Source organism: Streptomyces gilvus (genome assembly GCF_022513565.1).
Lineage (GTDB): Bacteria > Actinomycetota > Actinomycetes > Streptomycetales > Streptomycetaceae > Streptomyces > Streptomyces gilvus.
In genome coordinates, this window is the sequence record NZ_JAKWBE010000015.1 from 111524 (window position 1) to 166162 (window position 54639).

General features: G+C 70.4%; 60 protein-coding genes and 1 pseudogene (1 of these 61 running past the window's edge). 22 read left to right on the top strand and 39 right to left on the bottom strand.

The annotated features are described in order from the left end of the window. Window positions 1–284: 284 nt before the first annotated feature. The 4 genes and pseudogenes from MKW14_RS23500 to MKW14_RS23515 all read right to left on the bottom strand — a co-directional run bounded on the left by MKW14_RS23500 (window position 285) and on the right by MKW14_RS23515 (window position 2178). Entirely contained in the window at window positions 285–704 is a 420-nt protein-coding gene (locus tag MKW14_RS23500) for a PIN domain-containing protein (RefSeq protein WP_240865138.1), read from the bottom strand. After that, complete coding sequence (locus MKW14_RS23505; protein ID WP_240865139.1) at window positions 701–922, bottom strand: type II toxin-antitoxin system VapB family antitoxin; 222 nt, start codon at window positions 920–922, stop codon at window positions 701–703. The genes MKW14_RS23500 and MKW14_RS23505 overlap by 4 nt, the downstream gene beginning before the upstream one ends. Window positions 923–1085: 163 nt before the next feature. After that, window positions 1086–1532, bottom strand: a pseudogene (locus MKW14_RS23510) (HAD domain-containing protein); the annotation flags it as partial. Window positions 1533–1554: 22 nt separating this feature from the next. Beyond that, entirely contained in the window at window positions 1555–2178 is a 624-nt protein-coding gene (locus MKW14_RS23515) for an RraA family protein (protein WP_240865140.1), read from the bottom strand. 166 nt (window positions 2179–2344) lie between these two features. Between MKW14_RS23515 and MKW14_RS23520 the strand changes: the two genes are divergently transcribed. Beyond that, entirely contained in the window at window positions 2345–3232 is an 888-nt protein-coding gene (locus MKW14_RS23520) for a nitroreductase/quinone reductase family protein (protein ID WP_240865141.1), read from the top strand. A gap of 112 nt (window positions 3233–3344) precedes the next feature. On the opposite strand, the gene MKW14_RS23525 is transcribed toward MKW14_RS23520, so the two are convergent. The 5 genes from MKW14_RS23525 to MKW14_RS23545 form a co-directional block, all read right to left on the bottom strand. Then, complete coding sequence (locus MKW14_RS23525; RefSeq protein WP_240865142.1) at window positions 3345–5390, bottom strand: HelD family protein; 2046 nt, start codon at window positions 5388–5390, stop codon at window positions 3345–3347. Between the two features lie 73 nt (window positions 5391–5463). Beyond that, the gene (locus MKW14_RS23530) at window positions 5464–6069 is read right to left on the bottom strand and encodes a TetR/AcrR family transcriptional regulator (protein WP_240865143.1); all 606 of its coding nucleotides are present in this window, start codon (window positions 6067–6069) and stop codon (window positions 5464–5466) included. Then, window positions 6062–6385, bottom strand: coding sequence for a hypothetical protein (locus MKW14_RS41570; protein WP_374116589.1), 324 nt, complete (start codon window positions 6383–6385; stop codon window positions 6062–6064). Before MKW14_RS41570 ends, MKW14_RS23530 begins: the two co-directional genes overlap by 8 nt. A 686-nt stretch (window positions 6386–7071) precedes the next feature. After that, entirely contained in the window at window positions 7072–9186 is a 2115-nt protein-coding gene (locus tag MKW14_RS23540) for an aminoglycoside phosphotransferase family protein (protein WP_240865146.1), read from the bottom strand. A 364-nt stretch (window positions 9187–9550) separates the two neighbouring features. Beyond that, window positions 9551–10426, bottom strand: a complete 876-nt coding sequence (locus MKW14_RS23545) for a GntR family transcriptional regulator (protein ID WP_240865147.1) — start codon at window positions 10424–10426, stop codon at window positions 9551–9553. A gap of 218 nt (window positions 10427–10644) precedes the next feature. Here MKW14_RS23545 and MKW14_RS40960 point away from each other — a divergent pair, with 218 nt between their 5' ends. After that, window positions 10645–10779: a hypothetical protein gene (locus tag MKW14_RS40960; RefSeq protein WP_276621576.1), complete on the top strand. Its 135-nt coding sequence runs from the start codon at window positions 10645–10647 to the stop codon at window positions 10777–10779. Here MKW14_RS40960 and MKW14_RS23550 read toward each other — a convergent pair. Continuing rightward, a complete protein-coding gene (locus MKW14_RS23550) occupies window positions 10770–11477 on the bottom strand; it encodes an HAD family hydrolase (protein WP_240865148.1) in 708 nt (235 codons plus the stop codon). The genes MKW14_RS40960 and MKW14_RS23550 overlap by 10 nt on opposite strands. 29 nt (window positions 11478–11506) lie before the next feature. Beyond that, entirely contained in the window at window positions 11507–12382 is an 876-nt protein-coding gene (locus tag MKW14_RS23555) for a GntR family transcriptional regulator (RefSeq protein ID WP_240865149.1), read from the bottom strand. A 255-nt stretch (window positions 12383–12637) separates the two neighbouring features. Here MKW14_RS23555 and MKW14_RS23560 point away from each other — a divergent pair, with 255 nt between their 5' ends. Continuing rightward, window positions 12638–12826 (top strand): hypothetical protein, encoded by a 189-nt coding sequence (locus MKW14_RS23560; protein ID WP_133045728.1) that lies wholly within the window; start codon window positions 12638–12640, stop codon window positions 12824–12826. Window positions 12827–12868: 42 nt separating this feature from the next. Here MKW14_RS23560 and MKW14_RS23565 read toward each other — a convergent pair whose 3' ends face one another. Next, complete coding sequence (locus MKW14_RS23565; RefSeq protein WP_240865150.1) at window positions 12869–13783, bottom strand: winged helix-turn-helix domain-containing protein; 915 nt, start codon at window positions 13781–13783, stop codon at window positions 12869–12871. Window positions 13784–13971: 188 nt separating this feature from the next. Here MKW14_RS23565 and MKW14_RS23570 point away from each other — a divergent pair, with 188 nt between their 5' ends. Next, complete coding sequence (locus MKW14_RS23570; RefSeq protein WP_208785886.1) at window positions 13972–14157, top strand: hypothetical protein; 186 nt, start codon at window positions 13972–13974, stop codon at window positions 14155–14157. A gap of 265 nt (window positions 14158–14422) precedes the next feature. Here MKW14_RS23570 and MKW14_RS23575 read toward each other — a convergent pair whose 3' ends face one another. The 3 genes from MKW14_RS23575 to MKW14_RS23585 form a co-directional block, all read right to left on the bottom strand. Beyond that, on the bottom strand, window positions 14423–15676 hold the full coding sequence (locus tag MKW14_RS23575) for a GNAT family N-acetyltransferase (RefSeq protein WP_240865151.1): 1254 nt from the start codon (window positions 15674–15676) through the stop codon (window positions 14423–14425). A gap of 165 nt (window positions 15677–15841) precedes the next feature. Beyond that, complete coding sequence (locus tag MKW14_RS23580; RefSeq protein WP_240865152.1) at window positions 15842–16795, bottom strand: asparaginase; 954 nt, start codon at window positions 16793–16795, stop codon at window positions 15842–15844. 22 nt (window positions 16796–16817) lie between these two features. Next, window positions 16818–17483, bottom strand: a complete 666-nt coding sequence (locus MKW14_RS23585; protein ID WP_240865155.1) for an RsiG family protein — start codon at window positions 17481–17483, stop codon at window positions 16818–16820. Window positions 17484–17644: 161 nt separating this feature from the next. Between MKW14_RS23585 and dtd the strand changes: the two genes are divergently transcribed. Continuing rightward, on the top strand, window positions 17645–18070 hold the full coding sequence (dtd, locus tag MKW14_RS23590) for a D-aminoacyl-tRNA deacylase (RefSeq protein ID WP_133045734.1): 426 nt from the start codon (window positions 17645–17647) through the stop codon (window positions 18068–18070). A 29-nt stretch (window positions 18071–18099) separates the two neighbouring features. Here dtd and ygfZ read toward each other — a convergent pair whose 3' ends face one another. The 6 genes from ygfZ to MKW14_RS23620 form a co-directional block, all read right to left on the bottom strand. Beyond that, window positions 18100–19065, bottom strand: coding sequence for a CAF17-like 4Fe-4S cluster assembly/insertion protein YgfZ (gene ygfZ, locus MKW14_RS23595; RefSeq protein ID WP_240865157.1), 966 nt, complete (start codon window positions 19063–19065; stop codon window positions 18100–18102). A gap of 9 nt (window positions 19066–19074) precedes the next feature. Then, window positions 19075–19512: a Fur family transcriptional regulator gene (locus MKW14_RS23600; protein ID WP_133045736.1), complete on the bottom strand. Its 438-nt coding sequence runs from the start codon at window positions 19510–19512 to the stop codon at window positions 19075–19077. A gap of 16 nt (window positions 19513–19528) precedes the next feature. After that, complete coding sequence (locus MKW14_RS23605; RefSeq protein ID WP_240865158.1) at window positions 19529–20104, bottom strand: heme-binding beta-barrel domain-containing protein; 576 nt, start codon at window positions 20102–20104, stop codon at window positions 19529–19531. Window positions 20105–20336: 232 nt separating this feature from the next. Continuing rightward, the gene (locus MKW14_RS23610; protein ID WP_240865160.1) at window positions 20337–21239 is read right to left on the bottom strand and encodes a hypothetical protein; all 903 of its coding nucleotides are present in this window, start codon (window positions 21237–21239) and stop codon (window positions 20337–20339) included. After that, on the bottom strand, window positions 21236–22069 hold the full coding sequence (locus MKW14_RS23615; protein ID WP_240865162.1) for a hypothetical protein: 834 nt from the start codon (window positions 22067–22069) through the stop codon (window positions 21236–21238). Before MKW14_RS23615 ends, MKW14_RS23610 begins: the two co-directional genes overlap by 4 nt. After that, a complete protein-coding gene (locus tag MKW14_RS23620) occupies window positions 22066–22830 on the bottom strand; it encodes a hypothetical protein (protein ID WP_240865163.1) in 765 nt (254 codons plus the stop codon). The genes MKW14_RS23615 and MKW14_RS23620 overlap by 4 nt, the downstream gene beginning before the upstream one ends. Before the next feature lie 99 nt (window positions 22831–22929). Here MKW14_RS23620 and MKW14_RS23625 point away from each other — a divergent pair, with 99 nt between their 5' ends. Further along, entirely contained in the window at window positions 22930–23292 is a 363-nt protein-coding gene (locus MKW14_RS23625; RefSeq protein ID WP_240865166.1) for a DsrE family protein, read from the top strand. Window positions 23293–23314: 22 nt separating this feature from the next. On the opposite strand, the gene MKW14_RS23630 is transcribed toward MKW14_RS23625, so the two are convergent. From MKW14_RS23630 to MKW14_RS23660, 8 genes are all read right to left on the bottom strand, one after another. Beyond that, window positions 23315–23578: a DUF3099 domain-containing protein gene (locus MKW14_RS23630; protein ID WP_240865167.1), complete on the bottom strand. Its 264-nt coding sequence runs from the start codon at window positions 23576–23578 to the stop codon at window positions 23315–23317. Window positions 23579–23662: 84 nt separating this feature from the next. After that, window positions 23663–23950: a DUF1416 domain-containing protein gene (locus MKW14_RS23635; RefSeq protein ID WP_007382995.1), complete on the bottom strand. Its 288-nt coding sequence runs from the start codon at window positions 23948–23950 to the stop codon at window positions 23663–23665. Between the two features lie 80 nt (window positions 23951–24030). Beyond that, a complete protein-coding gene (locus MKW14_RS23640) occupies window positions 24031–24870 on the bottom strand; it encodes a sulfurtransferase (RefSeq protein WP_240865168.1) in 840 nt (279 codons plus the stop codon). Window positions 24871–24995: 125 nt separating this feature from the next. Further along, on the bottom strand, window positions 24996–25076 hold the full coding sequence (locus MKW14_RS41575; RefSeq protein ID WP_350751515.1) for an Ms5788A family Cys-rich leader peptide: 81 nt from the start codon (window positions 25074–25076) through the stop codon (window positions 24996–24998). 200 nt (window positions 25077–25276) lie between these two features. Continuing rightward, the gene (locus MKW14_RS23645) at window positions 25277–26017 is read right to left on the bottom strand and encodes an LmeA family phospholipid-binding protein (protein ID WP_240865169.1); all 741 of its coding nucleotides are present in this window, start codon (window positions 26015–26017) and stop codon (window positions 25277–25279) included. A 259-nt stretch (window positions 26018–26276) separates the two neighbouring features. Beyond that, window positions 26277–27761: a hypothetical protein gene (locus MKW14_RS23650; RefSeq protein WP_240865170.1), complete on the bottom strand. Its 1485-nt coding sequence runs from the start codon at window positions 27759–27761 to the stop codon at window positions 26277–26279. Window positions 27762–27763: 2 nt separating this feature from the next. Then, window positions 27764–28018: a MoaD/ThiS family protein gene (locus tag MKW14_RS23655; protein WP_133045745.1), complete on the bottom strand. Its 255-nt coding sequence runs from the start codon at window positions 28016–28018 to the stop codon at window positions 27764–27766. Between the two features lie 36 nt (window positions 28019–28054). Further along, window positions 28055–28912, bottom strand: a complete 858-nt coding sequence (locus MKW14_RS23660) for an alpha/beta hydrolase (protein ID WP_374116588.1) — start codon at window positions 28910–28912, stop codon at window positions 28055–28057. 182 nt (window positions 28913–29094) lie between these two features. Between MKW14_RS23660 and MKW14_RS23665 the strand changes: the two genes are divergently transcribed. The 8 genes from MKW14_RS23665 to MKW14_RS23700 all read left to right on the top strand — a co-directional run bounded on the left by MKW14_RS23665 (window position 29095) and on the right by MKW14_RS23700 (window position 37743). After that, window positions 29095–29874, top strand: coding sequence for a winged helix-turn-helix transcriptional regulator (locus MKW14_RS23665; RefSeq protein ID WP_240865173.1), 780 nt, complete (start codon window positions 29095–29097; stop codon window positions 29872–29874). A gap of 107 nt (window positions 29875–29981) precedes the next feature. Then, a complete protein-coding gene (locus tag MKW14_RS23670; RefSeq protein ID WP_240865175.1) occupies window positions 29982–31004 on the top strand; it encodes a LacI family DNA-binding transcriptional regulator in 1023 nt (340 codons plus the stop codon). 136 nt (window positions 31005–31140) lie between these two features. Beyond that, on the top strand, window positions 31141–32304 hold the full coding sequence (locus MKW14_RS23675) for a S1C family serine protease (protein WP_240865177.1): 1164 nt from the start codon (window positions 31141–31143) through the stop codon (window positions 32302–32304). A 29-nt stretch (window positions 32305–32333) separates the two neighbouring features. Then, on the top strand, window positions 32334–32540 hold the full coding sequence (locus tag MKW14_RS23680; RefSeq protein ID WP_240865178.1) for a hypothetical protein: 207 nt from the start codon (window positions 32334–32336) through the stop codon (window positions 32538–32540). Between the two features lie 112 nt (window positions 32541–32652). Continuing rightward, complete coding sequence (locus tag MKW14_RS23685) at window positions 32653–33384, top strand: response regulator transcription factor (protein ID WP_240865180.1); 732 nt, start codon at window positions 32653–32655, stop codon at window positions 33382–33384. After that, entirely contained in the window at window positions 33381–34835 is a 1455-nt protein-coding gene (locus MKW14_RS23690) for a sensor histidine kinase (protein ID WP_240865181.1), read from the top strand. Before MKW14_RS23685 ends, MKW14_RS23690 begins: the two co-directional genes overlap by 4 nt. 95 nt (window positions 34836–34930) lie before the next feature. After that, window positions 34931–36982, top strand: coding sequence for a pectinesterase family protein (locus MKW14_RS23695; protein WP_240865182.1), 2052 nt, complete (start codon window positions 34931–34933; stop codon window positions 36980–36982). Between the two features lie 56 nt (window positions 36983–37038). Beyond that, the gene (locus MKW14_RS23700) at window positions 37039–37743 is read left to right on the top strand and encodes a PH domain-containing protein (protein ID WP_240865183.1); all 705 of its coding nucleotides are present in this window, start codon (window positions 37039–37041) and stop codon (window positions 37741–37743) included. A 6-nt stretch (window positions 37744–37749) separates the two neighbouring features. Here MKW14_RS23700 and MKW14_RS23705 read toward each other — a convergent pair whose 3' ends face one another. The 3 genes from MKW14_RS23705 to MKW14_RS23710 form a co-directional block, all read right to left on the bottom strand. Further along, window positions 37750–39534 carry an ABC transporter ATP-binding protein gene (locus MKW14_RS23705; protein WP_240865184.1) on the bottom strand — a complete coding sequence of 595 codons (1785 nt, stop codon included), beginning with the start codon at window positions 39532–39534 and terminating at the stop codon, window positions 37750–37752. A 93-nt stretch (window positions 39535–39627) separates the two neighbouring features. Further along, window positions 39628–39756, bottom strand: coding sequence for a hypothetical protein (locus tag MKW14_RS40965; RefSeq protein ID WP_276621580.1), 129 nt, complete (start codon window positions 39754–39756; stop codon window positions 39628–39630). A gap of 441 nt (window positions 39757–40197) precedes the next feature. Further along, window positions 40198–41997 carry a bifunctional metallophosphatase/5'-nucleotidase gene (locus tag MKW14_RS23710; RefSeq protein ID WP_240865185.1) on the bottom strand — a complete coding sequence of 600 codons (1800 nt, stop codon included), beginning with the start codon at window positions 41995–41997 and terminating at the stop codon, window positions 40198–40200. A 188-nt stretch (window positions 41998–42185) separates the two neighbouring features. Between MKW14_RS23710 and mshD the strand changes: the two genes are divergently transcribed. Then, window positions 42186–43112, top strand: coding sequence for a mycothiol synthase (mshD, locus tag MKW14_RS23715; RefSeq protein ID WP_240865186.1), 927 nt, complete (start codon window positions 42186–42188; stop codon window positions 43110–43112). An 18-nt stretch (window positions 43113–43130) separates the two neighbouring features. On the opposite strand, the gene MKW14_RS23720 is transcribed toward mshD, so the two are convergent. Genes MKW14_RS23720 through MKW14_RS23740 form a run of 5 tightly spaced genes read right to left on the bottom strand, consistent with a single transcriptional unit; the run spans window position 43131 to window position 47512 of the window. Continuing rightward, on the bottom strand, window positions 43131–43799 hold the full coding sequence (locus MKW14_RS23720) for an ABC transporter (RefSeq protein ID WP_240865188.1): 669 nt from the start codon (window positions 43797–43799) through the stop codon (window positions 43131–43133). Further along, window positions 43790–45313, bottom strand: a complete 1524-nt coding sequence (locus tag MKW14_RS23725; protein ID WP_240865190.1) for an ABC transporter permease — start codon at window positions 45311–45313, stop codon at window positions 43790–43792. The genes MKW14_RS23720 and MKW14_RS23725 overlap by 10 nt, the downstream gene beginning before the upstream one ends. Further along, on the bottom strand, window positions 45310–46164 hold the full coding sequence (locus tag MKW14_RS23730) for an ABC transporter ATP-binding protein (RefSeq protein WP_240865192.1): 855 nt from the start codon (window positions 46162–46164) through the stop codon (window positions 45310–45312). Before MKW14_RS23730 ends, MKW14_RS23725 begins: the two co-directional genes overlap by 4 nt. Continuing rightward, on the bottom strand, window positions 46161–46976 hold the full coding sequence (locus MKW14_RS23735) for a cupin domain-containing protein (RefSeq protein ID WP_240865193.1): 816 nt from the start codon (window positions 46974–46976) through the stop codon (window positions 46161–46163). Before MKW14_RS23735 ends, MKW14_RS23730 begins: the two co-directional genes overlap by 4 nt. Then, a complete protein-coding gene (locus tag MKW14_RS23740; protein WP_240865194.1) occupies window positions 46973–47512 on the bottom strand; it encodes an RNA polymerase sigma factor in 540 nt (179 codons plus the stop codon). The genes MKW14_RS23735 and MKW14_RS23740 overlap by 4 nt, the downstream gene beginning before the upstream one ends. Window positions 47513–48034: 522 nt before the next feature. Between MKW14_RS23740 and MKW14_RS23745 the strand changes: the two genes are divergently transcribed. From MKW14_RS23745 to MKW14_RS23755, 3 genes are read left to right on the top strand one after another with little or no spacing between them, the layout of a single operon-like run. Beyond that, entirely contained in the window at window positions 48035–50272 is a 2238-nt protein-coding gene (locus tag MKW14_RS23745; protein WP_240865195.1) for an RNA degradosome polyphosphate kinase, read from the top strand. Then, entirely contained in the window at window positions 50253–51311 is a 1059-nt protein-coding gene (locus MKW14_RS23750) for a CHAD domain-containing protein (RefSeq protein WP_240865196.1), read from the top strand. Before MKW14_RS23745 ends, MKW14_RS23750 begins: the two co-directional genes overlap by 20 nt. Next, on the top strand, window positions 51308–51727 hold the full coding sequence (locus MKW14_RS23755) for an NUDIX hydrolase (protein ID WP_240865197.1): 420 nt from the start codon (window positions 51308–51310) through the stop codon (window positions 51725–51727). The genes MKW14_RS23750 and MKW14_RS23755 overlap by 4 nt, the downstream gene beginning before the upstream one ends. 12 nt (window positions 51728–51739) lie before the next feature. Here MKW14_RS23755 and MKW14_RS23760 read toward each other — a convergent pair whose 3' ends face one another. Next, a complete protein-coding gene (locus tag MKW14_RS23760; RefSeq protein WP_240865198.1) occupies window positions 51740–51889 on the bottom strand; it encodes a hypothetical protein in 150 nt (49 codons plus the stop codon). Between the two features lie 119 nt (window positions 51890–52008). On the opposite strand from MKW14_RS23760, the gene MKW14_RS23765 reads away from it, so the two are divergent. Beyond that, a complete protein-coding gene (locus tag MKW14_RS23765; RefSeq protein WP_240865199.1) occupies window positions 52009–52833 on the top strand; it encodes an SCO4651 family lipoprotein in 825 nt (274 codons plus the stop codon). Window positions 52834–53015: 182 nt separating this feature from the next. Then, window positions 53016–53213: a hypothetical protein gene (locus MKW14_RS23770; RefSeq protein ID WP_240865201.1), complete on the top strand. Its 198-nt coding sequence runs from the start codon at window positions 53016–53018 to the stop codon at window positions 53211–53213. On the opposite strand, the gene MKW14_RS23775 is transcribed toward MKW14_RS23770, so the two are convergent. After that, entirely contained in the window at window positions 53199–53549 is a 351-nt protein-coding gene (locus MKW14_RS23775; RefSeq protein WP_276621582.1) for a metal-sensitive transcriptional regulator, read from the bottom strand. The genes MKW14_RS23770 and MKW14_RS23775 overlap by 15 nt on opposite strands. Before the next feature lie 200 nt (window positions 53550–53749). On the opposite strand from MKW14_RS23775, the gene MKW14_RS23780 reads away from it, so the two are divergent. Both MKW14_RS23780 and MKW14_RS23785 read left to right on the top strand, forming a co-directional pair. Then, window positions 53750–54370, top strand: a complete 621-nt coding sequence (locus tag MKW14_RS23780) for a DUF47 domain-containing protein (protein ID WP_188289463.1) — start codon at window positions 53750–53752, stop codon at window positions 54368–54370. A 7-nt stretch (window positions 54371–54377) separates the two neighbouring features. Then, window positions 54378–54639, top strand: partial view of an inorganic phosphate transporter gene (locus tag MKW14_RS23785; protein ID WP_240865202.1) — the beginning only. The gene runs 737 nt beyond the window's last position; the window shows 262 of its 999 coding nt (coding positions 1–262); its start codon is at window positions 54378–54380; the stop codon falls past the right edge of the window.

Consider the following 54639-nt stretch of genomic DNA (forward strand, 5'->3'; position numbering starts at 1 on the left):
GCGCGGGCGATGTCGGCGAAGTACCGCTCATCGGCGCCAGGGGCAAGACCGAGGGGATGCCCTGGCTGAGGCCGACGAACAGTGCCCTGAGCGCGGTGATCAGGCGTTGCGCCTGTTGCGAGGCTGATCGACGCCACGCCAGCCAGACTGCCGCGGATTGAGCGAGACCGCCGCCCCGCTCCCCTCTCGCCCACACTGAGACACACCACGTCAGGCGCTCACACCGCCTCACCTTCAGCGAGACCGCGCGGAAGCCCCGCGGGCATCGACGCCGGCCAAGGATGCTAGAAACCCGGGACGTTGCGCACATTACGCTCACTGACGTCGGGCAGGAAACGCGCCACGGTGACGAAATCGGCGTCGTCGTGCAGGACAGTCAGTCCATAATGCACGGCGGTCGCGCAGATCATCAGGTCGAGCGGCCCGGCCGCACCGAGGGCGCCCTTCTCGGCGAGAGCGTACTGGGCTGTGTCGACCCAGTCCCACAACCTCTTCGGAAGAGGTACGTCGGGATACAGATCGGTGAACATTTCCCCCATGGCCTCGTACTCCACGGCGTTGCGCGCCGAGCGCCGAAACTCGGCCCGCTGGGCGGCGCACGACCCGATGGCCCGGAGGGTGGTGGTCTCCAGCCACGCGTCCCTCAGTCGCTCCTCGCGCAAGAGGCGCCACAGACCCGAGGAGTCGAGCAGGTAGTGGATCACACGCCGCCCTGCTTGTCCTCGACGCGGCGCCGCTGCCAGCCCTCGTAGTCCCACTGCTGGGCGACGCGGAAGTGTTTGGCCACGAGCGCGGCCCGCTCATGGCGTTCGGCGTACTCACGAAGGGCGGCATTGACCACGTCTTTCTTGGTCCCACCGCCAGCGACCCGCATGGCCTTCTCCAGCGCATCGTCATCAAGGTCGATCGTGGTCACACTCATACTGGACTCCTTTATTCAAGGGCAATATCCAGTATATATATCCGCCGGGTTGCGTGCAGCTCGGATCGCCGACCCGCTCCAGCCGCGTGATCCACTGACCGGCGACAGAAGGGCCGCGGCTTCGACCCGGCGCGGACTGCATGCCGGTCGCTCGGGTCCTGCCTTCCACCTGGACCAGGCCGTACCGGTGGTCGACGCGATGCAGAAGCGCCGGCGCCGGGTGCCGTGCGGCCACCCACGTCCGGTCGGCGTCAGTGAGCTCGTCGTCGATCCAGATGAACGGACGGCCCGCCGCCCAGGCCACCAGCGGCCGGGTCTTCCAGTGCAGCGGCGCCGTCGTGTCGTCCTGGTCCGGCCAGTCCACAAGCGGCAGTTGCGGCAGGCCGAGCCATGGTGCGAGGCAGGTGTTCGCGTCGGTCAGCCAGGTCGTCGCCCAGACGAGCTCGCAGCCCAGGGCCGTAAGCCGCGCCCCGAGGCCGGGATGGACGCGGCTCAGCAGGGGGTGTGCGTCGGCGGTTTCCGGTGGTGCGTGACGGGACCTGTATGACGGGTACGGATCGGTCGCGCCGAACGGGATCAGTGTGCCGTCGATGTCGAGGAAGAGGAGCACCGGGAGCGGCATCGCAACCGGCTCAGCCCTCGAAGCCCTGCTCCGCCAGGATCTTGTCGATGCGGGACCGGTGTGCCGACTCCCACTCGTCCAGGGACTCGGCGGCCTCCTTGGCGAGCTTCGCCCGGGCCGCCGCGAGGATCTCGTCGAGGCGGGCGGCGGGCACGGCGACCACGCCCTCCTCGTCCGCCACCACGACGTCCCCGGCCGACACCCGCACCCCACCGCACACCACCGGCTCCCCCAGCGGCGCCACCGCGGACTTCGTTCCCGGGATCGGGATGACACCCCGGGCGAACACCGGGAACCCGGCCTCACGGACCTCCGCGAGGTCGCGGATCAGACCGTCGAGCACGAACCCGGCGATGCCCCGCCGCTGGGCGACCGCGCAGACGTTGCCGCCCGCCAGCGCCCAGTCCAGGTCGCCGGACTGCACGACCACGACCGAACCGGACTCCGCGCGGTGGATCGCCGCGTGGAGCATGAGGTTGTCCCCAGGCGGGCACCGCACGGTGAAGGCAGGCCCGGCGACTCGACCTACCGGCCCCCACAGCGGACGGATGCCGATGTCCATGACCTGCTCACGGCCGAGGAGGTCGGCGAGGGTGGTGGTCGGGACGTCCTGGAATTCGCTGGCGTCAGTCATGGGGCCGACGCTACCGTCCCTTCCCATGACTGCCGGGTCGGCCTCGTGCCGTGAGCGAGTTGGGTGCCCGGCCTCCGAGTGAGGCCAGGGCGGGCCAGGAGCCCGCCGTCTTTCTCTCCGCCTTCCCCCACCGGAACGAGAGAGAAAGATGAAGGAAGAAGACAGAGTGCCCAACGATCTCAACCAGCAGGCCAACGACGTCAACCAACGGGTCAACGACTTCAACCAACGCGTCATCGACGAGTTCCGCGCCAACAAGGGCCGTCTGACCGGCCACTTCGCGCAGGCCCGGCTGCTCCTGCTCACCACCACCGGGGCCCGTACCGGCACCCCGCACACCACCCCCGTCGGCTACCTCCCCGACGGCGGCGACCGCGTCCTGGTCATCGCCTCCGCCGGAGGCGCCGACCAACACCCCGACTGGTACGTCAACCTCCGCGCCGAGCCCCAAGTCACCGTGGAGAGCGGCTCGTTCACCTACTCGGCGCGGGCCGTCGTCCTGACCGGCGAGGAGCGCGAGCGGGCCTGGGCGCGGGCGGTGGAGGCCGACGAGGGCTGGGCGGCGTACCAGAGGAAGACCACGCGGATCATCCCCGTGGTCGCGCTGCACCAGATCGCGAACGGCGGTCCACCGAACGTCAACGCCTCCTCCCCCGCCGAGGCGATCAAGGTCGTGCACGACGCCTTCCGCCGCGAACTCGCCCTGATCAGAGAGGAGATGACCGCGGCTGACGGCCCGACCCTGGGTGCCCAACTGCGCGTCAACTGCCTCACGTTCTGCCAGGGGCTGCACCACCATCACTCCGGCGAGGACATGGCCCTGTTCCCGTTCGTCGAGGACCGCCACCCGTCGGCAGGTCCGGCGCTGCGTCGCCTGCGCGAGGAGCACGACCGCATCGCCACCCTCGTCGTCGACCTCCGCCGAGCCGTCTCGGCCGCCGACACCGACCCCGCCGCCGCCCGCGCCGACGTCGAGCGCCTGACGCTGGACCTGGAGGCCCATCTCACGTATGAGGAGGAGCAGTTGATCCCGCTACTGGACTCCCCCGCCTGACATACGGGCGGCCCGCCGCCGCCTCGTGACCGGCCGCCTGACCCAGGGCGGCCACTGTCCCCTCGTAACCCAGCCGCCTGCCCCAGGGCGGCCACTCCCCCTCGCAACCCGGCTAGAAGGGCAGTGGCCGCCCGTGCACCACGTCCAGCCGCGACACAGCCCGGGTGAGCACCACGTACAGCCGGTGCAGCCCGCGCGCCTCCGCCTCCGCGATCGCCGCCGGCTCGACGGCGACCACGTGGTCGTACTCGAGTCCCTTGACCAGACCGGCCGGTACGAGGCTGACCCGCGCCCGCAGTTGGTCCGGCCCCGCGACCTCGATCCCGGCCGCTTCGAGCGCCGCCCCCACCCGCTCCACGTCCGCGTCGGCGGCTACGACCCCCACGGACCCCTCCCGCCCGAGCGCGTCACGCACCGTCTCCACGACCACCCCGCACACATCCCCCGTCGCCTTACGCACCCTCAACTCCCCGTCGGTGCGCAGGGACCGCCCGGCCGGCACGTCCACGTCGAGCCGTTCCAGCAGGCGGTTGGCGAGTCCTACGACGGCCTCGGGCACCCGGAACCCGGTCGTCAGCGGCACGACCGCCGCGTCCGGCTTCCCCAGGTGACCGAGGGCGGTCCCCCAGGACCGCGCGGCCCACGGCGTGGTGCCCTGCGCCAGATCGCCGAGGACGGTCAGCGAACCGAAACGCGCCCGGCGCGCGATCGCCCGGCACTCCATCGGGGAGAGGTCCTGCGCCTCGTCGACGACGAGATGGCCGTACCCCTCGGGGTGTTCGATCAGTCCCGTGACCTCGTCGATGAGGACGAGATCGGCGGCGGACCAGCGCGCAGACTTCCACGAGCGCGGCGGCTTCGCCCACAGCAGCGCCCGCTGTTCGTCGTCGTCCAGCAGTCCGTCGGCGGCTCTCCTCAACACACTTGCCTCGGACAGCAGTTGAGTGACGACCTCCTCCGGGCGGACCCGCGGCCACACCGCGTCGACGTACGCGCCGACCGCCCGCGCCCGCGAGATCTTCTGCACCCAGGCGTTCGGCTGCGGCCCGGCCCGCCGCTCGGCCCGCAGCTGCAGCGCCCGCACGGCCCGGGTCCGTACCCGCTCCCTTCCGACGGCGTAGGGCGGTTGCTCGGCGAGCACGTCCTCGACGATCCCCACGAGTTCGCCGGCGCCCACCCGCCACTGATACGAACCGTCCTTGACAGCCAGGGACTTGACGTCGCGGCTGGACACGTGGGCGTACAGCGCCCGGCGCAGCACCTCGGCCATGCGCGCGTCGTGTTTGACGAGGGCGGTCCCCTCCCCGTCCGTCCCGGTGACCGGATGCCGGCCGATCTCCTCCTGGAGGGTGGACTGCCTTACGCCGGTCTCACCGAGGGCGGGCAGCACTTCGCCGATGTACGTGAGGAAGGTGCGGTTGGGTCCGAGGATGAGGAGTCCGCCGCGCCGGATGCGCTGCGGGTGGGTGTAGAGGAGATAGGCGGCGCGGTGCAGCCCGACGGCGGTCTTGCCGGTGCCCGGAGCCCCCTGCACGCACACGGACTCGGACTGGCCGATCCCGCCCCGTACGAGATCGTCCTGCTCGGGCTGGATGGTGGCCGCGATGTCCCGCATGGGCCCGACCCGGGGCCGCTCGATCTCGCGCGCCACGATCCCGCTGACCCGCGACTCCCCCTGCCCCAGACGCTCGTCCTCCAGCCCGGTGAGATCGGCGGAGTCGCCCCGGCTGCCGGCCGCCCACCCGAACCTCCGCCGGACCGCGACGCCCCGCGGGTCCCGGGCGCTCGCCTGGTAGAAGGCGCGGGAGACGGGCGCGCGCCAGTCCACGACCAGGGGCGGGGCGGCGGGCGCCTCGGTGATCCGCAGCCGCCCGATGTGGTAGCTCTGCTCGGAGTGGTCACCGGCGTCGGCGTCGGCCGAGAAGTCCAACCGCCCGAAGAACAGGGGCCCTTCGGGCAGCTCGCGCATCGCCTTGGCCTGGCTCCTCAGCCGGTACCCGAGCACCGCGGCGTCGGCACCGGAGGCGGAGACGTCCTCACCGGTGACGACGTGTTCCTGGGCGCCGTCGACCATGGCGGCGAGGGCGGTACGGCAGCGGTCGTGGTGGGCGCGCTCGTGGTGGAGGGACTCTTTCAGGGCGGGGTCGGCTGACGTCATGGGGATGAGGGTACGCAATAAAACGTAACCGAGTTAAATTTCTAACCGAATCTCGCCGATTCGGAGCCGCCGCTCAGGCGAACCGGGGCAAACCCGCGGCCAGCATGTCGAACGCCCGCTCGGCCGCGCGTACGGCATCCGACCGCACCTCCTCGATCGACTCCCCGGCCGCGATCCGCCGCCAGTTCTCCAGCGCGAGGATCCGCTGGACGGCGACGATCTGCCCGGCGGCGAGCCGCGCCTCCAGCCCTCCCCCGAGCGCCTCGGCGAGCGCGGCCTCGGAACGCTCCTGGTAGGCGTGGACGCGGGCGACGAGGGAGGGGGTGCCGTAGAGGAGGGAGTGGAAGGCGAGGACGGCCGGATGATCGTTGAGCCCGGTGACGGGGTCGGACCGCTCGAGCCCGTCGAGGAAGTGCCGGCGCAGGGCGGCGACGGGCGTGGGCCCCTGGGCGGCGATACGCGCGGCCTCTTGCTCATGATCGGCGATCCGGTGAAGCACCAGGTCTTCCTTGGTCGGGAAGTACCGGAACAACGTCGGCTTCGACACCTCGGCGGCGGCCGCGACCTCGGCGACGGACACGGCGTCGAACCCCTTCTCCAGGAACAGCCGGATGGCGGTCTCGGAGAGGTCATGGAACATCCGCTGCTTCTTGCGCTCACGCAGGCCGGGCTCACTCATGGCGTCGAGGGTACGCACTGCGCCGAGGACGCCCGCCTGCCGTCAGGCCGCCGCCCGGCGTCCCCACCTCGGCATGGCCGCCAGCGTCCACAGATCGTCGAAGTGTTTGTTCCACGTGGCGACGGCCGCTGCCGAGGCGGTCGTGCCTTCCAGCGACCACACGTTGAGGTCGGCTCTGAAGCCCTTGGGGTCGTAGTACTCGGTCCCCATGTAGTGCATCCGTGCGGACAGGTCGTACAGGCCGTGGAGCACCTGCTTGCGGTTGAAGATGCAGATCTTGTCGCGCGGGATGCCTGGGTAGAGGCGGTACTCGCACTTGACCGACAGGCGGCGCGTGGCCGTGAGCCTGGCGGCCAGTTCGGACAGCTGGTCGTCGTAGTCGCTGCAGCGCTGCTCGATCCGCCGGCGGAAGGCTTCGTTGTCCTCAGGCGCGTTGTCGTCCCCGACCTTGGACGGCACGATCATCGGCAGCCCGAAGTCCGGCACCATCATGCGGATCGATACCCGTCGGGTTGGCCCGGGGGTGTCAAGGAGGTCTTCAAGCCGGTGGTAGAGGGCGTTGATGAGCGTCTCACCGGTGTAGCCGAGGAAGCTGATCTCGACCTTCCGGGCCTGGAACGCCTCGCTGACGAAGCTGCCGAGTTCACTGGATTTCACGAGAGCGCGAACCGGCGGCCTCACCGACGAATTCAGCTCCTTCACCTGGTCGTACAGGATGTATCCGACCAGACTGAGTAGCGCGCCACCCAGATATGCCTTGCCCTCCAGGGCATCGCCGACCGGCTTGACGAACTGGGCGACCAGTCCGGTGACGAAGAACGCAAGCAGGAGCATTCGAGCGACCATGGGCTCCCAGCGTTGGCGATGGCGCTTCAATCGCCGTGCCAGGCCGGGCTTCAGTTGCCATTGCCGCTCTGGCATGTGTGTCACCTTCCAGCCGGCTGTCCCTGCGGAGGCCATAATTTGCTGGACAAAGAGCTGTTCGGTGCAGCCATGGTCCCCTCAGGCGAGAGCACGGGCAAGGTACGGGTTCGCGGTCTGGCGCACGGGCAGACCCAGCGATGCGGTGGCCGCCGCCAGAGTCATTGCGTACGAATCAACGGCACGCCGGACGTTGGGGGCATCGAGGCCCGCTCCGGTCACCAGGCGGTCCAGGTCGACGTAGGCAGACCGCACGATCTCCGTCCAGCGGTAGACGCGCCAGTCCTTCTCCCAGTCCACCGTGTACTCGGAGGGTAGCCGCCGCTTCCAGCGGCTGAACATCCGATCGCGAATCTCAGGCCGTGTCGGCGTGAGGTGCATGTGGCGCACCAGATCGTAGAGGGGGTCGCCGACGAGCGCCATCTCCCAGTCGATGATGGTCAATGCCAAACTGTCGTCGCGGCGAACCAGGTTCCACGGGTTGAGGTCACCGTGCAGCAGAGTTGGTTTTCGATGACTCACCTGATGCCGTGACAGGATCTGCTCAAGGCGGCTCGCGTCAGGCAAACCGAGGAGGCGGGCCAGTTGCCGTGATTCTTTCGGAAGTCCAGCAACGATCGTGACGAGTTGGTCCCTCAACCAGGAGAAGAACCCACCCTCACCCGCCGTCGGGTCGACCTCCTTGTACTCGACCTGTGTCAGCGCGCACAGTTGGTCCACGAGACCGTCCGCCTCATGCGGCAGCAGACCGTGCACAGGATGGTTGGGAGCCCGGTCGACGTCACGCGGCCCTACGTAGGTGTGGATGGCGAAGGTGTCGTTGGGGTAGCTCTCTCCCAGTGCGAGCACTCTGGGCGCGGCGACTGCGCCATCTGTGCTCTCGATCGCGCGCAGCACGGCGTGCTCACTGAGAAAGCTGCGCTCGCGGCGGCAGACCCCAGCCAGTTTGCGCCGCACGACCACGGGAAATGCCACGCCTGGCACACAGACGACCGTGTTGAGATGCGCCGTGCCCTTGAACACCCGGACCGCCGGTGCGGCTCCTTCCGCTCGCAGTGCCTCGCGGACGGCGGACACCGGAAAGTCGCGGTGCTCGCTGACCCGCCGATCCCGTTTCCAGTCAAAGGCCTTGCGGATCCACGCCCGGTCACTGGTGCCGGCGTCGCTGCGCGACACCAGCCAGCGGAAGAGGGCCCCTTCGACCTCCTGCTCACTCGGTACGTTCGCCAAGCGGAGAGGCGCGGCGGCCGCCTCCAAGGCTCTGCGCACTTCCGCAGTCGCCTCATCCAACCGCTTCTGAGTGAACGACTCTTCCAGCGATCGAGCGGCCCTCATCACATCGGGATACACGGATTGCGCGCGTTCGAAGGCCAGATACCGGTCGAGGTCCTTGCCCAGGCCGTTGACCGCGGCGGGGCGAATCTGCTGCATGGCCTGCGCCCATGCGTGGATCACCTCGTCCCATTGGTGGAGGGGATACTGCATGCGGACCAGATGCGTCGCCAGATCATGGAGCGGGTCACCATAGGTCGCGAGCTCCCAGTCGACGCAGATCAGCGGGTCAGGAGCTCCGTACGAAATGATCACGTTGTCGCGATGAAGATCAGCGTGCAGCAGACTGTACGGCCGCCGAGACATGGAAGGCACGCGCTCGGCCATCCTGAGCAACGCGTCCTCGGGAATGCCCAGCGCTGCGAACAGTCCACCGAACACGGTCCAATTGGGCTGACGGATCTGTTTGTCGGCCAGGTGGACGAGTGTCTTCAGGAAGCCTTGGCTGTCCGTCAGGTTGGCCGGCCAGACGTCAGGCAGCGCCGGCAAGGCCGCGCGGCGCACTTGCGCCATCTGGGCGAGCAGCCCGGCCAGAGCTCTTGTCAGCAGCGTGTCGACGGGCTTGCCATTTCCACAGACGCTTGAGAGCGGAACCCCCTCGACATAGCTGTGAATGGCGAATCCGTCCCCTTTGACCAGGCACTCGGGGACGTGGGGCAGAACGCCACGGATCGCACGCAGGATGGCGGCCTCGTCTCGCCAGGTCCTGATCACCACGGGCAGGGCGTCCGAGCGCCGAATTCGCACGGTTACTGCTGTGCCCGGCTCCCGTCCCAGCAGACGAGCCAGGTTTTCCGGTAGAGGGACCACGTAGTTCCGGTTGTGGTGACCGCTGGCAGCCTGGCCCTCTTCAGCTGCTCGCACGAAAGATCGATAGGCGGCACCACGCGGGTCGCCGTCGGCGTGTTCCCTGAGTAGGTGTCGGGGAACAGGTGGTGCGCCCACGGGCCGCTCCGGGAAGAGGTGGGATATTTCGGTCAAAAGGTAAACAGGCTAACCATGCCATCGCATGGCGAAGCGAGACGAGAGCGGCCACAAGGAGTGGTTTGCCACCCGTCTGCAGCACGTTTGTGCGAGCCTGTTGCGGTTTGACTTGTAGGCCATCCCATACGCACGAAAGCCGGCGGTTGTTCACTGCCTGGTTTATCCGATGCCCGGTGCGGGGATACTACATGACCCCGTGGCGTGATCCATGGTGCGCCTGGTAACGTCTGTGTATCTCTCAGCCCTACTCGGACAGCAGTTCCCAAACGGAGTTGAACCATTTCTGCATGCTGTCCACGAAGATGCTTCCGGCCGAATCCTGGTGCTGCTCATCCTTGATGTGATGCGTCAAGGTCGCGCCGAGGCCCAGCACGTCGAGAGCGGTGAGTTCCTCGCCCGACTCGAGGGCGATGTTCCGCTCGATCACCTCGTAGGGGCCGTGCAACGCCTCCACGCGGTTGAACAGATAGAGCTTGAAGGTCGGCGTCAGCGGCGCCCGGCGTATGTCGACATCGACGGACGGCACCCACCCTTCGCTCCTCAACGAGCCCAGGGACTCCTGAAGCGACTTCGTGTGGCGCTCCGTGATGTCGTGCAACCGCTCACGAAGGCGTGGGTCCTCGGGGTCGTCCTTGACCCTCGGATAGGGCAGAGACTGCCGTTCGTCGGGCAGAAGCATGCGCAGCGTGATACGTCGGGGACTGATCGAGCGGCTGCGGATGCGGTGTGCCTGCTGCTGAATCAGCCAGTACAGCGACTCCGACGTCAACGTGTAGACGTCCAGGGTCACTTCGGGCTGTTCGAAGGCCTCGCCAATGAGGAATTCGAGTGTCACGCCCCGGCGTGACCTGGTGGCCTTGGGGGCAGAGGACTGTATGCGCTGGGTCTTGATCACTCGTGACCCGCTGCCCTGCTTCGACTCGATCCAGCCCTCGTTGATCAGCTCACGCAACGCCCGCTGCACGGTGACGCGGGAGACCCTGAACTCGTCCGCGAGGTCTCGCTGAGAAGGCAGGAAGGATCGCTCCGGATAGGTCCCATTGGTCATCCGGAAGCGGAGTTCGTCGGCGACCCGCTGAAACTCCCTGCCAGTGCCGCCACTGGTCTGCTGCCCACCCACGGTCCGACCGTACCTCCACCAGCCCACCGCCAAACCAGAATCCGTCAACTGGACGGCAGCAACAGCAGATTGGTTAGACGATCAGCAGCCCAGGGCAAACCACTTCCAGGGAAGCAGTCCAATTGGACCGGCACTTGGAAAGTGTGCGGTGGGTGGAGGGGAAGCGGACCATGTTACTAGGAGCGGTTCTTCAAGAACTCCTCACTCTGGGTCTGGGAATGACAGCGCAGGCAAGGCTCGGCATGCTCGGTGTGGTGCTTCTGGCCATGGTCGGTGTGGGCGTACGGGCCCGGCACGTCGGCCTCGCCGTAGGGGCCGCCCTGGTGTTCGCGATGCTGATGGTTCAGGCCTGATCCCGGACCGCTGTCAGCACCGGCGCCAGGGAGGCCACGATCGACGTGGCGCCGGCTTCGCGCAGCAGTTTCTCCTTGCGTGGGTTACGTCCATAGCCCAGGAACGGAATGCCCGCGGTGCGTGCGGCGATGAAGTCCGAAGGCGTGTCTCCGATCATCAACGCCGCCGAGGCCGCCACTCCCATGGCCCGCAGTGCCTGGTTGAGGCAGTGGGGGTCGGGCTTGAGGTGCTGGAGTTCCTGGGTCCGGCCGTAGATGTGGGGGGCGAAGCAGGAGATGAGGCCGCGTCCTGCCAAGTATTTGCGGACCACCCGGGGCGAGTTGTTCGTGGCGATCGCGAGGCGGGAGCCGACCGCCTTCCAGGTCTGGATGAGCGGATCGGCGTGCGCGGTCGGCATCGCCGTCGATGCCGCTCTGAGTTCTTCCTGGGTGAGACGTTCCTCCAGCTCGGCCACCAGGTCGCTGCCGGGATGCCGACGGTCGACGGCACGCAGCACGACGTGGGGGTCGAGGGACGCCCGCTCGTCGTCGCTCAGCAGGCCGCGCAGCCCCTGGCCCTCCAGCCATTCCACCAGACCGTCCGCGACGTCTTCCGCCGAGTGCCCCGCGAAGAGGCGGCAGATCGGCCCGTCGAAATCCCAGAGCACGACCCGCGCCTCAGCGATCAGGTTCCGCAAGTTCTCTGCCTCTGCAGCCACCAGTTCAGTCTGCGTCGTATCAGGAGTCACTAGGAGAGTGTCAGGTCCGTGGTGATGGTTTCCCAGAGGGCGTTGAACCACTTCTGGGATTGCTCCACGAATGCGGCGTCTCGTTGGCCGGTTCGGCGTTCGAAGGAGAAGAGGAGGGACTCGCTGCCCAGGACGTCGTACATGTCCAGGGTTTCGCTGTCCCACTCCTCCTCCCGCTTGGTGATCATGTAGTAGGCCACCAGCGCCTCGGTGCCGTTGAGCAGGTAGAGCTTGATGGGCGGGGTGAACGGCAGGGCGCGGAAGGTGACTCGGACGTCGATGCCGTGCGTGGCGCGCAGGGCCTGGAGGTTGTGCCTGAGGACCTGGCCCTGGGAGTTGCGCAGCGCCAGCCAGCGCTGGTGGACCGGGTCGTCGTCGCCGCGGCCCTCGACCGGCACCGGGAAGGCCAGGTTGATCTTCCGGGACGGCAGGAGGATGCGGACGTCGATCGACTCGGGGCGGATCTCGCCGGCGTGGATACGGCGCAGGGGCTCGCCGAGGGCCAGCATCAGCGTCTCGGCCGTCAGGCAGGCGGCGTCCACGCGCACGTGCGGTTCGGAGAAGGCATCCGCGAGCCGTGGCGCCAGTCCCACCATCGTCGGTTGCGGTTCGCCGCGTGTCACGGGTGGTTCCGCGATCCTCGGCGGGCTGCCCTTGCTGACGTTGCTCAGCAAGCCGTCCTCCTGGAGCGCGCGCAGGGCCTGGCGTACCGCCCCCCGTTCCACGCCGAACTCGTCCGCCAGTTCTGCCTGGGTCGGCAGGCGGTCGCCGGCCTTGAGGTCGCCGGTGCGGATGCGTTCGCGGAGGATGTCGGCGATCTCCTGGGGGGACCTTCTGCTGCCGTTCACTGCCACGTTCTCCTGAGTCACGACCAAACGCTACAACTCGGATCCATCTGCTGGGAGTTGTTGGCGACTTGTTTATGAGTAGGGACCAAGTGGGGATAACTTAGCCAGAGATGGTTGCCAACTTGGAGAAGTTGGCGGAAGGTTTGCCTCCTCGTTTCGCATCGGCCTCCCTCAACTCCGTCCAACTCCGTTCATCTCTGCCCCTCTCCGCCCGTCCCGCCTCCGCACCCCCCACCGCACCGCCGCACCGTCCCGCCCGCGAAGCCTGAAGGGGGAACCACCGTGCCCGTCCTCGCCCTCCTCTCCGCCGTCTTCGTCGTCGGCGTCGAGCAGACCGTCCAGTGGAAGTACGGCGTCACCGGGATCATCGGCCTGACGCTGCTCACCATAGGCATCAAGGCGAAGAACCCGACGGTCAGCTCCGTCGGCGCCGTCGTCCTGGCCCTGCTGGTCGCCGGGCCCGCTCTATGAGCGCAGTCCGTCCCGGCCGCTCGTCCTGGTTGTGGGAGACGGTCAGTTCCTGAGCAGCAGCTCCGAACTGATCGTCTCCCACAACGCGTTGAACCACAGGTGCGACTGCTCGACGAAGGTCGTGTCCCGCAGGTCGGCGCCCTGCTCGAAGGCGAACAGCATGGACTGGGTGCCCTCCGCGTCGTACATCTCCAGCGGCTCGTGGTCGATCTCCTCCTCGCGGCGCGTGACCGTGTAGTACGCGAAGAGGGACTCCACGCCGTTGAGCAGGTACAGCTTCACCGGCGGGGTGAAGGGCAGCGAGCGGAAGGTGACCTCGACATCGATGCCGTGCGTGGCGCGCAGGGCGAGCAGGTTGTGCCGCAGGACCTGGACCTGGGCGTTGCGGTGGGACACCCAGCGGCGTTGCAGCCGGCCGTCCGTCGCCGCGTCCACCGGGGTCGGGAAGGCCAGTTCGATGTCGCTGCTGGGCAGCAGGACGCGGACGTCCACCTTGGCCGGTTTCAGCTGTCCGGCGTGGATCTGGCGCAGCGGTTCGCCGATCGCGAGGGTGAGGGACACCGAGGTGAGGCACAGGGCGTCTATCTCGACGTGGGGCTCCGCGAACGCGGCCGCTATGCGCGGGGCCAGTGCCACCATGGTGGGCAGCGGCGGGGCTCCGGGGCCGGTCGGCAAGGCGCCGAGGCCCAGGTCGGGGGCCACGGTGGCGGGCGCGCCCTTGGAGACGTTGGTGAGCAGGTGCTCCGACTGCAGGATGCGCAGCGCCTGGCGTACGGCACCGCGCTCGACGCCGAACTCGTCGGCCAGCCTGGCCTGCGTGGGCATGCGCTGGCCCGGACGGAGCTCGCCCGACCTGATCCGGGCACGCAGCTCGTCGGCCACCTCTCTGTGGGACTTCTGTGGCCGCTGTGACCTCTTCCGCCCATTGACGGCGGCGTGTTGGGGGTCCACGACCAAACACTACAACTTCTCGCCATCTTTCGGCAGTTCCTGAGAAGGTGGTTATAAGCCGCTTCCAAGCGGAGATAAGTATAGTCAAGTTGGTCACCAACTTGAGCAAGCTTCAGCAACCTTGAACAACATGGTCGGAACATCCGGAGGCTTGGCCACAGGGGTCCTCCTCCCGTCCCGAAGGAGGGACCGTCATGCCGCTCGTAGCCCTCGCCGTCGCCGCCCTCGCTTTCGGATTCGAGCAGCTCGTCCAGTGGAAGTACGGGCCGATGGGCATCATCGCGTTCCTCGCGCTGTCCATCGGGCTCAAGGCCAAGAACACCGTCATCAGCGGACTGGGAGCGGTCATCCTCGTGATGCTGCTGGCCCAGTCGGGCTGACCTCGCGTCGGCCGAACCCGGTTCGACTGGCCGGGCTCCCTTCCGGAGGGGAGCCGGGAGCCCGGTCAGTCCGCACCAAGCGCACCGTCACAACCGAACATCGACAACTCAACACCGGCGGTTCGACAACCGCACCCGCACAGCCACAACTGAACAGCTCCATCAGCACAGTCACAACTGAAGAGCCACAACTGCACAGCCACAACTGCACAGCACAGCTACGGATGAGAGATCAGAGATCAACTGCCGTCTTGTGTGAGGAGGTTCAGAACATGTCCGGGCACCAAGGGCGCCTGGACGTACGCAGCAGGGCGTCGGCCGACCGGCCGGCGCCCGCTCGGTCTTCCTGGACCCGCCCCAGCGACACCAGCCGTACCGCCGACTGGTCGCCGAGCCACAGTGCCGCCAACTCGGAGACGTCCAGGGAGAGGTCCGCGCTCTGCCGCGTCGGCGTGCAGGACGCGCCCTGCGGTGACGCCTCCAGCCGGTAGCGGCCGCCCGCATGGCCGGCGCGGTCGGTGATCTCCAGCACCAGCGAGCCCTCACCCTCGTACGTCCGCGCCTCCAGGGCCCGTACGACGTCCAGGATCCGCACCCACAGCCAGTCCGCCTGCGAGACGACGCGGGCGGCCCTCGGGTCGGGGAGCAGGTCGGTGAGCAGGTCGTCCGGGGCGCGCTGGCCGGTCTTCACCTGCGTCACCCAGTCGATGGAGCAGAGGTGGTACCACAGGGCCCGCTCGGCGGCCGGGGTGGTCGCGATCATGCCCCGTACGGTCGCCGTGTCCAGCGGCTGCCCCGCGTCGCCCCACTTGTCGTCCACCTCGTAGGCGACCAGGCCCTCCAGCGTGCCGTCCGGCGCCCGGTACGCGGCGAAGAACGGCTCGGTCCACTTCGGGTCGAGGCGGACGGCGCCGGTGTTGAGCTGCCACCACCAGTCGCCGCGGCTGACGGCGCCGGGGGTGGCCCGGCGGAAGCGGTCGTGGAGCTCGGGGCCGATCTTCCGTACGTCGTCGCCGTCCACGAGGTCGACGCGGGCGCCGTCGGCCGGGCCGGACCAGCGGGGGTCGAGGCCGGTGCGGGGGATGTCGACGATCCACTCGGTGGCGGTGGTGGCGGGGCCGAAGCCGTAGCGGCCGTAGATCCGGTACTCCGCGGCGATCAGCGTCGCCACGACGTCGCCCCGCTCCTTCGCGGTCGCGAGGTCCCCGGTCATCATGCGGGTGAGTAGTCCGCGGCGGCGGTGGGTGGCGGTGACGGTGACCCCGGAGACCGCGTTGGCCCGCACGGACGCGCCGCCGACCGCGGTGACCTCCTGGGCGAAGGAGCGGAACGTCGCCACACAGCGGTCCCCGTCGAAGGCCCCGAGATAGCGACCGGCCTCGAACTGCCCGCGCCGGGCCTCGAGCTCGGCCTCCGACGGGGTCGGCGGACGCAGGAAACCGGTGTTCACCGCCCGTATCCACTCGGGGAACTCCCCCTCGGTGACCGGACGAACGTCGATGTCAGCGACTCGGCTCATGGGATCACGGTAGGCGGACGACGGGGAGGGTGTCGCGGGGATTTGCGCCGGCCGCTCAGACGCGCTACCGCAGGACCCGGGGTGGCGGCGGACGAATACCCCCGCGACCGCAAGACGATGTCGTACCGCTCGGAACACCGCGAGCAACACCGCTCAGAACGCCGCTCAGAACGCCGCCCGGATCTCCCCGACCTCCCGCCCGCCTCCCAGCACCGGCGCTTTCCCGATCCGCTCGGCCACCTCCCCGTCCACCCCCAGCACCCCCAACGCCCGCCCCAGCACCGGACGCAGTGCCCGGGGGGCTCCGTCCTCGATCTTGAAGGCAAGGGCGCGGCCGTCGGGGAGGGCGAGCGCCTGGACCGCCTCCGCGCCCATCTTCGACAGGGCGCCCGGGAGATCGCGCATCAGCCAGGTGTCGTGGCGGTGGGTGCCGGCGACGTACTCGGGGTGGGCGCGCATGGCGTCCGCGACGCGGCGTTCCGGGGTGGTGGGCGGGGACAGGACGAAGGTGCGGTAGGCGCGGGCCAGGCCGGTCAGGGTGAGCGAGAGGAGAGGGGCGCCGCAGCCGTCCGTGGCGGTGGCCGTGACTCGTTCGCCCGACGCCTCCTCCACCACGCCGTGGATGAGTTGCTGGAGGGGGTGGGCGGGGTCGAGGTACGTCTTCAGGGGCCAGCCGCGGTGGACCGACGCGGCCAGCATCGCCGTGTGCTTGCCGGAGCAGTTCATGGCTGTGCGGGAGCGTACGGCGCCGGACGCCAGGTAGGTCTCCCGCTCCCCCTCGTCCAGGGGGAGGCCGGGCGGGCACTGCAAGTCCGCTTCGGTCAGGCCGTGTTCGCGCAGCATCGCGGCGACCAGCTCACGGTGGAACGGCTCGCCCGAGTGACTGGCGGCCGCCAGCGCCAGCCGCTCCCCCGACAGCTCCAGGCCCGCGCGCAGGACGCCCGCCGCCTGCATCGGCTTGTTGGAGGAGCGCGGGAAGATTGGGGACGTCACATCGCCCAGCGCGAGGTCCGCCGACCCGTCCGCCGCCAGGAGCACGAGGCTGCCGCGGTGCCTGCCCTCGACGCATCCGGAGCGTACGACCTCGGCGAGGACGGGCGGTACGACGGGCTCGGACATCGGCTCTGGCCCTCCGGAGGCGTCACACGAGCAGGTCGTCGACCTGTGCTTCCCCCTCACGGTACCGGCGCGCGATCTCCGCGCTGCAGTCGTCCGTGGTCCGTTGCAGCCGCTGCCGGCGCCGGGAGACCTGCTGCTCGTACCGCACGAGCCGGCCCATCGCGGTGTTCAGCTCCAGGTCCGTGCGCGCGGCCAGGTCGGACAGTTCGACCTCGGCGAGCATGTCGGCGGCGAGACGGCGGTACTCCTCGTTGTGCGGCGTGCCCAGCGTGACGTGGCGGGCCGAGGAACGGTGCCGGGCCGGGGCGTCGGTCAGGATCTCCGGGAGCCGGTCGACCACGGACGCCGCGCCCGCGGGTGACCTGCGCGCCAGCTCCGCGCGCAGGATGTCGATACGGCCCTGCAGCAGCCGCCGTACGTAACTGAGATCCGCCTCGTCGCGCTGCGCGTCCCGGCGCAGGGTGCGCAGCTCCGCCAGGCTCAGCACGGCCAGGTCGTGCTCGGGCGGATCTACGGGCAGCTGCGGACCGCCCGTAGCGCCGCCCGTACCTCCGACCGTGCCGCCGCCCGTGCCGCCGGCTTCACCGCCCCGGTCGCACGGGCTGTCGGTGCGTTGTACGGGCGGACGGGCCGCCGTCCGTTCTCCCCACCACGAGACGGGCTGCTGCCCGGTGCTCGGTGTGCTCATGTGCCTCAACCGTCCCCTCGACCGGCGTGTGGGAAAGCATCGTGCCACCCCAAGTGGCCGCTATGTGACCGAGTGCCCCCGAACAGCCCCAGATGGCCGGTTAAGCATCAGAAACAAACCCGCGCACGGGGCCACTCCGGACCGCCCGGCATGATGGTCGTATGCGAGCTGTGGTGCAGAGGGTGGACGGCGCGAGCGTCGTCGTGGACGGCGAGACGGTCGGGGAGATCACCGGCGAGGGGCTGTGCGTCCTGGTCGGGGTCACGCACGAGGACACCAAGGAGAAGGCGGCCCAACTGGCCCGCAAACTCTGGTCGATCCGCATGCTCCAGGACGAGAGGTCGTGCAGCGACATCGACGCCCCGCTGCTCGTCGTCAGCCAGTTCACCCTTTACGGCGACGCCAGGAAGGGCCGTCGGCCCACCTGGAACGCCGCCGCACCCGGCGATGTCGCCGAGCCCCTCGTCGACGAGGTCGTCGCCCAACTGCGCTCACTGGGCGCGACGGTGGCCACGGGCCGCTTCGGGGCACGGATGCGGGTGTCCCTGACGAACGACGGCCCGTTCACCGTCCTGCTGGAGATGTAGGACTGGTGGAGATCTGAAACGGCCGGGCCCTACGGCTCCACGACCGTCTCCTGAGCCGCCGCCGTCTCCCCCGCCACCAGCCGGGCGTCCACCGGGACGTTCCGCTTGACCAGGGCCAGGGCGACCGGGCCCAGCTCGTGGTGGCGTACGGAGGTCGTGATGAAGCCGATCTTGCGGCCGTCGGGGTCCTCGTCGGCGAGGCGGATCTCGGTGCCCGGGGTGGGCAGGTGGACCTCGCTGCCGTCCAGGTGCAGGAAGACCAGGCGGCGCGGGGGCTTGCCCAGGTTCTGGACCCGGGCGACCGTCTCCTGGCCGCGGTAGCAGCCCTTCTGGAGGTGGACCGCGGTGCCGATCCAGCCCAGCTCGTGCGGGATCGTGCGGTGGTCGGTCTCGAAGCCGAGGCGCGGGCGGTGCTGTTCGACACGGAATGCCTCGAGGGCGAGGATCCCCACGGGCGGACCGGCCTTCTCGGCGAAGGACTCCAGGTCGGCGCGCGGAAGGAACAGGTCACGGCCGTACGGCGTCTCGCGTACGACGACGCCCTCCGGGACCTCCGCGATCGAACCGGCCGGCAGGTGGACGACCGCGAACTCGTCCGTCCGGTCGGCGACTTCGACCTGGTAGAAGAACTTCATCGACTCCAGGTACGCGATCAGCGCGTCCTGGGTGCCGGGCTCCACATGGGCCCAGACCGTCGAGCCGTCGTCGACCAGGTAGAGCGCGTGCTCGATGTGGCCGTGGGCGGACAGGACGAGGGCTTCGGTGGCCTGGCCGGTCGGCAGTTCGCTCACGTGCTGGGTGAGCAGCAGATGCAGCCAGCTCAGCCGGTCCTCGCCGGAGACGGTGACGACGCCGCGGTGCGAGAGGTCGACGAAGCCGGTGCCGTCGGCGAGGGCGCGCTGCTCACGGAACAGGTCGCCGTAGTGGGCGGCTACGCCTTCGTCCGGGCCCTCGGCGGGGACGGCGCCGGGCAGGGACAGCAGGGGGCTCTTCATGGGACAAGCCTACGACTCGGTAGTTGAACCCTTCAGGGAACAGTTCCGGCACCGGCCGAAGATCGCGAAGTGCTTCATGTCCGTCTCGAAGCCGAACTCCCGGCGCAGCTTGGCGGTGAACTCCGCGGCCACCGAGACGTCCGCCTCGATCACGTTCTCGCAGTCCCGGCAGACCAGGTGGATGTGGTGGTGGCGGTCGGCGAGGTGGTACGTGGGGGCGCCGTGCCCGAGATGGGCGTGGCTGACCAGCCCGAGCTCCTCCAGGAGCTCCAGGGTCCGGTACACGGTGGAAATGTTGACCCCCGACGCCGTCTTCTTCACTTCCGTGAGGATGGCGTCGGGGGTCGCGTGCTCCAGGGTGTCCACTGCCTCGAGGACAAGCTGGCGCTGCGGCGTCAGCCGGTAGCCGCGCTGCCTGAGGTCGCTCTTCCAGTCGGTGCTCACCACACCGACGAGTCTAGAGCTACTTGAAGAAGGCGATCCCGTCGTCCGGCAGGTCGTCCGGGAGGGCCTTGGCCCAGCGTTCGACGTCCTCGGGCGTGACGACCTTCTTCAGGTGGGCCGACATGTACGGGCGCAGCTCGACGTCCGGAGTCTGCTTCTCGCCGACCCACATCAGGTCGCTCTTGACGTAGCCGTACAGGCGCTTGCCGCCGCTGTAGGGGCGGGAGGCGGCCGTGCGGGCCACGGCGTCGGTGACCAGGTCGATCTGCGGCTTCTTGTCCGCCAGCTCGCCGTACCAGATCTCGATGACGCCGTCGTCGCGGGTCATCGTCACCTCGACCCTGCGCTCGGCGTCGACGCGCCAGAAGCCGGACTCCGACTCCAGCGGGCGGACCTTGTTCCCGTCGTTGTCCAGGACCCAGGTGTGGGACCGGTACTCCAGGAAGTCGCGGCCGTCGTGGGTGAAGCTGACCTCCTGCCCGAAGTTGCACTTCTCGTCGCCGGGGAAGTCGTGGACGCCCGCGCCCGCCCAGTCGCCGAGCAGGAAGGCGAGGGGGACGAGGTCCTTGTGGAGGTCGGACGGGATCTCGATCATGGGGAGAGGTTCCTAGACGGGGGTCAGCGCTGGCCCTGGTACAGCTTCTTCACGGTCAGGTAGGCGAAGCCCAGGACGCCGACGCAGACCAGGACGAGCAGGGCTTCGAAGAATGCCTCAAGCACGGGGTGCTCCTTGTTGAGCGGGTTGAGCGGGGTGAGTACACAAGAGCCGGGCCCCAGCTTAGTCGGCCGGGACCCGGTGCTCCGCGTGAGGTACGTCCCTGCGGAACTCAGCCCAGCAGCTGGCTCTGCAGGGCCACCGTCTGTTCGAAGGGGACGGCCTTGGCGCCGCCCTTGCGGGACTGCACCACCAGGGCGAGGGTGTCCCCGGACTTGAGGTACGCCTGCCGGACCTGCTCGGAGCCGTAGGGCCGCTTCTCGGTGTACGCGGAGACGCTGACGTTCTCGGCGCGGGCGACGTCCGGGAAGGCGTCGTCGTAGGCGGCGTCCGGGGCGCCCTTCAGCGCGTAGACCGTCGAGTCGTAGGAGACCAGGCCCGGCGAGAACAGGTCGTCCGCGACCGCCGAGGTGTCGAACTGCAGCAGGTACACACGCGTACGCGTGCCGTCCGGCATGGTCCAGCCGCGGGCCGCGATGTGCCGGAGGCCGTCGTCGGTCAGATTCTGGGCGAACTCCCTGCGGTCGTCCGCGGAGGCGTACTGGGCGACGAAGTCCTTCGTGGCCAGCCAGCCGTCCGCGCCGCGCAGCGAGGCGTCGGCCTTCGCGCCCTTGGGCGCCGGCAGGACGAGCGCGCGCAGGTCCGCGTAGTGGGCGTTCGCCGGGTTGTCGTCGGCGAAGGGGCCCGGACTGCCGGCGGGCAGGGGCGGCTCGGCCAGCCGCGGGTAGTCCCAGCGCCCGTCCGACGCGGTCGCGAGACCGGGTACGTCGGTGCGTTCCATCTGCGTGATGCCGTACGCCGTTCCCGCCCCGGCCGCCGCGAACACCACGACGGCCGCGGTCCAGCGCAGGGCGGCACGCAACACGCGCCGGTCCTTGCGCGGCCGGGGCTGCGGCGCGGGCTCCGCGGACGGCGGTCCTTCGACGGCTTGGGGAGCCTCGGGGGCCTCGGGCGCCTCGGGGGCCTCGGCGGCCTCGGGCTCGGAGGGAACCATCGAGTGCTGCTGGTCGGTCATACCGCCCGTCCCGTCGTCTTGACGCGGTCGAGCTGATCGCTCAGGAACAACGCGACCCCCTTCGGATCCATCGACGGGCCCCCGGACGCGGTGAGCGAGACCAGGACGTCGCCCTCGTACGCGGAGCAGACCATCTCCGTGAGCTTCTCCCCGGCGACCTTCGGCGGCAGGAAGCACCGGGCGTTCTTGTGGCCCTTGACGGCGGGTCCCTTGCGCAACGAGGTCAGGGCGTCCAGGAAGGTGCTCTGGTAGGCGACGATGTCCCGCGCCGACTTCTCGTCCATCTGGGACAGCACGACGTCGATCGTGAAGGCGTGGTCAGCGGCCAGAGTGGAGTCCGCGGCCCACGAGGTGTTCATGTAGCTGCGCATGGCCATGCCCCTGATGTGCTCCCGGTCGATCTGCCGCTCCAGCCGGAGCCGCTGCGCGCGGGGCAGACCGCTGATCCCCTCCTTGCGCAGGGCCGTGGCCTCACGCCCGGAGAGCTCCGCGTCGGAGCCGAACTCGTCGATGTCGGGGCCGCGGACGTAACCGCTGGTGGCGTACGGCAGCAGCATGCCGCGCAGCCCCTTGGCCGCGGCGGCCTTCCGGTCCGCCGCTGGCGCCGGGAACTTCCACACCGGGGCGCCCGCGTCCCGGTCGGCGCCGTGCACCGTCACCGCGGTGTACCCGATGCCGCCGAGAACGGCGGCGGCGAGCAGGGCGGACGCTGCGATCGCGGCGATCCGGCCCCGGCGTACGGGCTTCTTCGGAACCGGGGTGGTGGTAGCGGGTTCCACCGGGTCGACGGGCTCCACCGGTCCCGCCTCGCCGACATGGTTCTCGGTCACAGCCGCTCCATCTGTCGCTCGGCCAGGTCCATGATCTTCTTCTTGGGGACCGGCTTGGTGTCGTAGACCCAGACCTCCAGGGCGATGTCCCCTCGCCAGGCGTGGGCCTCGGCGCTGTAGGACCCGGCCGAGGCGTGGACGTACGCCGTCCCGTTGCCCGTGCCGGGGACGGCCCAGCTGTCGGTGCCCGGATCCTTCTCGGCGTAGGAGTCGGCGGTCTCGACGACGTCGGAGGCGCCGCGGTCGCTTTCCTGGCGGTACTGCACGAGGAGGATGTCGACCTCGCGGTCGCCCTCACGCCACTGGGTGATGGCCGCGCGCCGGAACTCCTCACCGATGAAGTAGCTGAAGGCGACGTCGGGCTTGGTGAACATCCGCGAGTAGCCGGCCAGGTCCAGCCACCCGTCGGCGCTCCTGGGCAGGAGGGCGTTCCGCGCCCCGTCCGGGCGCCTCAGCAGCAGCTTGCGCAGATCGCCGTCCGTCTTGACCCGGCGGTCCTGGGCGGCGGACAGAGGAGCGGGGCCCGCGCCGGTGGACCGCGGGAGCGTGGGCTGCGAGAGCGAGGGCAGTGCGGTGGGCGCGCGGTGGGCCTGCACGAGGTAGCCGGTGCAGGTGCCGGCGACGACGCCGAGCACGGCGGCGGCGGCGATCAGCAGGGTGGTGCGTCCCCGGGGGCGCGGCCCGCGCTCCGGCGCGCGCTCGGGCTCGGGCTCGGGCACATCCGGCGCAATCGGCTCCTGCGCCTGTATGGGTACTTCCAAGACGTTCCCCCACAAACATGAAGTGCGCATTCCGTATGCGCGCACAGGAGACTCATGGCCAAGGGCCGAAGTTGTAGCGGTGTTGATTACGATTCGGGCATGGCGAAGAAGCTCGTGATCAAGGTGACGGCGGGGGCCGACGCGCCCGAGCGGTGCTCGCAGGCGTTCACGGTGGCGGCGGTGGCCGTGGCCAGCGGCGTCGACGTCTCGCTGTGGCTGACCGGGGAGTCCGCGTGGTTCGCGCTGCCGGGGCGGGCCGCCGAGTTCGAGCTGCCGCACGCGGCCCCGCTGCCCGGCCTCCTCGACTCGGTCCTCGCCGCGGGCCGCGTCACCCTGTGCACCCAGTGCGCGGCCCGCCGGGACATCACCGAGAAGGACGTCCTGGAGGGCGTACGGATCGCGGGCGCCCAGGTCTTCGTACAGGAGGCGCTGGGGGAGGAGACGCAGGCGCTGGTCTACTGAGCGGCAGACGCAGCGGCAAGAGCTACGGACGCGGGCGCTTCTTGCCGTCCAGTTCGTCCCACCACTCGTCGGACTGGGGGTCGCCGGAGGGGTCGTCCCACCAGCGGTCCTCGGGGCCGCGCCGGTTGGCGACCATGGCGGCGACCGGGGGGATGACCATCGCCACGACGCACATGGCGACGGCCGCCGGGATCGACCAGATGCGTACGACTCCCCAGGCCAGGACGAACAGCGTGACGCAGGTGCCCATCATGGCGAAATACACGTGACGGCGGCGTGCCAGCATGCTTCCAGGGTAGGTCCGGACATGCCGAAGGGCCGCACTGCGGGCGTCCGCCCGGGGTGCGGCCCTTGGCTCGCGGGCTGTCGGTCAGACGGCGATCGCGACCTCGGCGAGGCCGCCCTGCTGGGCGACGACCGTGCGGTCGGCGGTGCCGCCGGGGACCAGGGCGCGGACGGTCCAGGTGCCCTCGGCCGCGTAGAAGCGGAACTGGCCCGTCGCGGAGGTCGGGACCTCCGCGGTGAACTCGCCGGTCGAGTCCAGCAGGCGGACGTAGCCCACCACCGGCTCGCCGTCGCGGGTCACCTGGCCCTGGATCGTCGTCTCACCGGGCTTGATCGTCGAGGCGTCGGGGCCGCCGGCCTTCGCTCCACACATGTCTTTCTCCAAGAGGGGTCTGACCGGAGGAAGGCCGGTCGGGATCTGCGGGTTGGTTCGCTTGGTGTGCCGGGCCGGACTTACTTGCCGGAGCCGAGCTCGATCGGGACGCCGACGAGGCTGCCGTACTCGGTCCAGGAGCCGTCGTAGTTCTTGACGTTCTCCACGCCGAGCAGCTCGTGCAGGACGAACCAGGTCAGCGCGGAGCGCTCACCGATGCGGCAGTAGGCGATGGTGTCCTTGGCGAGGTCCACGTCCTCGTCGGTGTACAGCTCCTTGAGCTCGTCGTCCGACTTGAAGGTGCCGTCGTCGTTGGCGTTCTTCGACCACGGGATGTTCTTCGCGGACGGGACGTGGCCCGGGCGCTGGGACTGCTCCTGCGGCAGGTGGGCCGGGGCGAGCAGCTTGCCCGAGAACTCGTCGGGCGAGCGCACGTCGACCAGGTTCTGCGAGCCGATCGCGGCGACGATGTCGTCACGGAAGGCGCGGATCGCGGTGTTCTGCGGCTTGGCCTTGTAGTCGGTCGCCGGGCGCTCCGGGACGTCCTCGACCAGCTCGCGGGCGTCCAGCTCCCACTTCTTGCGGCCGCCGTCGAGCAGCTTGACGTTCTCGTGGCCGTAGAGCTTGAAGTACCAGTAGGCGTAGGACGCGAACCAGTTGTTGTTTCCGCCGTAGAGGATCACCAGCGTGTCGTTGGCGATGCCCTTCGCCGACAGGAGCTTCTCGAAGCCCTCCTGGTCGATGAAGTCGCGGCGGACCGGGTCCTGCAGGTCCTTGGTCCAGTCGATGCGGATCGCGTTCTTGATGTGGTTCTTCTCGTAGGCGGACGTGTCCTCGTCCACCTCCACGATCGCGATGTTCGGGTCGTCGAGGTTGGCCTCGACCCAGTCGGCGTCGACCAGGACGTCGCTGCGGCTCATGCTCTTTCTCCTCCGGGGCAGTTGCGGCGGGGCATACGAGTCTGCGGGGTGCGCACGCCCGTACGGGGGCGGCGCACCGGTGCCCTGAGCAGGGCAGGGGGGATGCGGAGGTCTGGGCCTTCCGCTCAGAAGGGGCGACAGAGCATGGCGGCCACGCGGCACAGGTCTACTGCCCGCCGCTTCGTGAGATCCGCCTGTCGCTTCATGACCTCGATCGTAGGGACGGACAGGCGGGCGTGTCACCGGTGTGTCGGATGGTGAGACGCGATCGTCCGCAATGCGGGAAGGGATCATGGTCCGGGCCGCGGCGGCGCGGTCCGCGGGCGGAAGTTTCGGTCACCGCAGCTACCGTACGGACGCCCGTGTCTCGTCTTTCGGACACTTGGCGTCCATCGCCGGTCCGGTCCTACCCCGCGAGCTTGACGTTCGAACCCGTCACCGTGATCTCCACACCGCTCTTCGCGGCCTGCACACCGTCCAGCTTCACACCGCCCGGGAGCCGGTCGATGGTCTGCTGGAAGTCGGTGATCGAGCGGATCCGGGACTCGGCGAGGTCGACGACCAGCTTGGGCAGGTTGTCGGCGTGCACCTTGACCGTGGCGCCGTCGACGGTGACGGTGCTGAGCACGGGGTACGTCTGGGAGGCGCCGGCGGCCGTGACCTTGACGTCGACCTTGATCTTGCCGCTGCCGCCGTCGGAGAGGCCGACGACCTGGGCGTTGACGCCGGGGATGATCTGCGTGGGCTGGGACTTGGCGGCCTTCAGCAGCTCGTCGTAGGCGATGGTGGCGGTGCCGGTCGCGGTGGAGGCGGTGGCGGAGCTGTAGTCGCCGGTGAAGGTGACGCCCTTCATGTCGGCCTGGAGGTCGTCGATGCGGATGCTCTTCGGGGCGCCGGCGGTGGTGGCGCCCGTGTCGGCCTCGTAGTCCTTGATGCCGATGCGTACGTCGTCCAGCTTGCCGGCGGCCACCTGGGTGAGGAACGGGAAGCCCTTGATGGAGACGTCCGGGGTGGAGGCGAGGCCCTCGGTGGTCTTCAGCTTGTCGGCGGCCTCGTTCTCGGCAAAGTGCACCGCGACGCGGTCGGCGATCACGAAGAGGCCGCCCAGGATCACGACGACGATCAGAAGTATTCGCAGGGCGCGCATTTCTTCTTCCCCCACCTGGCTGACGACGTTGGTGTACGGCGGACACCCGCCGGATGCCGCTCGTACCGGAGCGTAGCCCTGCCGGGGGCTTGGGCCGGGAGATTGTCGATCACCTGTGACAGGGGCGGGCGGTGCCGTGGTCGCCTTCCCCTGGGGGCGGGCGGTGCCGTGGTCGCCGTCCCCTGGGGGCTGCCGCCCCCAGACCCCGCGTCGGCCCTCAACGCGCCTCGTCTTCAAACGCCGGACGGGCTGGTGGCACCTAGCCCAGTGCGCGGCCCAGGACGTACACCGCCGGGGCCGCCGCTGTCAGGGGCAGGGCCACTCCTGCTGTGAAGTGGACGAATCTAGACGGGTAGTCGTAGCTCGCGACGCGGTGGCCGATGAGGGCGCAGAGGGACGCGGCGGCGCCCAGGAGGGCGCCCTTCGTGCCGAAGCCCGTCATGCCGCCGACCGCGATGCCCGCGCCGGCGGCGGCGAGGAGCGAGACCACCAGTGAGGCCGGGGTGGGGAGCGGGAGGGCGCGTGCCAGGAGCGCCACCGCCACCGCCGCCGCGCCGACGGACACCGCGTCCGTGTCGGCCGCGAGGTAACCGGCGGCGAGGATCGCCAGCGCCGCCGAGGCGACCGTCGCCATCAGGCCGTACATCCGCTCGTCCGGGTCGGCGTGCGAGCGCAGCTGCAGGACCAGGGACAGCAGGACCCAGACGCCGAGCGTGCCGAGGATGGCCGCCGGTCCGTGCTCGCGGCCCGCCGCCAGCAGGGCGACGTCGGCCACCAGCGCACCCAGGAAGGCCAGCGCGATGCCCTGGCGGGCGGGCCACATGCCGTTCAGCCGGAACCAGCCCGCCGCGGTGATCGCCTGGAGGACGACGAGGGGGAGGAGGAGGGCGTACGAGCCGACGGCCGCCGTCCCCGAGAGCAGGAGCCCGAGCAGCGCCGTCAACGCGGCCGGCTGCATCCCGGGCTCGATGACCGGCGAACGCCCCTCCAGCCGGGCCCGCTGGGCATCGGTGATGCGCGCGTTGCCGGAGAGGGTGGCGGGACCGTAACCGAGGTCGGGGGCGTGGGTCGGGGTGCTTGCCGGGTGGGTCGGTGCGCCCGCTGGGTCGGCCGGCCCGCTTGCCACGGCGGGGCCGCCGGGTGGGTCGGTCGGGGCGCCTGCCGCCCCACCAAGGCCACCTGCCGACTGGGCGGGTGCGCCTGCCGGGTGGGCGTGGGCCGAGCGGTTTGCCGGGTAGCCGAGGGCGTACGTCGTCTGCGCGGGGGCGTGGGCCGTGGGTGCGCCTGCCGTCTGTGCGGAGGCCTGCGGCTGGTAGCCGGCGGGGTCAGCTTGGGCAGCGCCGGGATAGGCCGAGGCGGCCCCGGGATGGGCCGAGGCGCTCCCGGGATGGGCCGAGGCGGGGTCAGGGTAGGCGGCGGATGCGGGATGGGCGCCCTGGGGCGTGTAGCCCTCGTAGCCCTGCCCCTGGTGCGTCTGCTGCTGCCACTGCTGCGGGGACTGGGGGTGATGTGCCTGCTGGTGCCATTCCGGCGCCCCGTGCTGCTGCGGCGGCTCGGCGCTCTCCTGCGGCGGGTGGGGCGCTGCTCCCGGCGTCCGCACGGGTGCGTGGGCCTGGGTTTCCCAGGTCTGGCCCTGCCACTGCTGGGCGGCGTACGGGTCGTCGTAGGACTGGTGCGGCTGCTGGGGCGGCCACTCCTGCTGCGGCGCCCGCTGCTCGTACGGGTCGTACGGCTGGTCGGTCATCGTCACCCTCCTGCGAACGGCGGGAGCACCTCGACCGTGCCGCCGTCGGCCAGCCGTACCGTCTCATGTCCGCGGGTGCCCACGGGGTCACCGTCGACGAGGAAGGAGCATCGCTGCAGCACGCGCACCAGTTCCCCGGGGTGTCGCGCGCGCACGGCGTCGAGCGCCTCGGCGAGGGTGTCCGCGTCGTACGGCTCCTCGGCGAGCCCGGCCGCGGCCTTCGCGGCGGCCCAGTAGCGCACCGTGACCTTTGGCATCCGTTCCTCAATCAATCGGCGGTGTACAGCGTCAGGCTAGCCCGCCCGGCGCGCGGTCCACTCCCCGATGCGGGCCAGCAGGTCGTCGGAGGCGGCGTGTTCGGCATGGCCCATGCCGCCCTCGATCCACAGTTCGCCGTGGTCACCGGCGGCGGCCGCGAGCATGCGGGGGTGGTCCACCGGGAAGTAGCCGTCCTGGTCGCCGTGGACGATGAGGAGCGGGGTCGGCGCGATGGCCGGCACCGCCTCGACGGGGGAGAGCGGGACCGGGTCCCAGTCGCGGTTGACGATGCGGGTGCGGAAGCCGTAGCGGCCCACCAGCCGGCCCTCGGGGCGGGTGACCATCCAGTGGAGTTTGCGCATGGGGGCCGTGCCCCGGTAGTACCAGCGGGCCGGGGCGCTCACCGAGACCACCGCGTCCGTACGCGCGTCCCCGCCGGCCTGCTGCCCGTACAGCGCCGCGTGCCGCAGCACCACCGAGCCGCCCATGGAGAAGCCGACGGTCGCCACGCGCGTGTGCCCGAGTTCCCGCGCCCAGCGCACCGCGGCAGCCAGGTCGAGCACCTCCTTGTCGCCCACGGTCGAGCGTCCGCCGGAGGCCCCGTGGCCGCGGAAGGAGAAGGAGACCACCGCGCCGTACCGCGCGAACGCCTCCACCACCCGGCGCACATGCGGCTTGTCGACGTCGCCCGTGAAGCCGTGGGCCATCACGAACGCGAGATCAACGGCAGGTGGCGCGGAGACGTCGTATACGGCGGCCGGCGGGTCGTATACGGCATCGATCGTGACGCCGTCGTCCGTGGTCAGAAACGTCCGCATAGGGGTGCGTCTGATCGTCTCGGCATCCGGACGAACGGCGGAACGTGCCACATGACCTGCCGGAGTGATGCTCATGTGGGCTATTCTGCTGGGCAGAGGACTCGGGCAGCGACGCCCCCGGGTCCTTTTGTGCTTTCGGAAGCGTTGTATACGAAGCGGGAAACTCCAGGTGACCGCCGGTGTACGGGGCCTTCGGGATCGCAGAGCAGGTGACGTACCGCACACGTCCTCGCAGGGACCGAGGAGGAACCAGACGTATGAGTTCTCTGCTGCTCCTGACCAACGCCCTCCAGCCGTCGACGGAGGTGCTTCCGGCCCTCGGCCTGCTGCTGCACAACGTCCGCGTGGCACCGGCGGAAGGCCCCGCTCTCGTCGACACCCCCGGTGCCGACGTCATCCTCATCGACGGACGCCGTGACCTCCCGCAGGTCCGCAGCCTGTGCCAGCTGCTGCGCTCGACCGGCCCGGGCTGTCCGCTCATCCTGGTCGTCACCGAGGGCGGTCTCGCCGCCGTCACCGCCGACTGGGGCATCGACGACGTCCTGCTCGACACCGCCGGCCCGGCGGAGGTCGAGGCCCGGCTGCGGCTGGCCATGGGACGCCAGCAGATCGTCAACGACGACTCCCCGATGGAGATCCGCAACGGCGATCTGTCGGTGGACGAGGCGACCTACAGCGCGAAGCTGAAGGGGCGGGTCCTCGACCTGACCTTCAAGGAGTTCGAGCTCCTGAAGTACCTCGCCCAGCACCCGGGCCGCGTCTTCACGCGCGCGCAGCTGCTGCAGGAGGTCTGGGGCTACGACTACTTCGGCGGCACCCGGACGGTCGACGTCCACGTACGGCGGCTGCGGGCCAAGCTCGGCCCCGAGCACGAGTCACTGATCGGGACCGTCCGGAACGTCGGTTATCGATTCGTTACTCCCGAGAAGGGCGAGCGGGTCGCCGACGAAGCCAAGGCCAAGGCAGAACGGGCAAAGGCGGAGGATGCGGACGAGACGGCGGCGCTCGACGCGGCCGAGGTGTCGGCGGACGCATAGCGGGCCCCTGGGCTGGGCATTGCTTCCGCACACGAGTGCACACGAGGTGCGTGCGGAAGCTTCCGCTCGCCCTGCCCGCAGCCGGTATATCCGCGTAGACTCCGCGCGTGGCCAAGGTGACTCGGGATGATGTGGCGCGACTGGCGGGGACTTCGACCGCCGTCGTCAGCTATGTCATCAACAACGGACCCCGGCCGGTCGCCCCGGCCACGCGCGAGCGTGTCCTCGCCGCGATCAAGGAGCTGGGGTACCGCCCCGACCGCGTCGCCCAGGCGATGGCGTCCCGGCGCACGGATCTCATAGGCCTGATCATCCCGGACGCCCGCCAGCCCTTCTTCGGGGAGATGGCGCACGCGGTCGAGCAGGCCGCCTCCGAGCGCGGGAAGATGGTGCTCGTCGGCAACACCGACTACGTGGCCGAGCGCGAGGTCCACTATCTGCGGGCCTTCCTCGGGATGCGGGTCTCCGGGCTCATCCTGGTCAGCCATGCCCTCAACGACCAGGCCGCCGCCGAGATAGAGGCCTGGGACGCCCGGGTCGTCCTGCTGCACGAGCGGCCCGAGGCCATCGACGACGTCGCCGTCGTCACCGACGACCTCGGCGGCGCCCACCTCGCCGTGCGGCATCTGCTGGAACACGGGTACGAGTACGTCGCCTGTATGGGCGGCACCGCCGAGACACCCGCCGTCGGCGACCCCGTCTCCGACCATGTCGAGGGCTGGCGGCGCGCCATGGAGGAGGCCGGGAAGCCGACCGAGGGGCGGCTGTTCGAGGCGCCGTACAACCGCTACGACGCCTACCGGATAGCGCTGGAGCTCTTCGCCGGGCCCCAGCGGCCGCCCGCGATCTTCTGCTCCACCGACGACCAGGCCATCGGCGTCCTGCGGGCCGCGCGCGAACTGCGCATCGACGTGCCGGGCGAGCTGGCGGTGGCCGGCTTCGACGACATCAAGGAGGCGGCGCTCGCCGACCCGCCGCTGACCACGGTCGCCTCCGACCGCAGCGCGATGGCGCGGGCCGCGGTGGACCTCGTCCTCGACGACGGGCTGCGGGTGGCCGGGTCCCGGCGGGAGCGGCTGAAGACGTTCCCCTCGCGCCTGGTGGCCCGGAAGTCCTGTGGATGCGAGTGATCCGCCCCGTATGAAAAGCGGCTGAGAGAACCCTCCCAGCTGCGCGTACGGCCTTTATATCGGGCATACGAGGTTCTGCCGGGCTTCTCAGCGGGCACTCAGGAAGCTCTCATTGTCACGGGCCAAGCTCTTTGACATGACCGAGAGCTTCCGCCGCGACGGCGAGTACGAGCAGTACGAGAACCCTTACCAGGGCGCCCAGCAGCACTCCTCCTCCCCCGTGAACCCGGAGTGGCCGCCCCCGCCGGCGCACCGGCCCGCACAGCCGCCGCAGGCGGAGCCGGTCACCGTCCAGCAGGGTGCCACCGTCTGGCCGGGTCAGCCCCAGTCCATGGCCGGCGGAGAGGGCGGCGGGAACGGTGGCGGTACGGCGGTGCTGCCCACCGTTCCCGCCGAGCCCGCCCCGGGCACGGCACCGGCCGCCAGGAAGCGCCCCCGGGGCCCCCTCGCCCTGCTGGCCGCCGTGGCGATCGTCGCCGCGGCGATAGGCGGCGGCACCGCGTACGGCATACAGGAGCTGACCGGCAGCAACACCGTCGCCACCAGCTCCACCACCACCAGCGTGGTCCCCTCCAGCAAGCAGGGCAACGTCGCCTCCATCGCCGCGGCCGTCAGCCCGAGCGTGGTCGAGATCAGCGCGACGCTGAGCGACGGCACCTCCACCGGTTCCGGTGTGATCATCACCAGCGACGGCGAGATCATCACCAACAACCACGTCGTCTCCGGCGCCCAGTCGATCAAGGTGACGACCAGCGACGGGAAGTCGTACACCGCGAAGGTCGTCGGCACCGACAGCAAGAAGGACCTCGCGCTGATCAAGCTGCAGGGCGCCTCCGGTCTCAAGCGGGCCGTCCTCGGCAACTCCTCCGGCGTCCAGGTCGGTGACACGGTCGTGGCGATCGGCTCCCCCGAGGGCCTGAGCGGCACCGTCACCAGCGGCATCGTCTCCGCGCTCAACCGTGACGTGACCGTCTCCACCGACGAGAACCAGCAGCAGAGCCAGGGCGGCGACGGCCGGTGGCCGTTCTCCTTCGGCGGCCAGCAGTTCAACGGCGACACCGGCTCCTCCACCACCACCTACAAGGCGATCCAGACCGACGCCTCCCTCAACCCCGGCAACTCCGGCGGCGCGCTGATCAACGCCAGCGGCGACATCATCGGCATCAACTCCGCGATGTACTCCGCCAGTTCGGCCTCCTCCGGCTCCTCGGACGCCGGCAGCATCGGCCTCGGCTTCGCCATCCCGATCAACACCGTCAAGGCCGACCTGGCCACCCTCCGGGCCGGCGGCACCAACTGACCCCTCACCTCACCAGCAGGGAGTACGTCATGATCCAGCAGGTTTCCCACACCGTGGCCGGCACCGACCCGGCCGGTCTCGCCCTGGCCATCGAGGTGGCGTACGAACTGCACGCACCGGCCACCCGGGCACCGGAAGTCGCCGTGGTACCCCAGCTGATGGGCCTGCACACCACCGCGGCCCGTCCGCACCGCCGCAAGGTGCCGCTGAACCGGATCACGGCGATGAGCGCCTGATCGCGCACCGCGCCGCACTCTCTACGCGCCCGCAGGGAAACATGCGAGGCTGAAGGCGTTCAACACCGTCAGCGTCCCTGTCCTCCCACCGCACCCGAGGAATCCGAAGCCCATGAGCCCCGCCGATGGCGACCGTGACCCCCAGCGCATCCTGATCGTCGACGACGAGCCGGCCGTGCGCGAAGCACTCCAGCGCAGCCTCGCCTTCGAGGGCTACGCGACGGAGGTCGCCGTGGACGGCGCGGACGCCCTGGACAAGGCCACCGCCTACCGTCCCGACCTGGTCGTCCTCGACATCCAGATGCCGCGCATGGACGGTCTGACCGCGGCCCGGCGGATCCGCGGCGCGGGCGACACCACGCCGATCCTCATGCTCACCGCCCGCGACACGGTCGGCGACCGGGTCACCGGGCTCGACGCGGGCGCCGACGACTACCTGGTCAAGCCGTTCGAACTCGACGAACTCTTCGCCCGCGTCCGCGCGCTGCTGCGGCGCAGCTCCTACGCGGCGGCCAGCGCGGCCGCCCAGGAGGACGAGGCGCTCACCTTCGCCGACCTGCGGATGGATCTGGCGACGCGGGAGGTGACGCGGGGCGGGCGGCCGGTGGAGCTGACGCGCACCGAGTTCACCCTCCTGGAGATGTTCATGGCCCACCCGAGGCAGGTGCTGACCCGCGAGCAGATCCTGAAGGCGGTCTGGGGCTTCGACTTCGAGCCGTCGTCCAACTCGCTGGACGTGTACGTCATGTATCTGCGCCGCAAGACCGAGGCGGGCGGCGAGCCGCGCCTCGTGCACACGGTGCGCGGTGTCGGCTACGTGCTCCGACAGGGCGGCGCGGAGTGAGAAGGGTTCTCCGCCGCTTCCAGACCCTGCCGATCCGCTCCCGCCTGGCGATGCTGGTCGCTGCCGCTGTGGCGTTCGCGGTGGCGGCGGTCGCGGTCACCTGCTGGTTCATCGTGCAGGGGAAGCTGTACGACCAGCTCGACAACGACCTGCAACAGGCCACCGGGCCGCAGCCGTTCGACCAGGTCCAGCTCGCGCTCCGCGCGTGCCCGCAGACTCCGCAGGAAAACGACAAGGACCTCCGCGCCCGCAACATCTATCTGCAGCTGGTCACCGCCGACGGCAAGCCCTGCGTCTCCTCGAACTCCGAGGGCACGGTCAACGTGACCGGCGCCGACAAGAACGTCATCAAGCACGCCAGCAGCAACCGGGGCATCTTCCGCAACGGCACCGACAAGAACGGCAACGCGGTACGGGTGCTGACCGTGCCGCTCGTCGTCAAGTCGTTCGGGGGCCCGCCGGCGCTCTACCCCGACACGGCTCTGCTCGTCGCCGTCCCCCTCAAGAGCACGCAGTCGACGCTCAACGAACTGGCCCTCATCCTCCTCCTCGTCTCCGGCGTAGGAGTCCTCGGGGCCGGGGCCGCCGGGCTCGCCGTGGCGCGGGCCGGGCTGCGGCCCGTCGACAAGCTGACCGAGGCCGTCGAGCACGTGGCCCGTACCGAGGACCTCGGCATCCGCATCCCCGTGGAGGACGACGCCGAGGACGAGATCGCCCGGCTCTCCCGGTCCTTCAACTCGATGACCTCCTCCCTCGCCAGCTCGCGCGAGCTGCAGCAGCAGCTCATCGCCGACGCCGGTCATGAGCTGCGCACGCCCCTGACCTCGCTGCGGACGAACATCGAACTGCTCACCCGCAGCGAGGAGACCGGCCGCCCCATCCCCCCGGCCGACCGCAAGGCGCTGCTCGCCTCCGTGAAGGCGCAGATGACCGAACTGGCCTCGCTCATCGGCGACCTGCAGGAGCTGGCGCGGTCGGAGGGGCAGCGGGGCGAGCGCGTCCAGGTCGTGTCGCTGCAGGACACCGTCGAGGCGGCCCTGCGCCGGGCGCGGCTGCGCGGCCCCGAGCTGACGATCACCGCCGACCTCCAGCCCTGGTACGTCCGCGCGGAGCCCTCCGCCCTGGAGCGGGCGATCGTCAACATCCTCGACAACGCGGTGAAGTTCAGCCCGGAGGGCGGTGCGATCGACGTCCAGCTGGACCACGGCGTCCTCACCGTCCGCGACCACGGCCCCGGTATCCCCGCCGAGGAACTCCCGCACGTCTTCGACCGCTTCTGGCGCTCCCCCAGCGCCCGCGCACTCCCCGGTTCCGGCCTCGGCCTGTCCATCGTCGCCCGCACGGTCGGGCAGGCGGGCGGCGAGGTCACGCTGACCCACGCGGCCGGCGGCGGCACCGTGGCGACCGTACGCCTCCCTGGCGCACCGACGCCTCCCCCCGAAGCGCCGTAGACGCATCCGAGGCCCGGGCCGAGACCGGGCAACCTTTCCGTTCCGGGTGACGACTCATCAGCGGTCCCTGTCCCCCACACGGAACGGAATCCCGTATGGCTCAGCACCGCAGGCGCAAGCTCGCCATCGCCGTCCCCCTCGTCCTGGCGGCCACCTCGGCCGTCGGCTACGCACTGCTTCCCGGCACCCAGCCGAAGGCCTCCGCTGCCGCCCTCCCCGCCTGGGCCACCGCCACCGCCGACGGCTTCGCCTCCGTCGACGCCCTGGGCCAGAACGGCACCTACGGCGGCCGGGGCGGGCAGATCGTGACCGTGCGCACGGCCGCCGACCTGGAGAAGTACGCGACCTCCGCCGACCCGTACGTCATCGTCGTGGCCGCGGCGATCAACATCGACCCCGTCGGGAAGGAGATCAAGGTCCAGAGCGACAAGACCATCGTGGGGTCCGGGACGGCCGGACAGATCGTCGGCGGCGGGTTCTTCCTCGGCCAGGGCGTCCACAACGTGATCATCCGGAACCTCACCATCCGGGACACCTACCAGGGCACCTGGAACGACAAGGAGCACGACTTCGACGGCATCCAGATGGACGGCGCCCACCACGTCTGGATCGACCACAACGACATCCGGCACATGGCCGACGGGCTCATCGACAGCCGCAAGGACACGACCTATCTGACCGTCTCCTGGAACAAGCTCAGCCAGGACAACAAGGCGTTCGGCATCGGCTGGACCGACAACGTCACCGCGGACATCACGGTCCACCACAACTGGATCCGCGAGACCGAGCAGCGCAACCCCTCGACGGACAACGTCGCCCACGCCCATCTCTACAACAACTACCTGGAGGACGTGCCGGGCACGGACATCACGTCCTCCTACGGCGACTACTCCCGCGGCCGCACCAACATGGTCCTGGAGAACTCCTACTTCCAGGGCGTCAACAACCCCGTGATCAGGGACAGTACGGCCACGCTCGTCCAGCGCGGAAGCGTCTTCTCGGGGACCGGCGGGCGGAACGAGAGCGGCGGTTCCGGCGCCTCCTGGAACCCGAAGAGCTACTACGCCTACACCCTCGACAAGGCCGCCGACGTGCCCGCTCTCCTCAAGTCCGGTGCCGGACCGCGGAGTTCCATCGGCACGACGGCCACCACCACGAGCACCACGACCACGAGCACCACCACCGCTGCCGCCACCACCCTCACCGTCGCCCAGGACGGTTCCGGTCAGTACCGGACCGTGCAGGCCGCCGTGGACGCCGTACCGGCGAACAACCCCTCCCGGGTCGTCATCTCCGTCAAGCCGGGCACGTACCGCGAGCTGGTCAAGGTCCCGGCGAACAAGCCGCACGTCACCATCCAGGGGGCCGGCGGCAGCCGCAAGGACACGGTGATCGTCTACAACAACGCGTCCGGCACGCGGAAACCGGACGGATCGGGGACGTACGGGACCGGCGGGAGCGCCACCGTCGCCGTGGACGCCGACGACTTCCAGGCCCGTAACCTCACCATCTCCAACGACTTCGACGAGGCCGCCCACCAGGACATCGCCCAGCAGGCGGTGGCCCTGCGCACCTCGGCGGACAAGGTGTTCCTCGACGGGGTCATCGTCAGCGGCGACCAGGACACCCTCCTGGTGGACACCGCCGCCAAGGACAAGCTGGGCCGCGTCTACATGGCCAACTCCTACGTCATCGGCAACGTCGACTTCATCTTCGGACGGGCGACCGCGGTGATCGACAAGTCCGTCATCACCCTGAAGAAGCGCTGGAACGGCACCTCGGCGGGATACGTGACCGCTCCCTCGACCGCCGCGGGCCGCAAGGGCATCCTCATCGCCAACTCCACGGTGAACGGGGACGTCTCGGACCGGTCCTTCTACCTCGGGCGGCCCTGGCACGCGGGCGGGGACGCGACGCTCGACCCGCAGACCACCGTCCGCAACACCAGCCTCAGCGCGGCGATCAGGACCGCGCCGTGGACCGACATGAGCGGGTTCTCCTGGAAGGACGACCGGTTCGCCGAGTACAAGAACACCGGCGCCGGATCGGGGGCGGCGAGCAGTGACCGGCCGCAGCTCACCGACGCCCAGGCGGCGGACCAGGAGGTGGCCGACTGGCTCGCGGGGTGGACGCCGACCCCGTCCTGACGTGCACGGTTGATGGACGTACCATCGCCCGCAGAGGCTTCGGGGAGGGGCGGGCGATGGACGTCGTCGGGGGCGGAGTCGAGCGGGAGTACCGCAGACGGGCGGGACTTCCGTGGCAGTACCTGGGGCTGCTGGTGATGATGGTCATGGCCGCCTCCCACACGGGCCCGCCCGAGTGGGGCCGATGGCTGTTCGTCACGCTCACGGCGCTCACTCTCGCGCGCGTCGGCCTGGAGCAGTTCCGAGCCCACACCCGCGTCACCGACGCCGGAATCACCGCGCAGAGGGCGCTGCGCTCCCGTACCTGGGCCTGGGCTGAGGTGTACGACATCCGGGTCGAGCACGATCCGCGGGGCAACGGCCGGTCCGCTCCCCAATGGCTCGCTTATCTCTACGACTTCGAGGGCCGCCGTTTCCGGCTTCCGCATCTGGACGACCGGCAGGTGGAGGACCCGTACGCCGAGGTCTCCGCGCTGTGCCTGGCCGCCGCCCCGCACCGCAGCCTCGGTTGGGAACGGCAGCCGCGGGTCGAGGACCTGATCCGGCACCGGGCCGCCCGGCGCAAGGGATGGAGCTGGGGGTTCAACGGCGCGCTGCTCGTGCTGCTCGCGATGTTCGTCTTCACCGTCTGGCAGGCCGGCACGGGCAGGCCGGAGCACGAGTTCCTGGAGCTGGTGTGCGTACCGCTGGTCGCCCTGGTCGCGCTCGGCGCCCTGTTCTCCTGGTACTGGGTCCACCGCATCCCGCCCACCACCAGCTGAGGGCCCCTACCACCTGAGGATCATCGTCTCGTCCACTGCCGGCGGCACGTCCGCCACCGCGTCCGGCAGCGGCTCGGCGAGCGCCGCGTAGGTGCCGCCGCGGGCGAGGAGTTCGGTGTGGGTGCCGGTCTCCACCAGGCGTCCCCGGTCGACGACCAGGATCCGGTCCGCGTCGGGGGCGAGGCTCAGATCGTGGGTGATCATGATGGTCGTGCGGCCCGCCATCAGTTTGCGCAGTGGCTGGACGACCTGGCGGGCGGCCACCGCGTCCAGGCCCGCCGTCGGCTCGTCCAGGACGAGGACCGGGGCGGCGCGCAGCATGGCGCGGGCGATGGCGATGCGCTGGAGCTGGCCGCCGGACAGGGCGGCGGTGCCGGGCGCGATGGGGGTGTCGTAGCCCTCGGGGAGCGCGGTGATGAAGTTGTGGGCCGCCGCTTCCCGCGCCGCCCGCTCGATGTCCTCGTCGCTCGCGCCGGGGCGTCCGCAGGCGATGTTCTCGCGGATCGTGCCGTTGAGGATGAGGGTCTCCTGGGGAAGCAACGCCACGTTCTCGCGCAGGAATTCGAGGCTCATGTCGGTCAGCGGGACGCCGTCCAGGGTGATCACGCCCTGTGCGGGGTCGTAGAAGCGGGTGAGCAGCTTGGAGAGGGTGGACTTGCCGGCGCCGCTGGAGCCGGTGACGATCACCAGCTCGCCGGGGCCGGCGCCGAAGCTCACGTCGCGCAGGGAGGCGCGGCGGGACTCGGGGTAGCGGAAGGAGACGTCGTGGAAGCCGACCCAGCCGCGTACCGGCCAGGCGGCGGCCGGTTCGGCGGGGTCGGTGACGGCGGGCCGGGTGTCCAGGATCTCGTTCAGCCGCTCGGCGCCCGCGGTGGCCGCGGTGAGGGTGAGGCCGAGCTGGCCGAGGCTGCGGACCGGCGGATAGAGGTAGCCGATGAACGCGGCGAAGGCGAGGAGCTGACCGAGGGTCATCCGCCCGGCGGCGATCTCCCAGACGCCGAGGCCGATCACCGCGAGGACGCACAGCGTCTCGACGACCTCGACGAACTGCTCGTACATCTCGCTCAGCCGGGCGCCCCGGACACTGGCGCTCATCCAGGCGCGGGCCTCCCGGTCGAGCCGCTGCTCCTCGTCGGCGCGGCGGTTGTAGGCCTGGGTGAGCACGATGTTGCCCAGTGACTCCTCGACGACCGAGGTGATGGCTCCGTCGGCGACCCTCTCGTCCTGCGAGGCCGTTCTGATGCGGCCGGAGAAGCGGCGGGCGGCGAGCAGGAAGAGGGGCGCGAGGACGAAGGTGGCCAGCGCCAGGTCCCAGCGCAGATAGAGGGCCGCGGAGGCGTAGAAGACTGCCGAGAAGGCGGCGGAGACGGTGCCGACGACCCCGGAGACGACCATCTGCTCGATGGCCTCGACGTCACCGGTGAGGCGTTCCACCAGGTCGCCCTGGCGGTGCCGCTGGAAGAAGTGCGGGGGCAGGTCCTGGACGTGCCGGAAGACCGTGGCCCGGAGCCGCAGGACGAATCTCTCGGCGGTCCAGGTGGCGAGCGAGTTGCCGAGGTAGCCGACGAGCGCGCCGAGCGCGGCCACGCCCAGCCAGGCGCCGGCCGGTCCCCAGAAGGCGGAGAGCGAGCCGGCCTTCAGGGCGTTGTCGGTGAGCTGGGCGAACAGCAGGATCGAGGCGGTCTCGGCGAGCGCGGAGACCACCACGCAGGCGATGATCACCACCAGCCATCTGCGGTCGCCGCGGGTCAGCGGCCAGAACCTGCGGAAGGCCTGACGGACTTCCCTCATCGTCGACTCCCTTGTTGTGCTGCGGACATGGCCGAGGCGGGGCCCCGGCGCGAGACTCGCTCGCTAACCGGTGACCCCGCCTCCTGGTGTGCCTCAGCCCTTGTGGTCGATCGGGCGGCGCTTCGGAGCGTGCTTCTTCGGCGCGGGCTTCTTGCCGAGGGGCTTCGGGGCCGGGGCGGGCTTGCGGGGCTTGCGGACGGGGGCGATCTTGTGGAAGCTCATGGGGGTGTCCCTTTCCGTGGAATTCTCTGTCACCGGTCTGCAACAGTTCTTCTACCGATCTGCTGCAATTACATTTGATTTACGTGTGTGAATTCTGCGTCAGTGCTTGTCGCCGATGGGTCGACGCTTCGGGGCCGGCTTCTTCGGAGCGTGCTTCTTCCCGGCCGGGGCGGGCTTGCAGTGGGCCTTCTTCACCGGGGCGATCTTGCGGAAGCTCATGGTGTTCTCCTTGGTTCTCGGTGTCGTTCGCGCTGTTCGCTTTCGACATGGAAAACATTACTGGATTCCAGGGCCCGAAAAAGCCAATTCCACTGAGAGCTTCCTGAGTCATTGCTGTGGATGATTCTCAGGTAGTTTTCGGAACTGAACCGGTGCTTACACAGAATTTAAAAGGGACCCGGCGCCGATGGCACCGGGTCCCTTGAGGGGGCAAGCCCTCTGTCACTGCACGATCGTGATCCGGTTCGCCACCGGCGGCGCGATCGGGTTCGCCGGCGAGGAGTTCGCCGTCAGGTACTTCTCCAGGGCCGTCAGGTCGTCCGTGCCGACCAGGTCGTTCGTGCCCTGCCCCAGCGTGGTGAAGCCGTCGCCGCCGCCCGCGAGGAAGCTGTTGGTGGCGATCCGGTAGGTGGCGGCCGGGTCGACGGCGGCGCCGTTCAGCCTGATGGAGTCCGTGACGACACGGTCCGCGCCGGTCTTCGTCAGGTCGAGGGTGTACGTCAGGCTCGCCGACGGCTGCAGGACCTTCGGGGCGGCGGTGTTGGCGCCGCTCACCTGCTCCTTGAGCACCTGGATCAGCTGGGCGCCCGTGAAGTCCTGCAGGTTCACGGTGTTGGAGAACGGCTGCACCGTGAAGCCCTCGGCGTAGGTCACCACGCCGTCGCCCTCACTGCCCTTCGCCGCGTAGGTCAGCCCGGCGCGCACCCCGCCCGGGTTCATCAGCGCGAGGTCGGTCCCCGGGTCCAGCTCCCTGCCGTACGCGAGCTGCGCGTCCGCGATCAGGTCGCCCATCGGGGACTCGGTACCGGCGTTGGGCACGTCGGCGGAGATGTACCCGATCGCGCGGTTGCCGATGGGAGCGGCCAGCGTGTTCCACCGGGCGATCAGCCGGGTCATGTCCGACGCCTTGGGCACGGTCCGGGTGACCACGTGGTTCGCCGACTTCACCGACGTACGGGCGATGTCCCCGGTGAAGCGGTCGTAGGTGAGCGTGGTGTCCGTGTAGAGACGGCCGAAGGACGCGGCCGAGGTGACCATGCGGGGCTTGCCCGACGGGTCCGGGATCGTGCAGACGTACGCGTTGTGGGTGTGGCCGGTGACCAGGGCGTCCACCGCCGGCGTGATGTTCTTGGCGATGTCGACGATCGGGCCGGAGATGCCGCTGCCCGCGCCTGCGGAGTCGCAGTCGTAGTTGTACGCCCCGGAGGCCGGGAAGCCGCCCTCGTGGATGAGGGCGACGATCGACTTCACGCCCTGCGCCTGGAGCACGCGCGCGTACTTGTTGATCGTCTCGACCTCGTCCTTGAACTTCAGGCCCTTGACGCCCTCGGCGGAGACCACACCGGGGGTGTCCTCCAGGGTCACGCCGATGAAGCCGATCTTGACGTCCTTCTTCTTCCACACCCAGTAGGGCTTGAGGATCGGCCTGTTCGTCTTCTCGTCGAGGACGTTGGCGGCGAGGTAGGGGAAGTCGGCGCCCTCGAACTTCTTGTCCGTGTAGCAGCCGTCGGTGGGGTGACAGCCGCCGTTCTGCAGCCGGGCCAGTTCCTTCGCGCCCTCGTCGAACTCGTGGTTGCCGACCGAAGTGACGTCCAGGTCGAGCTGGTTGAGCGCCTCGATGGTGGGCTCGTCGTGGAAGAGGCCCGAGATCAGCGGCGAGGCGCCGACCATGTCGCCGCCGGCCGCGGTGACGGAGTACGGGTGGCCCTTGCGGGCCTCGCGCAGATGGGTCGCGAGGTACTCGACGCCGCCCGCGTCGATGGTCTTCGTCGTACCGTCCGCCTGGAGTTCGCTCACCCGGCCCGAAGAGCCGGACGGGGGCTCCAGGTTGCCGTGCAGGTCGTTGAAGGACAGCAGCTGGACGTCCTGGTAGCGGCCCGGCAGATGGCCGTGGCCCTTGGACTCGTGCGCCTCGGCCGGCAGCGCGGCGGCGAGGGCACCGGCGGTGGCGAGAGCGGCGGCCGCGGCCAGCAGACGGTAGCTGTGTCTGCGGCTCCGGTACGGCTGGGAAGTGGCTGGCATGCGCCCCCCTGTGGGTCTGCTGAGGATGGCCCGTCCGGCGCAGCCTAGGGTCAACGCGCGTAGCGCGACAGGGGGCTCTTGGTTACATCCTGGTTTCCCTTTGCCCTCCGCTTGCCCTCCCCTTTGCCTCGACGTCCCCTTCGCCCTCTGCCCCCACTTTGCCGCGCCGTCCCCTTACCCTCGTACGCATGACCAGCGACGACACCGCACGCGCGGGCCGGGCCCGCTCCATCGAGACCCATCCCGCGCTCACGCCCGGGCAGATCGAGTCCGTGCTCGACCTGCTGGCGGAGGCCGCGCGGTACGACGGCCAGCAGGCGGTGTCCGAACAGGGCCGGCTGCAACTGCGCGGCGGAGAGCGCGAGGGCGTCTCCCATCTGCTGCTCACCTCCGGGGACCAACTCGTCGGCTACGCCCAGCTGGAGGACACCGACCCGGTGGAGGCACCGGCCGCCGAACTGGTCGTGCACCCCGCCCACCGGGGCCAGGGCCACGGACGCGCCCTCGGTTCGGCACTGCTCGCCGCCTCCGGCAAGCGGCTGCGGGTGTGGGCCCACGGCGGCCACTCGGCGGCCCGCCATCTCGCGCAGGTCCTCGGCCTGGCCCTCTTCCGCGAACTGCGGCAGATGCGGCGGCCGTTGACCGACCTGAACCTGCCCGAACCGGTGCTACCGCCGGACGTGACCGTCCGTGCCTTCGTGCCCGGGCAGGACGACACGGCATGGCTCGCGGTGAACGCCGCCGCCTTCGCCCACCACCCCGAACAGGGCTCGCTGACCCAGCGCGACCTCGACGACCGCAAGGCCGAACCGTGGTTCGACCCGGCCGGCTTCTTCCTCGCCTTCCGCGGCGACGAACTCGTCGGCTTCCACTGGACGAAGGTCCACGCGACGGAGGGCCTCGGCGAGGTGTACGTGCTGGGGGTGCGCCCCGGTGTGCAGGGCGGCGGACTCGGCAAGGCGCTGACCACGATCGGCCTGCGGCACCTGGCGGCACAGGAGTTGCCGACGGCGATGCTGTACGTCGACGCCGACAACAAGGCGGCGGTCTCGGTCTACGAGCGACTGGGCTTCACGACGTACGAGACGGATCTGATGTACCGCACGGAGACGTGAAACCCAGCGGGCCCGTGCTCAGACGCCGGACGGGCTGAGCGTGCGTGACCGCCGTCCGATGCGCATCCTGCGCACCGGCTCGGGCAGACATGCCACCAGCGTCACCACCGCCCCCGCCAGCAGCCACGCCCACCGTTCGTGTGCCGCGTGCCAGTTGCTGTCCTGGGGCCACACGAACAGTTTCCAGCCGGCGGGGAGCAGGTGGGGGGTCACCACCGCCGTGAGGAGGTAGGCCGCCGCCACCGAGGGGCCGGGGCGGGGCTCGTTCGTCCAGCGGAGCGCGACCGCGCCGGCCAGCAGGGCCAGTACGCAGGCCGCCGCCGCCTCCAGGGTGACGTCGCCCACCGGGGGCCGTACGTCCGAGGGGACCAGGAGGACGACCGCCGTCCACCACAGCGCGGTGAGCGGGGTGACAAGGGCGATCCGCAGACCGGTGCGCAGGGCGCGCCGGGTCGGCACCGTGGCCGTCGTGTGGCGGGCCGGGTCGTCCAGGAGGAAGGTCAGGCCCAGCGCGTGGGCGAGGACGGCGGCGCGGAGCAGGGTGAGCGCGGGCCAGCCGTTGGCGTCGCCCCCGCCCCACCGCAGCGCACCGGCCAGCAGCAGCCCGAGGGCCGCCGAGGCCGCCAGCCCCCGCCAGGGCAGGGTCCGCCAGACGGGGAGCGTCAACTCCCGGATGGTCAGTCGCACTTGTCCTGCTCCTTCGGCGCCTTGACACCCAGCAGCTCCGCCGCTCGCGCGCTCGTGACCTTCGGTGTCGTCAGTTCGGCCCAGTGGGACTTCACCTTCGCGGCCACGGACTCCCGTGGCTGGTCGAGGAGTTCGCGTACGACGGAGGTCTGGCCGGACGTCATGTTCATCGGGTTGGTCGGCGAGAGGACGATCGCCGAGCCGGTCACGCTGTCGTCGAGGCGGACGTTGCTCAGCGACTTCACGGGGTCGGGCAGCCAGTTCAGGGCGAGCCACATGATGGTGACCATGCGGCCGTCGCACAGCCCGCTCGTCGCCTTCTCGCTGCCGGTGACCAGCACGGACGACACGGCGGCGGAGAACTCGGGGACACGCGGGCCGCCCCAGCCGGTGCCGACGGTGACCTGGTGCGGGTTGGCCGAGGGGTCGATCGCGCCGTCGGACGCGAGTCCGTCGGTGGCGTAGACGCGCTGGCGGACGAGGACCGGCTGGGTGCGCGCGCTGCCGCCGGCCGAGGAGCGGACGTGGTCCACCACGGACGCCCAGGTGGCCGTGCGCGGCTTCCACTCCGGGAAGGCGCAGTACGTCGACCCGTCCCGCCGCACGCAGACCTGTTGCTTCTCCGGCGCGTTCGTGGCCCGCGCCCGAGCGACCGTCGTACGGTCCGGCAGCGCGCCCGTCTGGACGATCCCGCCGGTCAGCGCGAGGGCCAGCGCCGCGGCGACGGATCCCATCAGGACCGGGCCACGGCCACCGGCCACGAGGACCGCCACCAGGGCCACGGTCAGGGCGAGGCCCAGCAGATACAGGGCGTGCCAGGCGGCGGGCCGGTCCATCAGGCCGGAGGGGATCGCGGTGCTGGTGTTCTCGCTCACGATCGGCGTCAGCCAGCGCGTGCCCCGCTCGCCGCTGCCCGCGGGGAAGGCCCCGCCGAACAGCAGGAAGAAGAGGAGCACGATCGCGAGCGGCGCCGCGAGGACCGACGAGAACAGCCGGGCGAGCAGCACCCCGAACGCGCCGGCCAGCAGCGCCGTCAGCGGTCCGACGAGCAGTTCGCCGACCGAGGCGGTACCGACCGCACCGGACCCAAGGGCCATCCAGCCGAACTGGGCACCGACGCACACCGCGACGAGCAGCACGACCGGCACCACGGACAGCGCGTGGCCCGCCGTGCGCTGCCACGGCCGCAGCACCAGCACCGCGAAGTGCCGTTCGGTGTCGCGGCGCGCGGATCGCAGCATCGCCTGGTTGACGCAGACCAGCAGCGCCAGGGCGATCAGCATCGGCCCTGACTGGGTGGCGCGGTCGGCGTCCTGGAGGGCGGGGTAGCCGTTCTCGAAGTCCGGGGTGCGCCAGACGATCCAGGCGATGTACAGCAGGAAGGCCAGCAGCATCGGCGCGCGCAGCAGCAGTCGCCGCGCCTCGAAGAGGGCCAGGGCGAGGACGGCCGCCCAGGGGGTGCGCCGGGACTCGGTCCCGGTGGCCGTCGGGGTCTGTGCCAGGACCGTGCTCACGCGGACACCTCCGCCTCGTCCAGGGTCAGCAGGTAGCCGTCCTCCAGGGTGGGTTCGAGCAGGTCGGCGCCGACGGGCGGCAGACCGACGTTGCGGAAGGAGCCGGTGCCGGTGCGCCAGCCCGCCTTCGCGCCCGGGTCGCGTTCGGTGCTGCTCCACACCCGGCCGGCGGCCCGCGCGGTCAGCTCGGCGGGAGTGCCGTCGAAGCGGATGCGGCCGCCCGCCATCACCAGGACCCGGTGGCAGAGCATCGCCACGTCCTCGGTCTGGTGGGTGGAGAGCAGGACCGTACGGCCCTCTCCCGCCTGGGCGATCAACTCCCGGAAACGCATGCGCTGTTCGGGGTCCAGGCCGACCGTCGGTTCGTCCAGGACCAGGAAGCCCGGGTCGCCGATCAGGGCGGCCGCCAGCGCGACCCGCTGGCGCATCCCGCCGGACAGCTTCTTGATGCGCTTGCCGCGCACCTCGCCGAGGTCGACCTGCTCCAGCAGCCGGCGCACCTCGCGGTGACGGGCGCCGCGGTCGGTCAGCTCCTTCAGGATCGCCACGTAGTCGACGAACTCGAAGGGCGTGAAGTCCGGGTGGAAACCGGGGGTCTGGGGGAGGTAGCCGAGCGCGCGCCGCACCTCCTGGCGGCCGGCCGAGGTGGCCGGGTCTTGCCCGAGGACGGTGAAGGCGCCGCCGTCGGCGGGCAGGGCGGTGGCCAGGACCCGCAACAGGGTCGTCTTTCCCGCCCCGTTGGGGCCGATCAGGCCGGTGACGCCCGGGGTGAGCCGCAGCGACACGTCGTCGAGGGCGTGGGTGCCGCCGTAGCGCAGGCTCAGCCCGGAGGCGGAAACGGTGGGTGTCATGCGGCGCTCCCCTGGAAGCGGTCGAAACGGTCACGTACGAGGAACAGCAGCCCGCCGGCGAGCGCGGCGACCGCCGCCGCCACCCCCTGGCCGGCCGCCGTGAACGGAAGAAGCGTGCTGCCGGCCTGAACGGCGTCGGCGACGACGAGCAGACCCACCCACGCGCCGCCGACCAGCGCCGGCGCGAGCACCGGGCCGAGCCGGGCGGAGAGCGCGAGCCCGGCCGAGGTGAGGGCGAGCGCGGGCAGCAGCCAGGCCAGGGCGCGCAGGCCCAGACCGGGCAGGGCGAGCGTGGCCAGACCGCCGAGCGCGAGACCGGCGGCGAGGACGGCGACCGTGCGGATCATCAGCAGCCGGAACCCGTGCATGGGGGAGACCACCGCCATCTCGTACGTCGGGTCCAGCACGGGCCCGTACGACAGCGCGACCCCGGCGAGGGGCAGCAGCGGCGCGAGGGCCAGGAAGAGGGTGACGGAACCGGTGCTCTGGGCCGCCAGCACGGACATCACCAGCACGGCGACGACCGCGCCCAGCCAGGAGCGGCGCAACACGGGCGTCGCCGCCAGCAGCCGCGCGGTGTGGTCGGCGACCCCGGCCCGTACCAGCAGCCGCTCGAACAACCCCGGCCGGGGCGCGTCCAGTTCGGCGTCCAGCCGCTCCCAGGCCGCGTCGACCGACTCACCGACCTCGGCGAGCACGGCCCGGCACTCGGCGCAGTCGACCAGGTGCGTGTCGGCGGACCACAGCGCGGGCGGCGACAGCTCCCCCTGGCTGTAGGCCCGCAGGTCCTCGGCATCCACATGCCATGTCATGCCAGCGCCTCCCTCAGCTGCTTGCGGGCGCGCATCGCCCGTGTCTTGACCGTCCCCGGCGGTATGCCGAGCAGGACGGCCGCCTCGCGGGTGCTCAGCCCGTCGATGACCGTGGCCTGCAGGACCGCCCGCAGTTCCGGCGACAGCCGGACGAGGGCGCCCGCGAGGTCCCCGTGCTCGACCCCCGCGAGCACGCGTTCCTCCGCGGACGCCTCGTCCCGGTGCCGCAGCCGCGCCAGCGCCTGCCGCAGCCGCCCCCGTGCCCCGTCCCCGCGCAGGGCGTCGATCAGCCGCCGCGAGCCGATGCGCCACAGCCATCCGGCCACGTCACCGTCCTCGCGGTAGCGGGCCTTGCCCCGCCAGATCGCGAGGAACGTCTCCTGTACGACGTCGTCGACCACGCCCGCGTCGGCGCACCGGCCGCGCAGCCGGGCGGTCAGCCACGGGGCGTACCGCCGGTACAGCTCCTCGAAGGCGCGCCGGTCCCCGTCCGCGGCGGCCCGCAGCAGCTCCCCGTCGCTTCTCGTTTCGCTCACGTCCCCTCATCGCACGAGCCCCCCGGATCGGTTCACCGGATCTTTCTTGACTTTCGCAGGCCCTCCGGCCCCGCCCGCTCGAACCGGGAACCGGCTGCCCACCGCCCGCGAGGTGGTCGAGACCACCACCATCGACACGCGGGCGCGAGGACGTCGACGCGCTGTCCACCGCCGTACTCGACGAACACTTCCCGAAGGGGGACCTCAGCCGCGCCGACGTGTGAGGCATCCGGCCCGCGTATTCTCGGGGCGGCTTCTCGGGGCGGCTTCCAGCCACTCCTCACGGTCCTCCGGCCCGCGAGGACGCCCGGGAGCCGCTCCGCGATATCCCGCACGCCATGTCGCCGTAACCAACGGTTCAGACGGGCTTGCGACGCTCGGCCAATGACGCCCTCCGTGCCGGAACCTTCGCCGCCCCTCGACGGGCCCGCGGGGAACGGGGACGCCCTCGGCTCCGCGTACGCGCTCCCGCCCGCGTTGTCCGACGCGCCCGTATCGCCCGTGGCGCGGAAGAATGGGTTCATGAGCCAGTCAGAAACCCAGGCACAGGTCCAGCACGCCCAGCCCTCCGTGGGCTCCATAGCCGCGCACCGCCCGCACGTGGCGGCCACGGTTTCCGACCTGGAACCCGATATCCCGGACATCGACGCCGATCTCGATGCCTACGAGGAGTCGCAGGTCGACGGGGTCCAGCTGCCGCAGGGACGCTTCCTCGACCGGGAGCGCAGCTGGCTCGCGTTCAACGAGCGGGTCCTCGAACTCGCCGAGGACCCGAACACCCCCCTGCTGGAGCGGGCCAACTTCCTCGCGATCTTCGCCAGCAACCTGGACGAGTTCTTCATGGTCCGGGTGGCCGGTCTGAAACGGCGCATCGCCACCGGCGTCGCCACCCGCTCCGCCTCCGGCCTGCAGCCGCGCGAGGTCCTGGAGATGATCTGGGCCCGCTCCCGCGAGCTGATGGCCCGGCACGCCGCCTGTTACCACGAGGACGTCGCCCCCGCCCTCGCGGAGGAGGGCATCCACCTGGTCCGCTGGAGCGAGCTGACGGAGAAGGAGCAGGCCCGCCTGTTCACGCTCTTCCGGCACCAGATCTTCCCGGTCCTGACCCCGCTGGCGGTCGACCCGGCGCACCCCTTCCCGTACATCTCCGGCCTCTCCCTGAACCTGGCCGTGGTCGTGCGCAACCCGGTCACCGGCCACCGGCACTTCGCCCGCGTCAAGGTGCCCCCGCTGCTGTCCCGCTTCCTGGAGAGCTCCCCGGGCCGCTACGTCCCCATCGAGGACGTCATCGCCGCCCACCTGGAGGAGCTGTTCCCGGGCATGGAGGTGCTGGAGCACCACGCCTTCCGGCTCACCCGCAACGAGGACCTGGAGGTCGAGGAGGACGACGCGGAGAACCTGCTCCAGGCGCTGGAGAAGGAGCTCATGCGGCGCCGCTTCGGTCCGCCGGTGCGCCTGGAGGTCGAGGAGTCCATCGACCGCGAGGTGCTCGACCTGCTGGTGCGCGAGCTGAAGATCTCCGAGGCGGAGGTCTACCCGCTGCCCGGCCCGCTCGACCTCACCGGCCTCTTCCGCATCCACGGCCTGGACCGGCCGGAGCTGAAGTACAAGAAGTTCGTCGCCGGCGTCCACCGCGACCTCGCCGAGGTCGAGTCGGCCTCCGCGCCCGACATCTTCGCCGCCCTGCGCACCCGGGACGTGCTGCTGCACCACCCGTACGACTCCTTCTCCACCTCCGTGCAGGCCTTCCTGCAGCAGGCGGCCGACGACCCGGACGTCCTCGCCATCAAGCAGACCCTGTACCGCACCTCCGGCGACTCCCCCATAGTCGACGCGCTCATCGACGCCGCCGAGGCCGGCAAGCAGGTGCTGGTGCTGGTGGAGATCAAGGCCCGCTTCGACGAGCACGCCAACATCAAGTGGGCGCGCAAGCTGGAGGAGGCCGGCTGTCACGTCGTCTACGGCCTGGTGGGCCTCAAGACGCACTGCAAGCTGTCCCTGGTGGTCCGCCAGGAAGGCGACACCCTACGGCGCTACAGCCACGTCGGCACGGGCAACTACCACCCGAAGACCGCCCGGCTGTACGAGGACCTCGGCCTGCTCACCGCCGACCCGCAGGTGGGCGCCGACCTCTCGGACCTCTTCAACCGCCTCTCCGGCTACTCCCGCCGGGAGACCTACCGCCGCCTGCTGGTGGCCCCCAAGTCCCTTCGCGACGGCCTGATCGCGCGGATCAACAAGGAGACCCAGCACCACCGTGCCGGGCGCCCCGCGTTCATCCGCATCAAGGTCAACTCGATGGTCGACGAGGCGGTCATCGACGCGCTCTACCGGGCGTCCCAGGCAGGCGTGCCGGTCGACATCTGGGTCCGCGGCATCTGCGCCGTGCGCCCGGGCGTCACGGGCCTGTCGGACAACGTCCGGGTCCGCTCCATCCTCGGCCGCTTCCTCGAGCACTCCCGGGTCTTCGCCTTCGGCAACGGCGGCGAGCCCGAGGTGTGGATCGGCAGCGCCGACATGATGCACCGCAACCTCGACCGCCGTATCGAGGCCCTGGTCAGGGTCACCGACCCGGCCCACCGCGCAGCCCTGAACCGGCTGTTGGAGACCGGCATGTCCGACACCACCGCCTCCTGGCACCTCGGCCCGGACGGCGAATGGATCCGGCACGCCACCGACGCGGACGGCCAACCCCTGCGAAACGTCCAGGAGATGCTCATAGACGCCCGGAGGCGCCGGCGTGGCACAGCAACACCTTGACCCGACGGACCCCGCGGCCGGGCCCGCCCCCACGGGTGACACCCTCGCGGGCTATCTGCGGGCCCAGGCCACGGAGTTCCTCCGTGCTCTGCGGCAGCACCGGGAGACCGGGACGGCTGCCGCTTCCCACGGCACGGAGGAATCCGTCGACGCGGCGCGCGCCCTGCGCCGCTCGGTCCGCCGCATCAGCGGCACTCTGCACACCTACCGCCCCCTGCTGGAGGCCGACTGGTCCGAGACCCTGCGCCCCGAACTGGCCTGGCTGTCCGGGACGTTGTCGATGGAGCACGCCTACGAGGCACGGCTGGAACGCCTGTTGCTGGCCCTGCACCGGCTGTCGGGCGCCGCGGTGTTCCCGGCCCAGGCGGTCGGGGTCGGCGCGGTCGGCGGCCGCGGCGACAACGGGGGCCAGGAGCGCGGCAATCTCACGGTCGGCGCGGCGAAGGCGGGCGCCCTGCTCGAACGCCAGCTGACCCTCGCCCGGACCCGCGCCCACTCCACCGCGCTGCAGGCCCTGGGCTCCTCACGCTTCCACGCCGTCGCCGACAAGGTGGCCGTCCTCGCCAGCGAGGTCCCCCTCACCCCCGCCGCCCACGCCACGGAGCTCGGCCCGCTGGCCGCCGCGGCCGAGGAACGCCTCACCGACGCCATCGCCGCGCTCCCCCTGGTCACCGCGGGCCACCCGTACAACGCCGAGGCCCTCGTGCACGGCCTCTCCCCCGACCCCAGCCCGCACCCCCAGGACGCCCCCTGGCACCAGGTCCGTCTCCTGCTGCGGCTGCACCGCTACGCCCGCGAGACGCTGTTCGGCACGAACGCGCCCGTCGACGTCCGTCTGCTCACCGCCGGGCAGGCACTCGACCGGCACCGGGACGCTTCGGAGGCGGCCGCCGCGGCGGCCTCGGCGGCCCGGACCCCCCGTATCGCCCCGGCGACGGCGTACGCGCTCGGGGTGCTCCACGCGGACCAGCGGCACGAGGTGGAAGCGGCCCGGTTCGCGTTCCAGCAGTGTTGGCAGAAGCAGGTGGTGAGTACGTGAGCGCGAGCCCCGACAGCGACAACACCCTCGTCCAGGCAGCCGGTTGCGTCCTGTGGCGCCGTTCCCCGGTCGACGGCGAGCTGGAGATCTGCCTCGTCCACCGGCCGAAGTACGACGACTGGTCCCACCCCAAGGGCAAGTTGAAGCGCGGCGAGGACCCGCTCACGGGCGCGCTGCGCGAGGTCGAGGAGGAGACCGGGTACACCGCCGATCCCGGCGTGGAGCTGCCCAGCATCCGCTACATGGCCAACGGCCGTCCCAAGCAGGTGCGTTACTGGGCGGCCGAGGCGACCGAGGGCCGCTTCGTCCCGAACGACGAGGTGGACCGCATCCTGTGGCTCTCGCCCGCGGCGGCCCGCAGCCGGCTCACCCAGTACCGCGACCGCACCCTGATCGACGAACTCCTGCCGCTCTGAACGGCGTCGGGGTCAGTCCCGCACGAGCGCCACATGCCCCTCGGCGTCCGTGCGGGCCTGGCTGCGGGCTCTGCGCGCCGGACCGCGCCAGCCGCAACTACACCGGGCAAAACAGAAACGGCCCTGTTCGACCGTTGTCGTGCGATGTTCGTCCTGCGCCACGCTGACAACGTTACTCACCCCCAGTAAAGAGTTGGTGTGCGCGTGACGGCCCCACCCACCCCTCGTTAAGCGGAACGACAGGGGGTACGGGACTCACGCACCGGCTGGGGTGGGCGGCGATGGCGAAGCGGCAGGGCAGGGCGGGTGGGGCGGTCGCCGCGGGCATCGCGGTCTGTCTCGGGGCCGCCGGCTGCTCCGGCAGCGGCGCCGTCACCGAGGACTCCCGCGCCGCCGACGCCGTCCCGCTGCTGCACCGGGCCGCCGACACCCTGGTGGCCGCGGGCACGTCCAGGGCCGCGACCGCGATGGAGATGGCCGCGGGCGGCACCCGCGTCACCATCCGCGGCCGGGGCGTGTACGACTTCCGGGGCCGGCTCGGCCGGCTGACGGTCCGCCTGCCGCAGGACCCGACCGGCGCCGACGAGCACCGCCCGATCACCGAACTCCTCGCGCCCGGAGCCCTGTTCATGAAGAACCGCGGCGCCGGGGTGCCCGCCGACAAATGGGTCCGCGTCGAGACGGCCACCCTGCCCGACGGCAACCTGGTGACCGGCGGCGCGACCGACCCGTTCGCCGCCGCCGAGCTGCTGCGCGGCGCCCGCACCGCCGTCTACCTCGGCAGGACCGAGCTCGCGGGGACCGACGTACGGCACTACCGCGGCACCGCCGACCTCGCGCTCGCGGCGCGGGGGGCCGCCGGGGACGCCCGGGGGTCCCTCGCCGCGGCGGCGAAAGGGTTCGCCAGCGCCGACGTGCCGTTCGACGTCTACCTCGACGACCAGGGCCGCATCCGCAAGATGCGGCTCCGCTTCAGCTTCGCCGGGTCGCGGCACGGCCGGCCCGTCGCGGTCGCGTCGACGACGCTGCTGTACGACTTCGGGGCCCCCGCCGCCGTACGCCTGCCGGCGTCGAAGGACATCTACGCCGGGAAGATCGAGGAGTAGCGGTGTCCGCCACCTGTCCTTCCCGGGTCCTCCCCCAGTCCTTCCCGCAGTCCTTCCCCCAGTCCTTCCCGCAGTCCTCCCCGCGAAGGAGGGCGGGCGGCGCAGAACTAGCCCTTACGTGCCATGCGCCGTGTGTAGGCCGCTCCCTACTCTAGGAAGTCGGTGACGGCAGAGATGAGGTGATGCACGTGGCTCCGGTCGGCGGTACGGCAGTTCAGGACCACGTGGCCCTCGCCGAGATCGAGCTGTGCGGAGAGCTGATCATCGCGGCCTCTGCCGCGGGCGGGGACCGGCTCAGTCTGGAGAGCATCGACCAGGTCCTGAAGGTGGCCGAGGAACGCGAGGACGTCCCCGGCGCCCCGCGCTCAGGTGCGCAGTAGACGGGCGATGGCCTTGGTGGCCTCGTCGACCTTGGCGTCGATCTCGTCCCCGCCCCGCAGAGCCGCGTCGGCGACGCAGTGGCGCAGGTGCTCCTCCAGCAGCTGCAGCGCGAAGGACTGCAGGGCCTTGGTGGACGCGGAGACCTGGGTGAGTATGTCGATGCAGTAGACGTCCTCGTCGACCATCCGCTGCAGACCGCGGATCTGGCCCTCGATCCGGCGCAGCCGCTTGAGGTGTTCGTCCTTCTGCTTGTGGTACCCGTGTGTCATGTTCTGTGCGGTTTTGTCCACCGCGCTGTCGGAGGGCGCCGTCGCGCCGGCCTCGGTGGTCGTCATCGCGTCCTCCCGTAAGACGTGCGGACATATACCCCAGGTGGGTATATGGTACCGAACTTTGCTGGGTATAGGGCCCTTGGTACGCCCCCGTGCGGATCACTCTGCCCGATGGGCGACACTGGTGGGCGGCCCATTAGCCGTGGCCGGATGATGCACCTAGCATCAGCCTGACCGAAACCGATGCACCCCGAGGACCCCTTGTGCGCTTTCGTCTGACCCCCAGGGAGACGAGCTTCTACGACATGTTCGCCGCGTCCGCGGACAACATCGTCACAGGCTCGAAACTCCTGATGGAACTGCTCGGGGCGGACACCTCCGCCCGGGCCGAGATCGCAGAGCGTATGCGGGCCGCGGAACACGCAGGTGACGACGCCACACACGCGATCTTCCACCAGTTGAACTCCTCGTTCATCACGCCCTTCGACCGCGAGGACATCTACTCCCTCGCATCGTCCCTCGACGACATCATGGACTTCATGGAGGAGGCCGTCGACCTGGTCGTCCTCTACAACGTCGAGGAACTGCCGAAGGGCGTCGAGCAGCAGATCGAGGTGCTGGCGCGGGCGGCCGAACTCACGGCCGAGGCCATGCCCAACCTGCGCACGATGGACAACCTCACCGAGTACTGGATCGAGGTCAACCGCCTGGAGAACCAGGCCGACCAGATCCACCGCAAGCTGCTGGCCCACCTCTTCAACGGCAAGTACGACGCGATAGAGGTCCTGAAGCTCAAGCAGATCGTGGACGTCCTGGAGGAAGCGGCGGACGCGTTCGAGCACGTGGCGAACACGGTGGAGACCATCGCCGTCAAGGAGTCCTGAGGCGTCCATGGACACCTTCGCCCTGGTCGTGACCATCGCGGTCGCGCTCTTCTTCACGTACACCAACGGCTTCCACGACTCGGCGAACGCGATCGCCACCTCCGTCTCGACCCGGGCCCTGACGCCCCGGGCGGCCCTCGCCATGGCCGCCGTGATGAACCTCGCAGGCGCCTTCCTCGGCTCCGGAGTCGCCAAGACCGTCAGCGAGGGCCTGATCGCCACGCCGTCCGGCTCCCAGGGGATGGCCATCCTCTTCTCGGCCCTGGTCG

What these genes read in the sequence shown, in the direction of transcription:
- MKW14_RS23585 (WP_240865155.1), bottom strand. Translation starts at nt 17,483, where the DNA reads ATGAGCACACCGAGCACCGGGCAGCAGCCCGTCTCGTGGTGGGGAGAA.
- MKW14_RS40965 (WP_276621580.1), bottom strand. Translation starts at nt 39,756, where the DNA reads ATGAGCTTCCACAAGATCGCCCCCGTCCGCAAGCCCCGCAAGCCCGCC.
- MKW14_RS23675 (WP_240865177.1), top strand. Translation starts at nt 31,141, where the DNA reads ATGACCGAGAGCTTCCGCCGCGACGGCGAGTACGAGCAGTACGAGAAC.
- MKW14_RS23570 (WP_208785886.1), top strand. Translation starts at nt 13,972, where the DNA reads ATGCCGCTCGTAGCCCTCGCCGTCGCCGCCCTCGCTTTCGGATTCGAG.
- MKW14_RS23745 (WP_240865195.1), top strand. Translation starts at nt 48,035, where the DNA reads ATGAGCCAGTCAGAAACCCAGGCACAGGTCCAGCACGCCCAGCCCTCC.
- MKW14_RS23605 (WP_240865158.1), bottom strand. Translation starts at nt 20,104, where the DNA reads ATGATCGAGATCCCGTCCGACCTCCACAAGGACCTCGTCCCCCTCGCC.
- MKW14_RS23650 (WP_240865170.1), bottom strand. Translation starts at nt 27,761, where the DNA reads ATGACCGACCAGCCGTACGACCCGTACGAGCAGCGGGCGCCGCAGCAG.
- MKW14_RS23665 (WP_240865173.1), top strand. Translation starts at nt 29,095, where the DNA reads ATGAGTTCTCTGCTGCTCCTGACCAACGCCCTCCAGCCGTCGACGGAG.
- MKW14_RS23770 (WP_240865201.1), top strand. Translation starts at nt 53,016, where the DNA reads ATGCACGTGGCTCCGGTCGGCGGTACGGCAGTTCAGGACCACGTGGCC.
- MKW14_RS23505 (WP_240865139.1), bottom strand. Translation starts at nt 922, where the DNA reads ATGAGTGTGACCACGATCGACCTTGATGACGATGCGCTGGAGAAGGCC.
- MKW14_RS23515 (WP_240865140.1), bottom strand. Translation starts at nt 2,178, where the DNA reads ATGACTGACGCCAGCGAATTCCAGGACGTCCCGACCACCACCCTCGCC.
- MKW14_RS23765 (WP_240865199.1), top strand. Translation starts at nt 52,009, where the DNA reads ATGGCGAAGCGGCAGGGCAGGGCGGGTGGGGCGGTCGCCGCGGGCATC.
- MKW14_RS23640 (WP_240865168.1), bottom strand. Translation starts at nt 24,870, where the DNA reads ATGAGCCGCAGCGACGTCCTGGTCGACGCCGACTGGGTCGAGGCCAAC.
- MKW14_RS23575 (WP_240865151.1), bottom strand. Translation starts at nt 15,676, where the DNA reads ATGAGCCGAGTCGCTGACATCGACGTTCGTCCGGTCACCGAGGGGGAG.
- dtd (WP_133045734.1), top strand. Translation starts at nt 17,645, where the DNA reads ATGCGAGCTGTGGTGCAGAGGGTGGACGGCGCGAGCGTCGTCGTGGAC.
- MKW14_RS23525 (WP_240865142.1), bottom strand. Translation starts at nt 5,390, where the DNA reads ATGACGTCAGCCGACCCCGCCCTGAAAGAGTCCCTCCACCACGAGCGC.
- MKW14_RS23700 (WP_240865183.1), top strand. Translation starts at nt 37,039, where the DNA reads ATGGACGTCGTCGGGGGCGGAGTCGAGCGGGAGTACCGCAGACGGGCG.
- MKW14_RS23685 (WP_240865180.1), top strand. Translation starts at nt 32,653, where the DNA reads ATGAGCCCCGCCGATGGCGACCGTGACCCCCAGCGCATCCTGATCGTC.
- ygfZ (WP_240865157.1), bottom strand. Translation starts at nt 19,065, where the DNA reads ATGAAGAGCCCCCTGCTGTCCCTGCCCGGCGCCGTCCCCGCCGAGGGC.
- MKW14_RS23680 (WP_240865178.1), top strand. Translation starts at nt 32,334, where the DNA reads ATGATCCAGCAGGTTTCCCACACCGTGGCCGGCACCGACCCGGCCGGT.
- MKW14_RS41575 (WP_350751515.1), bottom strand. Translation starts at nt 25,076, where the DNA reads ATGAAGCGACAGGCGGATCTCACGAAGCGGCGGGCAGTAGACCTGTGC.
- MKW14_RS23580 (WP_240865152.1), bottom strand. Translation starts at nt 16,795, where the DNA reads ATGTCCGAGCCCGTCGTACCGCCCGTCCTCGCCGAGGTCGTACGCTCC.
- MKW14_RS23630 (WP_240865167.1), bottom strand. Translation starts at nt 23,578, where the DNA reads ATGCTGGCACGCCGCCGTCACGTGTATTTCGCCATGATGGGCACCTGC.
- MKW14_RS23655 (WP_133045745.1), bottom strand. Translation starts at nt 28,018, where the DNA reads ATGCCAAAGGTCACGGTGCGCTACTGGGCCGCCGCGAAGGCCGCGGCC.
- MKW14_RS23610 (WP_240865160.1), bottom strand. Translation starts at nt 21,239, where the DNA reads ATGACCGACCAGCAGCACTCGATGGTTCCCTCCGAGCCCGAGGCCGCC.
- MKW14_RS23710 (WP_240865185.1), bottom strand. Translation starts at nt 41,997, where the DNA reads ATGCCAGCCACTTCCCAGCCGTACCGGAGCCGCAGACACAGCTACCGT.
- MKW14_RS23705 (WP_240865184.1), bottom strand. Translation starts at nt 39,534, where the DNA reads ATGAGGGAAGTCCGTCAGGCCTTCCGCAGGTTCTGGCCGCTGACCCGC.
- MKW14_RS23695 (WP_240865182.1), top strand. Translation starts at nt 34,931, where the DNA reads ATGGCTCAGCACCGCAGGCGCAAGCTCGCCATCGCCGTCCCCCTCGTC.
- mshD (WP_240865186.1), top strand. Translation starts at nt 42,186, where the DNA reads ATGACCAGCGACGACACCGCACGCGCGGGCCGGGCCCGCTCCATCGAG.
- MKW14_RS23660 (WP_374116588.1), bottom strand. Translation starts at nt 28,912, where the DNA reads ATGAGCATCACTCCGGCAGGTCATGTGGCACGTTCCGCCGTTCGTCCG.
- MKW14_RS23735 (WP_240865193.1), bottom strand. Translation starts at nt 46,976, where the DNA reads ATGACATGGCATGTGGATGCCGAGGACCTGCGGGCCTACAGCCAGGGG.
- MKW14_RS23645 (WP_240865169.1), bottom strand. Translation starts at nt 26,017, where the DNA reads ATGCGCGCCCTGCGAATACTTCTGATCGTCGTCGTGATCCTGGGCGGC.
- MKW14_RS23730 (WP_240865192.1), bottom strand. Translation starts at nt 46,164, where the DNA reads ATGACACCCACCGTTTCCGCCTCCGGGCTGAGCCTGCGCTACGGCGGC.
- MKW14_RS23530 (WP_240865143.1), bottom strand. Translation starts at nt 6,069, where the DNA reads ATGAGTGAGCCCGGCCTGCGTGAGCGCAAGAAGCAGCGGATGTTCCAT.
- MKW14_RS40960 (WP_276621576.1), top strand. Translation starts at nt 10,645, where the DNA reads ATGACAGCGCAGGCAAGGCTCGGCATGCTCGGTGTGGTGCTTCTGGCC.
- MKW14_RS23775 (WP_276621582.1), bottom strand. Translation starts at nt 53,549, where the DNA reads ATGACGACCACCGAGGCCGGCGCGACGGCGCCCTCCGACAGCGCGGTG.
- MKW14_RS23635 (WP_007382995.1), bottom strand. Translation starts at nt 23,950, where the DNA reads ATGTGTGGAGCGAAGGCCGGCGGCCCCGACGCCTCGACGATCAAGCCC.
- MKW14_RS23625 (WP_240865166.1), top strand. Translation starts at nt 22,930, where the DNA reads ATGGCGAAGAAGCTCGTGATCAAGGTGACGGCGGGGGCCGACGCGCCC.